39 protein-coding genes and 2 pseudogenes (1 of these 41 running past the window's edge) are annotated in these 57,671 nt (G+C 41.5%); 15 read left to right on the top strand and 26 right to left on the bottom strand.

Features of this window, described 5'->3' with window-relative positions:
- From QUB80_RS34050 to QUB80_RS34040, 3 genes are all read right to left on the bottom strand, one after another.
- Positions 1–6,821, bottom strand: the 5' end (the start) of a protein-coding gene (locus QUB80_RS34050; protein WP_289793882.1) for a CARDB domain-containing protein. It extends 13,216 nt beyond the left edge of the window; only the first 6,821 of its 20,037 coding nucleotides appear in the window; its start codon is at positions 6,819–6,821; the stop codon falls past the left edge of the window.
- 103 nt (positions 6,822–6,924) lie between these two features.
- A complete protein-coding gene (locus QUB80_RS34045) occupies positions 6,925–7,884 on the bottom strand; it encodes a matrixin family metalloprotease (RefSeq protein ID WP_289793881.1) in 960 nt (319 codons plus the stop codon).
- Positions 7,885–8,147: 263 nt separating this feature from the next.
- On the bottom strand, positions 8,148–8,894 hold the full coding sequence (locus QUB80_RS34040) for a hypothetical protein (protein WP_289793880.1): 747 nt from the start codon (positions 8,892–8,894) through the stop codon (positions 8,148–8,150).
- Positions 8,895–10,043: 1,149 nt separating this feature from the next.
- Here QUB80_RS34040 and QUB80_RS34035 point away from each other — a divergent pair.
- Positions 10,044–10,343 (top strand): annotated as a pseudogene (locus tag QUB80_RS34035) (AIPR family protein); the annotation flags it as partial.
- A gap of 389 nt (positions 10,344–10,732) precedes the next feature.
- A complete protein-coding gene (locus tag QUB80_RS34030) occupies positions 10,733–11,107 on the top strand; it encodes a hypothetical protein (RefSeq protein ID WP_289793879.1) in 375 nt (124 codons plus the stop codon).
- A 144-nt stretch (positions 11,108–11,251) separates the two neighbouring features.
- Here QUB80_RS34030 and QUB80_RS34025 read toward each other — a convergent pair whose 3' ends face one another.
- Complete coding sequence (locus QUB80_RS34025; RefSeq protein ID WP_289793878.1) at positions 11,252–11,782, bottom strand: hypothetical protein; 531 nt, start codon at positions 11,780–11,782, stop codon at positions 11,252–11,254.
- A 39-nt stretch (positions 11,783–11,821) separates the two neighbouring features.
- On the opposite strand from QUB80_RS34025, the gene QUB80_RS35005 reads away from it, so the two are divergent.
- From QUB80_RS35005 to QUB80_RS35000, 3 genes are read left to right on the top strand one after another with little or no spacing between them, the layout of a single operon-like run.
- The gene (locus QUB80_RS35005) at positions 11,822–12,175 is read left to right on the top strand and encodes a hypothetical protein (protein ID WP_336622373.1); all 354 of its coding nucleotides are present in this window, start codon (positions 11,822–11,824) and stop codon (positions 12,173–12,175) included.
- Positions 12,139–15,570 carry a hypothetical protein gene (locus QUB80_RS34020; RefSeq protein ID WP_336622372.1) on the top strand — a complete coding sequence of 1,144 codons (3,432 nt, stop codon included), beginning with the start codon at positions 12,139–12,141 and terminating at the stop codon, positions 15,568–15,570. The genes QUB80_RS35005 and QUB80_RS34020 overlap by 37 nt, the downstream gene beginning before the upstream one ends.
- A 41-nt stretch (positions 15,571–15,611) precedes the next feature.
- Positions 15,612–16,703 carry a hypothetical protein gene (locus QUB80_RS35000; RefSeq protein ID WP_336622371.1) on the top strand — a complete coding sequence of 364 codons (1,092 nt, stop codon included), beginning with the start codon at positions 15,612–15,614 and terminating at the stop codon, positions 16,701–16,703.
- On the opposite strand, the gene QUB80_RS34015 is transcribed toward QUB80_RS35000, so the two are convergent.
- The 11 genes and pseudogenes from QUB80_RS34015 to treS form a co-directional block, all read right to left on the bottom strand.
- Positions 16,666–17,517: an Rpn family recombination-promoting nuclease/putative transposase gene (locus QUB80_RS34015; RefSeq protein WP_289793888.1), complete on the bottom strand. Its 852-nt coding sequence runs from the start codon at positions 17,515–17,517 to the stop codon at positions 16,666–16,668. The genes QUB80_RS35000 and QUB80_RS34015 overlap by 38 nt on opposite strands.
- 145 nt (positions 17,518–17,662) lie before the next feature.
- Complete coding sequence (locus QUB80_RS34010) at positions 17,663–18,274, bottom strand: hypothetical protein (RefSeq protein ID WP_289793877.1); 612 nt, start codon at positions 18,272–18,274, stop codon at positions 17,663–17,665.
- Entirely contained in the window at positions 18,267–18,899 is a 633-nt protein-coding gene (locus QUB80_RS34005; RefSeq protein WP_289793876.1) for a tyrosine-type recombinase/integrase, read from the bottom strand. Before QUB80_RS34005 ends, QUB80_RS34010 begins: the two co-directional genes overlap by 8 nt.
- A gap of 166 nt (positions 18,900–19,065) precedes the next feature.
- Positions 19,066–20,487: pseudogene (locus QUB80_RS34000) on the bottom strand (ISKra4 family transposase).
- A 17-nt stretch (positions 20,488–20,504) separates the two neighbouring features.
- Positions 20,505–21,014, bottom strand: a complete 510-nt coding sequence (locus QUB80_RS33995; protein WP_289793887.1) for a plasmid pRiA4b ORF-3 family protein — start codon at positions 21,012–21,014, stop codon at positions 20,505–20,507.
- 18 nt (positions 21,015–21,032) lie between these two features.
- Complete coding sequence (locus QUB80_RS33990) at positions 21,033–21,338, bottom strand: IS1096 element passenger TnpR family protein (protein WP_289792933.1); 306 nt, start codon at positions 21,336–21,338, stop codon at positions 21,033–21,035.
- A 196-nt stretch (positions 21,339–21,534) separates the two neighbouring features.
- Positions 21,535–24,336, bottom strand: a complete 2,802-nt coding sequence (gene treY / locus QUB80_RS33985) for a malto-oligosyltrehalose synthase (protein WP_289793886.1) — start codon at positions 24,334–24,336, stop codon at positions 21,535–21,537.
- 238 nt (positions 24,337–24,574) lie between these two features.
- A complete protein-coding gene (treZ, locus tag QUB80_RS33980; protein ID WP_289793875.1) occupies positions 24,575–26,410 on the bottom strand; it encodes a malto-oligosyltrehalose trehalohydrolase in 1,836 nt (611 codons plus the stop codon).
- A 111-nt stretch (positions 26,411–26,521) separates the two neighbouring features.
- Positions 26,522–28,672 carry a glycogen debranching protein GlgX gene (glgX, locus tag QUB80_RS33975; RefSeq protein WP_289793874.1) on the bottom strand — a complete coding sequence of 717 codons (2,151 nt, stop codon included), beginning with the start codon at positions 28,670–28,672 and terminating at the stop codon, positions 26,522–26,524.
- A 580-nt stretch (positions 28,673–29,252) separates the two neighbouring features.
- Complete coding sequence (locus QUB80_RS33970) at positions 29,253–30,140, bottom strand: hypothetical protein (RefSeq protein ID WP_289793873.1); 888 nt, start codon at positions 30,138–30,140, stop codon at positions 29,253–29,255.
- 692 nt (positions 30,141–30,832) lie between these two features.
- Complete coding sequence (gene treS / locus QUB80_RS33965; protein WP_289793872.1) at positions 30,833–34,210, bottom strand: maltose alpha-D-glucosyltransferase; 3,378 nt, start codon at positions 34,208–34,210, stop codon at positions 30,833–30,835.
- A 212-nt stretch (positions 34,211–34,422) separates the two neighbouring features.
- Between treS and malQ the strand changes: the two genes are divergently transcribed.
- From malQ to QUB80_RS33950, 3 genes are all read left to right on the top strand, one after another.
- Positions 34,423–35,940 (top strand): 4-alpha-glucanotransferase, encoded by a 1,518-nt coding sequence (gene malQ, locus QUB80_RS33960; RefSeq protein WP_289793871.1) that lies wholly within the window; start codon positions 34,423–34,425, stop codon positions 35,938–35,940.
- Positions 35,941–36,501: 561 nt separating this feature from the next.
- Positions 36,502–36,783, top strand: a complete 282-nt coding sequence (locus tag QUB80_RS33955) for a DUF1830 domain-containing protein (protein ID WP_289793870.1) — start codon at positions 36,502–36,504, stop codon at positions 36,781–36,783.
- Positions 36,784–37,032 carry a hypothetical protein gene (locus QUB80_RS33950; protein ID WP_289793869.1) on the top strand — a complete coding sequence of 83 codons (249 nt, stop codon included), beginning with the start codon at positions 36,784–36,786 and terminating at the stop codon, positions 37,030–37,032.
- Between the two features lie 628 nt (positions 37,033–37,660).
- Here the strand turns inward: QUB80_RS33950 and QUB80_RS33945 are convergent.
- The 5 genes from QUB80_RS33945 to QUB80_RS33925 form a co-directional block, all read right to left on the bottom strand.
- Entirely contained in the window at positions 37,661–38,932 is a 1,272-nt protein-coding gene (locus QUB80_RS33945) for a glucose-1-phosphate adenylyltransferase (protein ID WP_289793868.1), read from the bottom strand.
- A gap of 73 nt (positions 38,933–39,005) precedes the next feature.
- A complete protein-coding gene (locus QUB80_RS33940; RefSeq protein WP_289793867.1) occupies positions 39,006–39,170 on the bottom strand; it encodes a hypothetical protein in 165 nt (54 codons plus the stop codon).
- Between the two features lie 334 nt (positions 39,171–39,504).
- Entirely contained in the window at positions 39,505–41,157 is a 1,653-nt protein-coding gene (locus tag QUB80_RS33935; protein ID WP_289793866.1) for a hybrid sensor histidine kinase/response regulator, read from the bottom strand.
- A gap of 234 nt (positions 41,158–41,391) precedes the next feature.
- Positions 41,392–41,850 (bottom strand): response regulator, encoded by a 459-nt coding sequence (locus tag QUB80_RS33930; RefSeq protein WP_289793865.1) that lies wholly within the window; start codon positions 41,848–41,850, stop codon positions 41,392–41,394.
- Between the two features lie 70 nt (positions 41,851–41,920).
- Positions 41,921–44,185, bottom strand: coding sequence for an ATP-binding protein (locus QUB80_RS33925; protein ID WP_289793864.1), 2,265 nt, complete (start codon positions 44,183–44,185; stop codon positions 41,921–41,923).
- Between the two features lie 273 nt (positions 44,186–44,458).
- Here QUB80_RS33925 and QUB80_RS33920 point away from each other — a divergent pair, with 273 nt between their 5' ends.
- Together QUB80_RS33920 and QUB80_RS33915 are read left to right on the top strand one after the other, a co-directional pair.
- The gene (locus QUB80_RS33920) at positions 44,459–44,695 is read left to right on the top strand and encodes a hypothetical protein (RefSeq protein WP_289793863.1); all 237 of its coding nucleotides are present in this window, start codon (positions 44,459–44,461) and stop codon (positions 44,693–44,695) included.
- A 66-nt stretch (positions 44,696–44,761) separates the two neighbouring features.
- Positions 44,762–45,376: a sensor histidine kinase gene (locus QUB80_RS33915; protein ID WP_289793862.1), complete on the top strand. Its 615-nt coding sequence runs from the start codon at positions 44,762–44,764 to the stop codon at positions 45,374–45,376.
- Positions 45,377–45,455: 79 nt separating this feature from the next.
- On the opposite strand, the gene QUB80_RS33910 is transcribed toward QUB80_RS33915, so the two are convergent.
- The 4 genes from QUB80_RS33910 to QUB80_RS33895 all read right to left on the bottom strand — a co-directional run bounded on the left by QUB80_RS33910 (position 45,456) and on the right by QUB80_RS33895 (position 51,119).
- Positions 45,456–46,778, bottom strand: a complete 1,323-nt coding sequence (locus QUB80_RS33910) for a CO2 hydration protein (RefSeq protein WP_289793861.1) — start codon at positions 46,776–46,778, stop codon at positions 45,456–45,458.
- Positions 46,779–46,935: 157 nt separating this feature from the next.
- On the bottom strand, positions 46,936–47,520 hold the full coding sequence (locus QUB80_RS33905; RefSeq protein ID WP_289793860.1) for a CDP-alcohol phosphatidyltransferase family protein: 585 nt from the start codon (positions 47,518–47,520) through the stop codon (positions 46,936–46,938).
- A 164-nt stretch (positions 47,521–47,684) separates the two neighbouring features.
- Positions 47,685–49,187 carry an NADH-quinone oxidoreductase subunit M gene (locus tag QUB80_RS33900; RefSeq protein WP_289793859.1) on the bottom strand — a complete coding sequence of 501 codons (1,503 nt, stop codon included), beginning with the start codon at positions 49,185–49,187 and terminating at the stop codon, positions 47,685–47,687.
- A gap of 69 nt (positions 49,188–49,256) precedes the next feature.
- Positions 49,257–51,119, bottom strand: a complete 1,863-nt coding sequence (locus QUB80_RS33895) for an NAD(P)H-quinone oxidoreductase subunit F (RefSeq protein ID WP_289793858.1) — start codon at positions 51,117–51,119, stop codon at positions 49,257–49,259.
- A gap of 407 nt (positions 51,120–51,526) precedes the next feature.
- On the opposite strand from QUB80_RS33895, the gene QUB80_RS33890 reads away from it, so the two are divergent.
- From QUB80_RS33890 to QUB80_RS33875, 4 genes are all read left to right on the top strand, one after another.
- Positions 51,527–51,898 carry a hypothetical protein gene (locus QUB80_RS33890; protein WP_289793857.1) on the top strand — a complete coding sequence of 124 codons (372 nt, stop codon included), beginning with the start codon at positions 51,527–51,529 and terminating at the stop codon, positions 51,896–51,898.
- Positions 51,899–51,928: 30 nt separating this feature from the next.
- Positions 51,929–52,159 carry a pentapeptide repeat-containing protein gene (locus QUB80_RS33885; protein ID WP_289793856.1) on the top strand — a complete coding sequence of 77 codons (231 nt, stop codon included), beginning with the start codon at positions 51,929–51,931 and terminating at the stop codon, positions 52,157–52,159.
- Positions 52,160–52,349: 190 nt separating this feature from the next.
- Positions 52,350–53,195, top strand: a complete 846-nt coding sequence (locus QUB80_RS33880; protein ID WP_289793855.1) for a hypothetical protein — start codon at positions 52,350–52,352, stop codon at positions 53,193–53,195.
- A 247-nt stretch (positions 53,196–53,442) separates the two neighbouring features.
- Positions 53,443–54,063: a hypothetical protein gene (locus QUB80_RS33875; protein ID WP_289793854.1), complete on the top strand. Its 621-nt coding sequence runs from the start codon at positions 53,443–53,445 to the stop codon at positions 54,061–54,063.
- Between the two features lie 7 nt (positions 54,064–54,070).
- On the opposite strand, the gene QUB80_RS33870 is transcribed toward QUB80_RS33875, so the two are convergent.
- Together QUB80_RS33870 and QUB80_RS33865 are read right to left on the bottom strand one after the other, a co-directional pair.
- The gene (locus QUB80_RS33870; RefSeq protein ID WP_289793853.1) at positions 54,071–54,244 is read right to left on the bottom strand and encodes a hypothetical protein; all 174 of its coding nucleotides are present in this window, start codon (positions 54,242–54,244) and stop codon (positions 54,071–54,073) included.
- Positions 54,245–54,505: 261 nt separating this feature from the next.
- On the bottom strand, positions 54,506–55,183 hold the full coding sequence (locus QUB80_RS33865) for a HupE/UreJ family protein (protein WP_289793852.1): 678 nt from the start codon (positions 55,181–55,183) through the stop codon (positions 54,506–54,508).
- Positions 55,184–55,795: 612 nt separating this feature from the next.
- Here QUB80_RS33865 and QUB80_RS33860 point away from each other — a divergent pair.
- Positions 55,796–57,331 carry an FAD-dependent oxidoreductase gene (locus QUB80_RS33860; protein ID WP_289793851.1) on the top strand — a complete coding sequence of 512 codons (1,536 nt, stop codon included), beginning with the start codon at positions 55,796–55,798 and terminating at the stop codon, positions 57,329–57,331.
- Positions 57,332–57,671: the final 340 nt, after the last annotated feature.

Below are 57,671 nucleotides of genomic sequence, written 5' to 3'. Positions count from 1 at the left end.
TTACCGACAAAGGTGTCATTTCCATCCAAGGTCTGGTTTGCTGAGAGGTAAACGTAATCCCACCAATCAGCTAGGGCTGCGCCAGTTCCCTGGTTAGTTACAGTCCAGCTTACCGGAATTGTCGCACTCAAAATGCTGGAGGTAGGAGCCGTGACAGCAGAGACAACCAGATCCGGAGCTTTTATCTCCAAGGCAACAGCACGTACATTATCTGTTTCATTGCTCTCTGCCTGTTGATTGCCGTTATTATCAGTAGCAAATAACAAATACCAGGTTCCAGGGGTGACGGTTGGGATAGTAACATTGCGGTTTTTGGTGTAGCTACCACCAGATACTAGGGGACTTTGATTTGCTGCTGATAAATTGCCTAAGTAAGTATCATTACCATCTAGGGTAGGATTGCTGGAAAGATATACGTAGTCCCACCAATCTGCTAGGGCTGCACCTGTACCCTGATTAGTCATCATCCAAGAGACATTAATGGTTTCGCCCCACGTTGCTGTTGTGGGAGCGTTGGCGTCAGTGACTTGCAGATTGGGTGCCTTCACCTCGAAAGGTATTGCTCTGACGTTATTGTTGTTATCGGTCTCACCTTGGGCATCGTTGGCATCTGCCACAAATAGCAGGTATTTACTCCCAGTTCCCGAATTGGTTGGGATAGTAATGCTCTTGTTGGTTTGTGTATAGCTGCTGTTGCCAGCTAATGGAACATAAGAAGCTGCACTGAAGGTAGCGACAAACTTATCAGTGCCATCTAGGGTAGTATCATCGGAGATATAAATTTGGTCGCTCCATGTAGCAGCAGCCATCACTGCGAGAGTGTTTGCCACTGTCCAAGAAACCTGGATTGTTTCACCCCAGGTAGCTTCCTCAACGGTAGTGCTGGCGCTACTAACAACTAAATCCGGTGCAGTTAGGGTAATTGGAACTGCCCGGACGTTATTAGTTTCGTCTCTTTCACTTTGTTGCTTACCTGCATCGGCGACAAACAGCAAGTATCGATTCCCGGTTGTGGCGTTGGGAATAGTAATGTCGCGGTTAAAGTTGTAGGTAGCATTTACAGCTAGCGGCGTCTTTTCAGCAACACTTTGGGAAGAGACAGCCATATCATTGCTATCCAATGTTTCGTCATCGGACAGGTAAATTGTGTCGTACCAATCCGTTGAAGCTTCTATGTTGCCTTGGTTTAGTACAGTCCAGTTGACTGCGATAGTTTCTCCCAAGACGGCTGTGGTAGGAGCAGTAGCAGCAGTGACTGTTAAGTCTGGGTCGTTATCGCCAATGACAATGGAAATTGCCCTGACATTATTATTTTCATTGGTTTCACCCTGGTTATTATAGATATCTGCTACAAATAACAGGTAGCGACTGCCAATTGGGGTAGTGTTGGGCAATGTTAACAACTGGCTAATGCTATAGTCGTCACCAGTTGGTAAAGGAGTTAAGTTACTCGTCCATACTTCTTTTAGCAGAGTATCTGTACTGGTGTTTAAAGTTGCATCATCTGACAGATAGATGCGGTCGTACCAGTCTGCATTAGCGCTTGCATTTCCTTGGTTCTTAACAGTCCAGCTTACTTCTATCTGCGTGCCAGGATAACTTTTTACTGGCACTGTGGCATCATTGACTACTAAATCAGGGGTTTGAACTGTTATTGGGACGGCACGAACATTGTTAACTTCATTAAGTTCACCTTGGTAGTTGTAACCATCGGCGACAAACAGTAAATACTGATTACCTGTTCTGACTTGAGGAATTGTAATATTACTAGTAAGGTTGTACTGCCCGTTAACTGCCAATGGTGTTTGTGACGACACCCATTCATCTCTTAGTATGGTGTCGCTGGCATCCAAGGTACTGTCATTAGAAATGTAAACAAAATCGTACCAATCTGCTGATGCTGTTAAAATGCCTGTATTTTTAACCGTCCAAGAAACAGATACATTCTGTTGCGTTGATACCACGCTGGGGGCTGTTGCTGCTGTCACCTCTAAGTCGGCATTATCACCTGTGATGATGATGGGAATTGCTTTGACGTTGTTGCTTTCGTTGGTTTCCCGTTGATTGTTATTTCTGTCTGTTACAAATAGCAGGTATCGGTTCCCAGCTTGACCAACTGCGTTGTCGGGTAGCGTCACACTGATTTTATTGACTGTATAAGTACCATCTACAGCCAGTGGGGTTTCTGTAGAGATCCAGCGATAGGAAAGTTCATAATCAGAGTCGTCGTAAACAGCATCATTAGATAAGTAGATCCAGTCATCCCAATCCTGAGAAGTTGTGCTTTCCCCTTGGTTTTTGACTGTATAGGAAAGGGTGAGGGTGGAGCCAGGGGCCACAGTAGTGTCAGAAGCACTAGCATCGGAAACTATTAGGTCAGCAGCTTTAATGTAGATGGGGACTGCCTTGAAGTTATTGTTCTCGTTCGTTTCGCCTTGGTAGTTATCACGATCGGCAACAAACAGCAAATAACGGTTGCCTGCTTTAGCATAAGTGGGAATGGTGATGTTTTGCTGAATGTTATAGCTGGAGAGAGCAGCTAATGGAGTTTTTTCCGAGATCCAACGGTCAGTGACGTATTGATCTGAGCCATCAAAGGTAGTATCGTCAGAGAGATATATGGAGTCATACCAATCCCTCCCAGCGATAACATCCCCAGAGTTGGTAACTGTCCAGGATACTGATACTGTTTCTCCTTGCGTGGCTACAATAGGGGCTGCGGCATCAGATACTACTAAGTCGGGGGCGGTGATGGCGATCTGAGTTGCCCAGACATTGTTAGTTTCGTCAGTTTCGCTTTGAGAATTAGTACTATCTCCTACAAATAGCAGGTAGCGATCGCCTAGTTTAGAATTAGGAATTGTGATATTTCCTGTGCGAACTTCGCTAGCTCCTGCTGCTAAAGGTGAAGAACCACTACGGTAAAAATCTGTAACGTAGGTGTCCGTTGCATCAAATGTTGGGTCATCGGAGAGATAAACAGAGTCATATCGGTCTGATGCCGCCGATACAGCCCCTGCATTTTTCACAGTCCAGGATACTGAAACAGTTTCACCAACTGCTGCTGTTGTGGGAGTGCTGCTGGTGGTAATTGTTAAGTCGGGGACTGTAATGTTAATGGGGATGGCATAGACGTTATTAGTATCACTAGTTTCTGCTTGATAGTTGTTTCTATCAGTAATTACCAGGAGATACCATTTCCCCGATCCAGTCTGATTTGGTAAAGTGAAGCTCTGACTTTTACTGTAAGTTCCTTCTGCTGTCAGGTTACCGCTAGTCCAGAGGTCGCTCATATAGCGGTCTGAACTATCGAAAACGGTATTGTCAGAAAGGTAAACAGAGTCATACCAACCGTTGCTCTGAGTTGGTACGCTCCCCTGGTTTTTCACTGTCCAGTTCACCAAAATTGACGAGCGTTCAGCTGCGGTCGATGGAGCTGTTGCCTCTGTTACAATTAGGTCTGGGTTTGTAATAGTGACGGGCAAAGCGTAGGCATTATTAGTGCGATCGCTTTCAGGTCTGTCTGGATTGGTGACAAACAGCAAGTACTTGTTCCCCAACCCTGTGTTGGTGGGAATTATAATGTTTTTAGCCTGGGTGTAGCTGGCAGTTGCTGCCAGCGGTGCACTACTTCCAACAAAACTAGCCAGACGGGTGTCATTGCTGTCTAGGGTTGTATCATCAGAAAGGTAAATTTGGTCAGCCCAGACACCTTGAGTACTGCTACTACCCAAATTTGTCACTGTCCAGCTGGTGTTGATACTTTGCCCTCTTCCAAAGGTAGCTGGGGCTGTGATGCCACTAATTTGTAGATCAGATTCAAGCGGTGTTAAGCTGGCAGGAGTTAAAATACTGCTGGGAACCACTTGCTTGCTACCACCTACAGGAGTGTAGCTGAGAGTGACACCCGCTTGCTGATCGTACTCAAAATACTCTAAGCGTAAATCGTGCTGTCCTGATGTAAGGTAAATGGTTGCAGAACGTTCTTGAAAATTATGTACTCCGCCGTTGTCAACCACTAACTGATTGTCAATGTAAAGACGAGCGCCATCGTTACTATTAATATAAAAAGTGGTATTCCCCTCAGTAGCAATATTAATCTTGCCAGTCCAGCGTGCTGCAAAATGATTTACCTGGCCTAAATTGGCTCCGAAATCGCCCGAAGTAGAGCCGAAATTAATAGTCTGGTCAACTCTAGTCAGAAGGGGAGCGATCGCATCGTAGTTGGGGAAATTACTAACAGTTCCACCAGGTACGTAGTATTGTCCCAAAAGTCCCGTGCCGCCCACCTCAAGTAGGGCGGGAAGTGTAGCATAATTTCCAGGATTTGGGTTGGTAACGAGTTGAGGTATGTTTTGGTTTTGAACTGGGCTACCCGTTTGCAGCAGCGGCAAATTCAAGTCGGGGTCGCCAATGCTGATGGGAACTACCCGGACATTATTGCCCTCATTTAACTCACCCTGCTGATTACGTCGGTCTGCCACAAATAGCAAATACTTGCTACCCTTGGTGACATTGTTGGGTACTGAAAGCAGTTGCGTTACCGTGTAACTAGTTCCATCTGCTAGTGGGGTCAAATTGCCGATTTGAACATCCTTTAGCAAAATGTCGGTAGCGGTAGAGAGCGTGTTGTCATCAGATAAATACACCGAGTCGTACCAATCAGCAAAGGCACTTTCATTCCCTTTGTTGCTGACTGTCCAGGCGACTTCCATCCGCGCCCCGGCATAAGCTTGGACTGGAGCAGTAGCATTTGTCACTTGCAAGTCTGGCGTTCTTACCTCTATAGGAACAGCATGGACGTTATTCGCCTTAGTGGATTCGCTTTGGTAATTATAACTATCCGCAACAAACAGCAAATACTGACTGCCATTCCTCCCTTGAGGAATTGTAATGTCACGAGACAGAGTGTATTGTCCGTTGACTACCAAAGGTGTTTGCGACGACACCCATTCATCTCTTAGTATGGTGTCGCTGGCATCCAAGGTACTGTCACTAGAAATGTAAACAGAATCGTACCAGTCTGCCGATGCTGTTAAAGCGCCTGTATTTTTAACCGTCCAAGAAACAGATACATTCTGTTGCGTTGATACCACTCTGGGGGCTGTTGCTGCTGTCACCTCCAAGTCAGCATTATCACCTGTGATGATGATGGGAATTGCTTTAACGTTGTTGCTTTCGTTGGTTTCGCTTTGATAGTTGTCCCTATCTGCTATGAAAATCAAGTAACGGCTGCCGGGTTGACCAAGCAGGTTGTTTGGCAAGGTAACAGTAATATCGTTAACCGTATAAGTTCCATCTACTGCAAGTGGGGTTTGTGCGGAAATCCAGCGATGGTAAAGTTGGTAATCAGAATCGTCGTAAACGGTATCGTTGGACAAATATATTCTGTCGTACCAATCCCGTGCGGCCGTTGTCTCACCTTGGTTTTTGACAGTGTAGGAGAGGGTAAGGGTGGAGCCAGGGACGACAGAACTAGCAGAAGTACTGGCATCATCTACTACCAAGTCAGCAGCTTTGATATAAATCGGGACTGCGTTAACGTTGTTATTTTTGTTCGTTTCGCCTTGGTAGTTATCGCGATCGGCAACAAACAGCAAATAACGGTTGCCGGCTTTGGCATCGGTGGGAATGGTAAAGTTATGGGTGGCAGTATAGCTGGTGTTACTAGCTAGGGGGGTCTTGTCACCTGTCCACTTGTAGGAGATGTATTGGTCTGAACCATCTAGGATTTGGTCATCTGAAAGGTAAAAATAGTCATACCAATCGGTATCGGCAGTAACACTCCCCTGGTTTGTTACCTGCCAGTTGACGGTAATTTGCTCACCTAATGCAGCGGTGGTGGGTGCAGAAGCATCAAAGACAATTAGGTCGGGAGCGTTAACTTGAACTGGGATTGCCTTGATGTTGTTAGTTTCGTTGGTTTCGTAATGATTGTTATCTGCATCGGTAACAAATAGCAAGTAACGACTTCCCAAGGCAGTCTTGGGGATAGTAACAGTCTTGGTTAGGGAATAGGTATCTCCTGCGGCAACGGGCGTGCCTGGTGTACCTGAATCAAATCCACCAACCTGCGTATCCGATCCATCTAGAATTTGGTCGTTGGAGAGGTAAATGCGGTCGTACCAGCTGTGGGTTGCCGACACGCTGCCCTGATTGAGTACTGTCCAAGAAACTTCAGCCACGCTGCCTACTGTGACGGCAACAGGTGCAGTTGCTCCTGTTACTACCAAATCCGGTACGGTTATTTCGATGGCAACTGCCCGGACATTGTTGGTTTCACTCTCCTCAAAGAGGTAATTATCGCGGTTAGCAACAAATAGCAAGTACTGTTTTCCTGACCCAATCCGCTCAGGTAGTACCATGTTTGTAGAGGCTGTATAACTGGCACCTGGGGCTAGTGGAATTTTATCACCACTCCAGACATTGCCTATGTACCGGTCTGAGCTATCAAGGATGGTGTTGTCTGACAAGTAAACGTAGTCATACCAATCGTTTCTTGCTACTGCTTCTCCTTGGTTGGTAACAGTCCAAGTCAGGGAAATTATACTGCGTTCTGGAGCGGTGATGGGTGCATTTGTCGCAGTTACTACCAAATCTGGCGCACCAACAGCTGCATTGAGAGTGTACGTTCCTGTAACGCCACTACTGTAACTGGTAGCTCGCACTATATATTTGATGCCATCAACAGGAGTAAACCTTAGCAGTGAGTTATAACCCGAACCAGAATCATCATCGTAGGCGATGATTAGCCCCGTATCTGCATCTATAAGTTGCAGATAGGTGTCAAAGCTTGGAGAAGATAGGTCAAGTGTAACCAATTTACCAATTGTAAAATCGGTCAGTTGGTAATCATCACTGAATCTACCATCGCGAGTAGGGTTGATTACATCACCTGCACTCAGATCACCAGTAACTGTACCATCAATAAGCAGAAATTGTGGGTAAACTTAACTCTACTGCTTCATTTACAGGTTTATCCGCTTGAGTAAAACTTAAATTCTCCTCTATTGGCAGGCGTCGAGTTCCCAGAGGTAATGTTGCATTCATTACCTGGTCGCCATTTAGGTGTTCCAGACCAAGTACGTGCCCGAACTCGTGAGTTATTACCGTCAGCAGGTCTACACGTCCAAAGGCTGGATCGATTTCACTAGCTCGTAACTCGCTTGCCGAAACAATATTACTGAACTCACTATCGTCAGCAGGAGTAGCATCGATAAACCATCCAGTACCCGCAGCATTAGTGTCAATCGTAACGACGTAATCCTCGGTCAAACCCAGTTTATAACCGGGTAAATCTGTAATTAAGAGTTTGACGTTATTGAGAATGTCTTTGTCTGCGTCAGAGATGCCCAAACTTGCCCAACGCGCGATCGCCTCTGTACGGAAAATTTCTAAGATGGGATCTGTTAATTGATGATTAGAAGTCAGGTAACTAGTCTCTGAGGGCACACTCATGGTGCTGATATGAGAGTCAGCCTGCTGCTGGGTTTTGTTTGTTGCCTCTGCATCACTAGAAGATAAAGGGATAAGTGGAAAGCTTAAGGTTTCCACATCATCACTCAAATAGCCAATTAACGGTTCGTTGCCTGAAACTCCTGTTAGGGGATCAAAGTTAGTGGTTGAAGTGCCAATTGAGTTTGGTTCTTTTGACAACAGACCTGGAGTTACAGTGTCGGGTTGCTCTACAAAAGAAGTTGAATATTTAGAAGTATTAATTAATAAGTCTGTGCTGGGAGAACCAACTGGTGCTGTCGAGGGATTTATTGGAGAAATTCCTTTTTCTTGACCTAAGTTAAACGGGTCCACAATTATGGGCGTTGTGAATCCATCATTCGACAACAATGAGTCGGAGGTCGGAAAAATCTCATTCATCCCTGACATATAAACCTCTGATCAAAACAATGAATTTTTAAAGAAAGTAGTTATTTGTTAAAAAATGCTCTTTTTTAGAGCTTGAGAAATCCCGAACACAGAATATTTATAAGTGCGGCAAATGGCAGATAGAGTACTCTGTCCGCCAAAATACCAAAATATTTATAGTCTCGCGATTGAAATACAATTCCCCAGAGATTGTGAATAATGCTATTCACTCTCATTAGCTATTAACTGTTGGCTAATAGCTAATGAGAGTGAATCTGCAATATTTAAGCAGTAGCACTCATCGCAAATAAATCTGGAACTGCTGCGGTATCTGAAACCATATCGGTGCTAGAAGCCATGTTAGCGAGAAACTTGTTATTAATAATGTTAGAGTAAGTAGACAAATCTGTTTGCCAATTGTCAATAGCTTGATGTAAAGTAGTGAGTTTTTCTGCTGTTTCACCAGTCAACTCATAGCTAAAACTACCACTAAACATCACAATCGGAGTGGTTGTTTCGTCTTCTTGCCGTAATGCTGCTTCAGTGACACTTAAGTACAAGGGAGCACGTTTAAATTTATAAACTAAGTTGAGTGAAGCTCGCATCGGTTCTTCGCCCTCTTCTTGCCATGCTCCTGGTGATAGCAGTGTTTCTGACATATACTGCCGAGCTGCATCACCAGAACCAGCAAAGGAGGCGTATCCTCTAGGATTAATGCCTACACCCTCAAATTCCATATTAGGTAAGGCTTGCACGTATTTGCGAGCAATTTCTGGAATTTGAAGCGAATCGATTTTCTTGTCAGCCATCGATTCCATAAACATTACTCGGTTAGGTTCGGCAATAATGGTAATACCATTACTGAAATCCAACCGAGCAAAACTTTGGGTATAAATTGGCGCTCGTGCTAAATTCCAATCTTTGGCAACGATACCGCTGTACTTGAGAAAATCAGGGTTCAAAATAGAGGGTGAATGGTTTTTGGCAGCGATGATAATTATTAAATCTTGAATGATTAATTTTTGGCTCATGATGTTTCTCTATAGAAGGAATTTAGATGTAATTTTTGACGCAGTTTTGCCTAGAAAAGCACAATAGTATACACCGGATAAGTTTGTGACTAGATCCGGTTTATAACTTCACAAATCACAAATATTTAAACTTGCAATTTTGATAGTTAATAGTTCCAGTAAGAGGTAATCGCCTATTATTTAAGGAGTCAGAAGTCAATTCGGAATTCGGAATTCAGAATTCTGCATTCTTCTTCAATTTGTAATCTTCTTTGTGACACAAAACATGAGGAAATACGCTTAAATTTTGCAGATGAAGCAATTTCAGTAAAAAGCGAAGTTCTTTGGATAATTTTTAAATTCTTATTGAAAAAGTAGGGTCAAAATTTAATAAAAGAACTCAGGAGTCAGAGCGGAGCCGGAGACGCTCCGCCTCCGGTCAGAATGGCTCTTGTACGAAGCCGCGGACTCGTCTTGGGGTTTGAATCCCCATCCAATTGATTCTGAATTCTGTAGGCGCGTAGCGACTACTTACAGAAGTCGCTATCGCGCCTACCGCAGGTATTCTGTCTTCTGACTTCTTCTTCAATTTTCTCAAATAGTGGGGGTTTTGTAAGTAATGCGTAAAGCAGGATTCCTTTATTTTCGTTTAGTTAATGCTGTTTCCTTGATTACACAACGGTTGGCTGCTGTAAGTAGCTCTATTAGGGTAAAGTGTGGAGAAAATTTGCATATACAAATCAAACGTAAAAAACAACAATTCAAACAGAAACCAAGCTTGATTTTAGTTGCTTTTGCACTTCTAGCCTCTCTTAGAATAGAGCCATCTCTCCCAATAAAGTAATTTATTTCGCATCATACTAAGTATAGTTACTAGTATATTCTTGCAGGCTACAAGCGATCGCCTTCGGTGGAAGATCGAAACTCCTTTTTTAAGGGAGGAGTTTTGATCCTCAAACACCGTGTTTTTGCATAGGACAAGTGTACTATAAAGTTTGTAAATCTCAAAATAGCAGTAATTCAAAATATGCTACAGGATTAATATCAATTGACTATCATCAAAAATAAACTATGCCAAAAACTTGGAATCTAAAAGTAGACAACTATATTAATGCCAGCCCAGACTGTATGATCGCGACTGCTCACGTAGATACATTTCCCGTTGACTTGCCGGCTGACCTTGCACTACCAATCATCGCATCATATCGAGTATTTCTGGACGAGCAGTATAACTGGATTATCCCTTTCGAGGAATTTGCAGAAAGTTTTCTCCAACATTTGTGGAGTACTTATTACCGTAAATACTTAGTATCGCAAAAAACAGCAGGTAATACAATTGGCAGCAAAATCTGTCGCAATCCAGAGATTTGGGAAAGACTGTATATCTCAGCCCAAAGCTATCTCAATCAGCACTTAATGAAGATAGTGAACTCGACCAAGCGCAAAGAATTGATACTTACTTCTAATTAATATGCCTGAAGATTTGGATTTCCACGTTCAAAAGTTGATAAGGGAAGCAGAGGTGCAGGGGGCAGGGTAGGGCTAATTCATCAGAGAAAAGAGTAGGTCAGGAGCGATAATATCATGTCCGGCTGATTAGTTATAAATCCCGCATTTGTGCAAAAACCTGAAATGAAAACTCTTTCTCCCCCTGCTCCCTGCCCCCTCCCCCTGCCTCAAGATCTCCCCACGACCGTCGCCAAAAGTACTAGGGAAAGGATGACTCTTGGCGATTGTTTTTTTGAGGACAAAGCGGCTAAACTCTGCGTTGTGTATAGATACGCCTTCCTTTTCGCTTTGCTCTTATTTCGGGTGTAGAAAACTTTTCTGCACCCTTACTACAACAGAAACAGAAAAAAATGGAACAATTACAGTTGAAAACTCTTGATGATAGACATCCATCAGAAAAACTTGTAACTCTGGACTTAACCACTCTGGAGCGTCGCAAAGAATCGTTGGAAATTTTACTCTGCCAAAAAGTGCAAAGAGGCGAAGATACTTCTCAATGTATGCAAGCTTTACATTTTTTCAGAGATAAGGCAGTTGAACAACAATTGTACAAACTTCAACTCCAACAAAAAAAAGAACAAGCTACATTTAATTCTTTGCAAAGGGTAGTTGTGACAGCCTTTGCAATTTTGGGACTGATTGCATTCTTCAATGGCGTGTTCAAGGTGAAGGGAGAATTGCAAGCAGCTACTGCACATCAAGAGTTAACTAAAAACAGTGAATAGGGTATGAGGATGAAGAATGAGAGGAGCAGGGCGAAAGAACAGGGTGTTGGGTGTTGGGTATAGTGAAGAATCGTGAATCACGTCTTTCCCTACCCCCCATACCCTTTTTATTAAGCAGCACTCTTGGTGATTTGTAGAGCTTGCCTAGTATGGCGTGTCTTTGTCGAAAGGTAAGCTGTCGGCAGGTTCACAGTTACGCATATCTACTTCCATTTCCTTGCGGCGTTGCACGTATGTTGTGCTGGCAGCAAGTATGAGTTGCATTTGTTCAGAGCCAAAGTTGATGCCTTGCTCTGCATATCGGGCAGACACTGCATTATAATTATCGACCTCAAGTTTCTTACGTCGTTCCATTTCTTCTAACCATCCCTGGCTGATACCACTGCGAAGTGCAGATTCTACATATTCTCTTCGCACAGATCCATCTGGGTTAAACTGTTGTTTTTCTTCTGCTGTGAAGAAATCATATGCAGTGTAGACAGGCCAAGGTTTGGGATCGGTTTCATCTAGATGTTTCCACTTGTCATATTTGATTTTTAGCCTACGAGCATAGTCATCGATTGCTGCATTACTCATTCCTCTGGACAGCATTTGTTCTCTGGCTTGGTATTTTAAACTTCCATCTGGATTAAATTCCTTACCGTGCATATTTATCCAACGTTTAATTCTTGACATATTTAACTCCTGAAAAATTTTCAATACTTAAATCAAACTATGTCTCTTGAATTTAAGCACTTTGATACTCGACTAAATCAATGGATTCATACTGATGGTGATAACAAGAATCCTCAATCAATTTTAACTGAAAAGTTAGATAACACTCTCCTAGAGTTTTTCTTTCCAAATCAGAAATTTTCCTTTGGTCATATAGATGAATATAGTACACTATCAGATTTAAAAAATCATCCGCATGGACATACTCTCTTATTATCCTCTAAAACTCGATTGCTTTATGGGGAACCAGAATGTTTAGAAGTAATTGATTCCTTATGTCCCGATAGAAAAGACCGAGGTGCTTACGGTTCGATTTTTTGGGTAGCTGTAAGAATTCACTTCATGAAGAATTAAATATTTTAGTTATAGATGATTCTAATAGAGAGAATGGAGGATTAATTGACAAAGAAGATGCTTTTAAATTAGTAGGGGATTGCTACGGACAGATTTCAGTTGAGTTATATAATCGATTAACTAACAGAGAAGAACAAAAAGATAAAAGTTATCATGTTATTCAGTATCGATTTGGATGGACACAGACTGATGGAGAAGATACTAAATATCGCTTTGGGAAAGGAACATTAAGACCATATAAGTTAGATATAATCAAATATACAGACTCTAAAAATACGGCAAAAATCGACCTAGTAATTCCCCTATCGAGCTTCAAAGGCACAGACAAAGATAATCCTGCTGGCCCAAGCAAACCTCAAATCAAGCCGGGTTTATACCAACAAAAAATATGGTTAGGCGAAAAGTCCTCTTCAGAACGAGGTCGTACTGCTATATCTCAACTGCTAGCCTCATTTCCCCAAGGCATCAAAGATTTTGCTGAAGAGCTAGAGGCACAAGCTCAGAAATTAGCTCTAGTTCAAAACGATCCTAGAAAATTAGCAGAGCTTTACTGTCACAAGTATGAAAAACGAAAGACTTTTACCCAGGAGCATAAAGCATCGCTTCAACAAGAAATTACAAAGCAAGTTACTAATGGCTCACTGACTAAACAATTAGAGATATTGACTCAGGATGAAGCTGATGAAGAACCCGATCAATCTCAAAAAGACGATTTATTAATGTACAAACTCATTAAAGCTGACTTAATGGGTGGACATAATCAACTTTTAGAAACTGAGAAAGTTAAACAAGAACTGAGTAGATTCGTACAAAACGAGTGGCGAGATATTGCACTTGGGAGAACTTTGACTTTCGACCGAGGAATGATTATTCCATCTAAGAAACTGAAGAACGGAGAAATTTGTGTTCCCTGGTTAGATAATGGAGAAAAAATTCTTAACTTTCGCTCTCCCTTCCTGAATTCTAATGGTTTATGTGTTTCAACCAATAAGCTTGTTGAGGACAGATTAGCACCAGATGGTACAAATCTCAAGGGCATCATTGTAGTTAATGATGAAGACCACAAGCGCCTCAAGGCAAGACTTGAGGCTAATGAAATAGCACCACTAGAAACCGAATCAGAACGTCAGGGGCGAGATTTTGATGGTGGCTGTATCGGCGTAGCATTAGCTAGTTTGTACCCCAACTTGACAGCAGAAGCTGAGTATAGAAACCAAAGAGAAAATGCTTATGCTCCTACAGTTAAATTGAAAAAGCAGTCTTTCTATAAGGAAGATGGAACCCAGCCATCATTTGAAGAAATTGCCATTCACATGAGCGATAGTATCAGCGTTGGGGTGATTAATAATCAGGTAACAGCATTAGAAGCATTAGAATCGGAAATTGAAATCCTTAAAACTTACGGTACTCTTGAACAAAAATCGGAATATTTAGACAAAGTATCAAGCCACTATCAAAGTTTACTTAACGGGGAACAGGGAACGGGCAACGGGGAACAGTTCGTCCGTTCCCTGTTCCCTCTCCCGAAGGGAGTTGAAAAAGAAAATTATCAAAAGCTAAAACCAATTAGGGCAGAGTACAAATCATATATGCAAGAATTTGTAGCTCTAGCTAGTGAGCCTCAAACTCCCGAAACCATCCAGCAAGCGATGGATGTCAATCGCCTTCTTTACCGTGTAATGATTGAAGAGGGGTGTTATCAAAATCAAATAGCGGTAGATTTATTCAAAAGTGCTAAAAAACCCGATATGAATTTAATTCGGGAAAATAGCCGCTATTTGTATCGGGATGTTAATTATATTAAAGATAAAAAATCTAGAACAGCTTACCTCAATACTGGCATTACTCCTACAGGATTTTCACCAGTCGAGTTAATCATCAGCCAAACTAATAAATATTTTCAACAATCGCAACTGGAATCACGCCCAATTGTTCAGTTTCAGGATTTGTTCAACTCAGTAGGATTTACTCCCCAACAACGATTTGCTGCCATAGTTGCCAAACATGAGTTTGACCAAAAGTTCAATGCAGCAGTAGTAATGGAGAGGCGGCGGGAAACGGAACAAGGCCCCTCCGCCCTTGTTCAAACACAGCAAGGAGTGCAAATTGAAATTACCAACCTAACTCGTTACGGGCATCCGGGCATCTGGAAGGCACAGACAATTAATTTGAAGCTAGAAGCAATTGATGAGAAATACCAAACCAAAGAACGTCCTCACAAATTACTAGCGATCGCCCAAATCAATGGTGAAACCGAATCTGGCAAACCCCTATATCGGAAATTGGGGACAGTAAGCCTCCTGAGCATGGAAGATTATAACCTCAAGCCAGGAATGGTTGCTCTTGTCGCAAAAATTGTTGAACTCAAGCCAGAATTGAGTCGAGGGCAAACCAAGCTGATGTTCCAACAAGCTTATGAAATGGCAGAAGCATTTCGAGCCAGCATACCAGAACAAGAAAGATTATCAGCAGCAGCAGCGTGGAATGTCGGTGCGGCTAGACAAGACGAACTGGAGAGTAAACAATCTCAGTCTCAATTCCCCAAAAAGATACCAAACTTTGTATTTGCAGCGTTTGGGGATGAAATCATCTCTAGGCTCAATCAGCTGCAATTTACCCAACTAACATTAGGCACACTGGGCAGCGAAGCGAACAATTTCAAGGATAAAGTTTGGAATCCACAACAGAAATACCCGATCGAGATAAAAGCTTCCCATCACCCTCCAGGGCATGAACGTTATGGTTCACGGTTAATATTTGTGCAAGAAAGCCGCGACGGTGAGTACAAAGAATTCGCCATGCTAGAGCCAAGAACAGGACAATTACCAATTGGCACTAATGCCCAAACCAATATCGTACCAGGGGAAACCTACACCGCGAAGGCTACTATCTCTATGACAGGGAAATCAGCCGTAGAGTTTACGATCCGAGAAATCAAGAAGTTTCAAGGTGCCGGACAAACTTTTAATGGCGAATCGGTGACTTTAGAGATTGGTACAGTCAGCGTCCCAAATCATGCTGTCAAAATTAAACTTGATGATAAAACACTCGGAGAACTGGATGCTGATTCAGTTAAGCAACTTGACTGCTTTAACTATATTAAAGATGGCAATCCCCTCAACCTCAAACTAACCACTATCGCCGACAGTAACGAAAACGCATTTGCGATCGCATCTTTGCCCAACGGCAATTTACTTAAAATCAATAAAATTAATCATTATGACTATCAAGGTCAAATATTCAACGACCAAGAATATAGAAAAGTTAGCCTAGAAGTACCACCATCCAAAATAACAGATGCGGTATTTCTAAACGGGAAGCCGCTAGGAGTGCTGCATTTTAAGAAGGACAAACAAGCATTGAAAGAGTTGGGGTTCTACAATTTGGCAAGCTGACCCCAGTACAAGCAACACTTACCAGCAATTTCTCCACAACAATGGTGGTGAAGATTGACCCAGACACTATCCAATACCCTGAAGTTTGGACGAAAGAAACTCAACCCTTTGGGACACAATTAGTGAGTTCCCAACAGCAGGAGGCAATAGAAAAAACAGCGCCAATCCTGCAAAAAATCAAAGAACGACCCACAATTCTATTTGCTACTCCAGAAGATAAAATGCTGGGGATCGTGCAGATGGCAGTGGATAACCACAAAGTTGAGACTGTAAGCAAATGGTTACTCAAACAAAATATAGCGATCGCATCTGTGCCAGCAGAAGATGTGCCATTAGAAACTCAAAAGGGACTAGCTGTTTTTAACTTGGTAAATTCCTCCATTCCTGAATTGGTGGCTAATGCCATGACTCTTAAGTTTGGGGATGCGATCTCCTCACAAATTCAGTATGAGGATAAAATCAAATCACTGCCTGATAGATCTAAATATTTGATCCCACCAACTTCGCTCTCTTCTCATCCCTACATTACAGAAGATGTGGAGAATCAGCATCCGCCGCCCTTGTCCGTTAATAGTGTTGAAACTCAATCGCTAACTATTGACCACTTGAGAGACTGGTATAGTGCCGCCGACAAATTAGGTAAATCAGAGGACTACAAACAAAGGATTGTGGAAGTAGCCCATCAGTTTAAGTTAGGTGAGCAATTGCCAGATCAAGCATTGGCAGCAATGAATCAAGACACAGAAGAATTTAACTCTATTAGCCGACTAACTCAAATTGCTCAAAGAGTAGGTATGGTTTGGGGAGAAGTTAAACAGGATGGTTTTACCCAACTTAAAGGTAAAGTTTACGATCTAACCTTTAACACCCAGCAGAAAGATTTGATAATTGCTCATAAAAATGGAGAGGTTGTTTTGGACGTACAATCAGGTCAAGTACAAACTAATCGAGTCACACCTGAATTAATACAAGCTTTTGAGCGAGCTAATAGCGAACTCGACAAAGTTTTAGCCAAGACCAAGAGGGACACGGGATGGAAATTTGATATGCAAGCACAATCGGCTCACCCCACCAGGGGTATTGTCCGCAGGCACATTAATTCTCTTGAGTTAACTGTGCCTGTAACTGAATAACTCGCTCTACAGTTAACCCTGTTACTCGCACAATTGCTTCAGTTGCCATCCCCTCGCGCAGTAAATTTAGTGCAATTTCTTCTCTTGTTTTTTGGGCAGCTTTTTGTTCCCAACTAGTTACAATTTCCATGATTTCCTCCCGCTCAGTTAACCCCATTGTATCGATAGTCGCTTGGAAAGCTTGCTCTTCGATCACATCCAGCTGCAAATACGTATCAACGAACCCCGAAATTAGTTGCATCCGTGCTGGATCTAATTTTAACGTTGCCAGCAATCGCAAACATTCCGCCTTTACCTGGGGACGTTCCTCCTTGGGAATATTCATCTTTGCCATCAATGCTGCGGCCACCGGATTTGGCTGCGTGAGAAAATCTCGCCAACTTAAACGGTTCAATTGAATGGCAGCAAATTGAAATTCCAGTACGTTTAAATCGGGAAACGTAACGCGATAATTTTGAGGTTCAAGGCGCTTTGGTTCATCAAACGAGAAAATCACAACTGGGTAAATCGGTAAATCATATTTTTCATGTAAGCGAGCAAAATACTTAAACATCCGCCTCGCAAATGCTGTTTTAGTGTACGACTGATTTTCAACGTGAATTAAAAAATAAGTTTCCTGCTGCTGATAACGTACCTGCACCAGTAAATCAATTTCCTTCTTCTCTCCAGAGGTGACATCAGTGAAGACTTCTTGGGGTAAAAATTGAATGGAATCACGGTCGATTTGGCTGACTACTTGAGGCAAGAATAAATCAAGAAACTCAATAAAAAACGTAGATAGCAATTCTTTGAAGAGGCGGTCATGGTCAATCATACCCTTTCCTTGACTTTCTGTCTTCATCCCTGGCAACTCTAATGATTGTACTGAAGAAGTGTCCTACACCTTATGGCTGAAGATGAAGGTGCATTTACCTAGCCGAAAAAATAAGCCACTCTTGTAGGTAGAGTGGCTCAAATTTTCAACCGAGAATTTTGATCGCAGCAGCCAGAATTGATGCAGCTTTCTCGGTAGCTGGAATGAATACCCGCTTGCGCCATTGAATAATTTCAGTGAAACATCCCTTCGCCACAAGTCGAGCGGCTAACGGCAAAGCATCAACCAACTCTATTCGAGGTTCGCCAGCAATGTAAGAACGTCGCAAGGTTACACCCCCTGGTAGTTGTTGGGAGTACCCTTCGTTCAGTACTAAAGTTACTAGTTCTGCTGGACTCAATAACTTATTCTTGAGTCCGAGTTGTTCAGCCACAGATTGAATATCTACTGCATTCACCACTCGACCGAGTATCTTTTGACCATCCGAAGTTTGTAGCCGAAAGACTCGACTGCTGTGCTGTGGCAAGATTTTCCAAATGGGCAATAAAATACCAGTGACTAAATGAAGGTAATCGGTAGTAAACTTGGGTAAGCCGTCTACTTCAGTAGACCACGCCGCAATAAACGCATCAGCCGAAACTTGCCGCCAAGTAGACAACTCCAGTTGTTCAACTGTCACGCGAGTTTCTATTTGGGAGAGCGAAAAATTTCGGGGGAGATGGGCAAGAATTAACCAAGGAGTTGAAATATTAATCATCCCAAAGTCCTTGAAATTTGGTAGATGCAAGTTCGGTGTAACGAACGCTATGCTGAATATTTTTATGCCCCAAGTAACTCTGAATTGTTCGGGTATCAATGCCTCGATTCGCCAAATAATAACCAGTTCCATGCCGCAGCATATGAGCATGAACTCTTAAAGGTAAACCAGCTAATTCACCAGCCCGCTCAACAATGCCGGCGATCGTATCATGTGCCAACGGGCTACGTCGAGAAGACTGGAAAATGTAGGGACTAACAGGATAATCTCGTTGCAGCTGACGGAGAGAACGAATCTCCAGCCCGGAAAGTGGTTGAACCGAGGGCGTACCTTTTTTGACTCGCCTCACGTAAATTGTACCACCGTTCCAATCTATTTGCTCCCAGCGCAGAGATGCCACCTCTGCCACTCGCAATCCGTGGCGGTAGATCAACAAAATTAAGGTTGAGTCTCGATGAGCGTGGCGACCCTTTGATTTTCTGATTGCTGACCGCATCAACTCAACTTCTTCTGGTAACAAATACTCCCTAGTCCTGACTGAGGAGTATTTGCGAGAGTTAGGCGATTGACGCTCTTGTTTTTCTGTTTTACCAACTTTTGGTAGTTGGACGGGCTGCTTGACCATGACCCAAACTCCTAAAAAGCTTGGGGTATACAAGCTGATTTTACCAACTTAAACACGAAAGTTGGTAAGCAAAAAGACATAAAAACCAAGCCAGTATTCTACAGAAATCTGTGCTAATGAAGTAATTTTAATTACCTTTATATTGTGTATTTTAAAGCATAATGCTTTAGCGTATTGCCAGTTCGCTATCAACTCTAAATCCGGGATACCATTGCTGGAATTTGCTAACCCACTCATCATTTAAAACTTTAGTTCGGACTTGGATTAGGAGATGACAACATCCAGGAGTCCACCGCATTTGTTGTTTTTTAACGAATCGTTTGCTAATCACTTGATTGACGGTAGATTCTACAAACGAGCTAGAAATACGTTCAGAGTTCCGGTAGCGTTCGCCATAATTTGGAATATACTGACCATTATTTGAGACGTAGGTTTCAAATTCCTCTAAATAGTCAGAGAGTTTTTCTGCCTCTAAGCTTGGTTCAGTATCATAATCATCTGAAGCTAATGCACAGGCACTATCAATTAAATCTTCAATTTTTGATAATGCTTTAAATACATTCCCATGCCACAAATACCACTTTAAAGAGGTCAAATCTTTTTGGATGGATTCGCTCGAAATACCTATTTCTACATCTTCTTTAGTGATACCTTTGGCAATTTGTTTCATCACAGTTATCCGCATTGTGATGTGAAACCAATTGAGTATATGTTCTGCATTAGGGTTAAGATAATACTGTAGGTCACGAATACTTTCTTCACCATCTGATAAAAATGTGACCTGTTGGTTCATTTGCATCCCTTGAGATTTTAGCACCTCAAATATACGGCGTTGCGGTTTGGTATCGTAACAATAAACCATGCCAAAACGCTTGGATGTACCGTCAGCTTTTATACTCTTGCCTGCAATAACCTGAAACTGACCTGCTGTTTTAGTTTTTCTGTTATAGAAACGAACATATCCTCCATCCATACCTACTACCAATGGTAAATCAGGTCTGGGAAGCCTATCCCAATCTCTCTGGCAACCCTCAAATAATATTCCGGCTTCTTCCGGTAATTCCGATTCCAAACGCTGACCAAGTGAGTGTAGATTGTTCCGTATAGATGTAGCGTTTATTTCTCCTTCTATTGGTAGTAATTCTTGTAATAATTTGCTAGACAGTCCATAGGACATTAGGGATGCAAATTTTGATTCTAGGTAGAGCAATTCGGGTGATGTACGCTCTTTTAGTAGGTTTGCTACTGGGTTAAAACTACGAGTTGTTTGCTCAGTACAAGCACAGTTAAATAATCGCCCTACTTGCAGTTTTAACTTACCAAAAGGTGTTCTATGTGGATTGTTCGTTTATCTTTATGCAATAACTTCTTGCCACAATGTGAGCATAATTCCTGCTGTTTTTGATATTCTGTAATTTGTTGATTAACTATGCTGCTTTGTGTCTGAAGCAATAATTCTTTGCCTTGAGATAGGGTAAGTCCTAAGTTTTCCGGTTGTACGATTACCCTTTTCAATTTGTAAAATTTCTTGAATTAATTGGGTTTCTCCTGATTCTGATTCAACAACTACTTGGATTTTAAATTTCACATTATCCCCTTGAACAATTACATCAACTCCCTGACTCCAGTAGCGTATTGTAGTAGATGTTGGTTGACTTTCTGACGGTCGAAGCGGTTTTGATAAACCAATAGCCAAGTTAGTAGTTTGCTGGCTTCTTCTCTGTCCATGTCAATCTTCTTGTTCTCCAACATTGAAGCAAAACGCTCTAATACATCCCAAATAAAAAACTCTTCTCTTGCTTTCATGAAGCCCCAAGGGCCGCCATAGTTCTCTGGGGGACAAACACCTTTACCGTCAGTGCAGATTGGGTAAGTTTGGTTTGAATCTGGAGTAAGTATTGCTTCTACTCTGATTTGATGCCGCCACCAATAACGCCATGCACCCACTAATGGGCAGATACTGAAGTCATATTCGTATAAAAACTTTTCTTTCTCTCTCAAACCAAGGGACGAGAGTTTTACTTCACAGGCGCGTTCGCGTAGCGGCTGCTTTGCAGCATCGCTAAAAATGGTTCCACCTGGTTGGGTAATCCCATAATACTTACCGTGGATGATGAAATGGTGCAGTTAAGCTCATCCCCCGACTGAAGTCTGGGGGATGAAAGCGGGCCGAAGTGAATTGGGAATTGGGCATTGGCCAATGCATGAATGCCCCTTGCCCCAAGACGACGGACGACGATTCTGAGCGCCCCTTAAAGGAACGGGCTTCCCCGTCGTCTTTTGGTGAATATCTTCCCACCCCATTGCTAGCTGGATCGTGTAATGTAAATCTTCTATTGTGCTGTCGCTACTAACTTTTACCCGTCGCCAAATCATTGGGCTAATGCCCAACAGCACTACCTTTAACTGATATATGACTCTTTCAGCCGGATCAATCATTGAGTCATCTTACCGCGTCGTGTCCCTCATCTCCCCCGAAATTTTTCGCTCTCCATGATAAGGTCGTGTTCCGCAAAGTTTTGAACGCAGACTAGAGTTCATGTCATTAATTTTGATGACTATGAGATCCCCGACTTTTTCAAAAAGTTGGGGATCTGACTCACGTTAATTTCTCAGAACTAATGACACAGACCATTTACTCCTCCGATTGATTTACCAACAACGCCACAGGAAACTTTTGTAAAATCTCCCGCACCCAGAGAGTATCTTCACCTTGCACTTGTTGCCCTGTAATCGCATCTTGCCAGACAGGAGAAGAATCGGCAGGGGGAACAATCCGGGTTTCTTGCCAAATCTGTTCGCCGAGAGGATATTCTCCTTCTTTGACGAGAGAGGTGAAGAAACGGGGAGCGATCGCTAGGATTTTTTTATCTCCCAATTCCCTGGCAAATCCGACAACATGACTTTTTAAGCTACCAGCAACAGTTAATTTGGAGTATGCTCCTCGCTGGAACACCTCTAAATGTTGCCGACGGGCTTGTAAAACTTGATAAGTTAGGAACATTTTAATTCGTCCATCTTCTGGATTTTGTAGCAGTTCTGTAATTAAACCTGGCAAGTCTGTCTCAATTTTGCTTTTAATATCCTGAAGATATTCTTGTCGTGCTTGATAGTCTACCGGACGGCGGTTATCTGGATCTACTAAGCTTAAATCCCAAAGTTCTGTTCCTTGATAAGTGTCTGGAACTCCAGGGCTGGTAAGTCTCAGTAACGTTTGAGAAAGGGAATTAAATACACCGTAGTATTGAATTTTGCGCTGAAAGGGACGAAAGGCTTCCAAAAAGGGATTATTTTCAGGTTCTTTTAATACCTGTTCTGCAAACTGAGTAAAGGTATTTTCATAATCTGTGTCGGGTTTGAGCCAGGCAGTATGAACTTTTGCTTCGCGAATGGCTTTAATAATGTACTGTTGCATCCGCTCTACAAACTGGGGGTACTCTTCATCCTTGAAAGGAAAAGCACCTATAAGGCTTTGGTAGAATAAATACTCATCATTGGGTGTTGGTACATCTCGTCCGCCAACAGAAATCTTCTGTGGAGCATTAATTTCGCGCCACTGTTTCAAATTGCTCTCCCATTCCTGGGGAATTTCTGATAGTACATTAATCCTGGCTCTGACATCTTCTCCCCGCTTGGTATCATGGGTGGAGGTTGTATTCATTGCATGAGGCCAAGCAGCGAAACGGTTTTGATTGAAAGTATGAAAGTCTTCTAAAGAAATGCCAAAATGAGCGGGATGGGAACCTACTTCATTCAATGACAGCAGCCTGTTATACACATACATAACAGTATCTTCGACACCTTTTGCCATCAATGGCCCTGTCATTTGCTGCAACCGCATGACAAAACGCAACCATTGCTGCTTGTCTTCTTCTTTCAAAGACTCATCAAAATCTAAATGCAGAAACTTCTCGATAAAATTTAACTCATTCAGAAAGTTAGGGATATTTTGTTTTGCACGATCCAGAACTTGCTGAATATATTCCTTATCAGTTTTGCTAGCGCCAGTACTGCTGATATAGGTACGATATATTGGGAAAACTGCCAAAATTTCCACTAAAGCAGCTTTTAAGCCATACATGGTGAAGTCACTAGCATAGCGATAGCGTCCGGAAATCTGTTTGAGTAGGTGGGCTAAATTATCAATGTCTCCTGCTAAATCTTTGTTAATAATTAATCTCTTTTTCTGGTCAATCAAATCTTCACAGAAAACTTGTTTTCTAATAAACCTATGATAAATATCATCAAATTCCTGTTCGGCTGATTGTAAACAGAAAATTCCATTAACTTGGTTAAGAAAGTCATATCCTGTTGTTCCCTGAATCGGCCAAGTTATAGGTAATTCTTCTTTAGGTTCTAGAATTTTTTCTACTACTAAATAAACTTCAGGAGCGTGTTCTCGAAGTAGATTAAGGTATTTTGCAGGGTCATACAGTCCGTCAATATGGTCAATTCTTAATCCATTAAATTTTTCCTCTTTAACTAATTCCAAAATTAACGCATGGGTATTGTCGAAAACTTGTTCTTCTTCAATACGAAGACAAATTAGTTCATTAACTGTAAAAAAGCGTCTGTAATTCAGTTCTTCGTTACCCACTTTCCAATAAGAAAGCCTATAAAATTGGTCAGACAGTAAATTTTCTAGAAGATTGAAGCTTTCAGCTTTACCTGCTTCTCCATTAAAAACACGGATATTTTCTTCAATAAATTCTTTCACTTCTGAGCTATCATTCCAGAGTTCCCATAACATCCGTTTAATGATAGAAATCTGGTCGTATCGCTCTCTACCCTCCTCTCCAGATGGAGTATATTTCAACATATAGAGAACACTTAAAAGTTTCATGAAACATGGGTGATCTCTACCTATTTTTTCCCGCAAACGTCCAAGGTCGTAAGTTAAAACTTGGTAATAAGATTCTACTTTGATAGGAAATTTTAACGAGTAGTAATTAATCGTAATGCCATTTTGATCATATTGTAGTTGTAACTCCCCGCTTTCTAAACAATCTCCACAAAATTTACCTAAAAAAGGTGCTAGTACTTTGCCCCGATTTTCTTCGTAGTGATGGTTCCAAGTAATATCGAAGAAATCTCGATACTGTGAATCAGAACCGTTTTCTAGAACATCTACGAGCATTTGGTTTTGACTGTCAAACGCCATGTGATTGGGTACAATATCTTGCACCCATCCGATATTAAGTTGGTTGAGTTCCTCAATCAGTTCTTCAAATTTTTCTTTTCCACCCAATTCGGGGCTAATTTCGTTATAATTCACGGTATCGTAGCCGTGAGTGCTGCCTTTTCTAGCTGTAAGAATGGGAGATGCGTAGATATGAGAAATTCCCAACTCTGCCAGGAAGGAAGCGATCGCTTTAGCGTTGGCAAAACCAAATTCGGGAGTGAACTGGATTCGATAGGTTGCAATGGGTATCTGCATCATGGGTATAGGGGATAGGGGATAGGGGACAGGTTACAGGGGACAGGGGATCGGTTTCAAGCTAGAAAGTTCTGGTTTTGAACTTGAAGTTTCTCCCTCCAAACTCAAATTTTCCAATTTCATTAAAATTTTTTATCTTCTCTTCCTTCTGCCTCCTGACTTGAAAGAGGGTGTAGGGGAAAGAATCCTCTTTCATACTTGGTGGTGTACGAAGTTCATAGGGACTGCCTTCTGCCTTCTAGTAATTACTGTAAACAATAACGCTTTCAGGATTTAATACTAGTGTTTGTTGTTCCTCAGTAGAAATTTGCTCCGGTAACTGGGAACCACTGCCTCCCCAGGTGGGTTCAGCAGAGTCGAGTGTTTTTTCCCAAATTCCGGAAGGTAGATTTGCTGTAATCTTTACCACTTCTTGACTAAAGTTAAACCAACACATAACTTGACTATTCTCACACCAACGCCGCAAAGATAAAACTTTCTCTGGTTCTATTACCAAAGCTTCTAAGTTGTTGCGATCTAAGTTAGTCAAGGCGGGAATTTCTCTTCTTAGTTGGAATAATTTTTGGTAAAACAACCATAGCGCTCGATTTTTACCTTCGTGGCGCATCTGCCAATTGAGACACGATCGCTCTAATGTCTCTACGGCTTGCGGATCTGGTGGTTCTTGTCCGCTAGCATCAAAAAAAGCAGAAAATTCCGCTTTTCTGCCTTCTCGTACTCCTTTAATGATGTTAGGGTCGCTGTGGCTGACAAAATAGAGGAAAGGTGCTGTCTCGCCGTATTCTTCTCCCATAAACAACATGGGAACGTAAGGAGAAAGGAGAACTGCTGCTGCTGTTAATTTGAGTGCTTCAAAGGAAATGAGTGAGGAGAGGCGATCGCCTAGCATCCGATTTCCGACTTGATCGTGATTTTGCGAACAAACTACAAACTGACTGGCAAGGCAACCGCTCGTATCGTTACCGTGATAGCGTCGGCGATGGGGGGAATAGTCCCAAGTATAAACAAAGGCGTGGCGATAAGCTTTTGCTAATTGTTCTAAACTGCCAAAGTCTTGGTAATATCCAATATTTTCTCCTGTGACGACTGTATGCAAAGCATGGTGAAAATCATCGCTCCACTGAGCATCTATCCCATAACCACCTACTGTTTGAGGACGGATAATACGGGTATCGTTGAGATCGCTTTCTGCAATTAGATAGCGTTTGCGTTCTTGCTGCTGTGAAAGTTGGGCGACTGCGTCAGCCATTTCTGCCAAAATATGTTGAGCACCAAAGTCATAGATGGCGTGGATGGCATCCAAACGCAAAGCATCAAGATGAAAGTTTTCTAGCCAGTAGAGAACATTCTGGACAAAGTAGTATCTGACACCATCACTGTAAGCTGTGTCAAAATTAATCGCACTACCCCAAGGTGTTTTGTAGTGATCGGTAAAGTAAGTACCAAATCCCCAAAGATAATTGCCTTCCGGGCCAAGATGGTTGTAAACTACATCCAAAATCACTGCCATGCCTTGTTGATGGCAGACATTCACTAGTTGCTTCAAACCATTGACGCCACCGTAGGAATCTTGCACTGCATAAGGAAAAGTGCCGTCGTAGCCCCAGTTGCGTTCTCCTGGAAACTGGGCAACAGGCATTATTTCAATTGCGTTTACGCCTAACTCTAATAGTTCAGATATCCGGGGAATTACTGCCTCAAAGGAACCTTCTTGAGTAAAAGTTCCAACGTGTAACTCGTAGATGACCATTTGTTCTAGGGGTATTCCCTGCCATTGGTCATCATTCCATTTGAAAGCGTTGTGGTCAATTACTTGGGATGGGCCGTGAACTCCTTGGGGTTGAGAATGGGAAGCGGGATCGGCTCGGTCGGTTAAACCTTCAAGTTGATAAAAGTAAAGAGTATTTGGATCGATATTGCTAACTGTACCATGCCAGTAGCCTCGTTCGTCCTTTTTTAGGGGAATAAATTTTTCCTCTGGAGCAACTAGGTGAACTGCAACTTCACCTACTAAAGGCGCCCAGAGAGTAAAGTTGCAAGTGCGATCGCCTAAATATTGAGAACCGATATGCATGATTAGGGGACAGGGAATAGGGGACAGGGAATAGGGGCTAGGGGCTAGGGGCTAGGGGCTAGAAAATATATTTAAATTCCTAGTCCCTAGTCCCTAATCCCCAGTACCTAGTTAGTCTTCTTCATGACGGGAAATTCTTCCCATTTTTTGCAGCACGACGAGCGATCGCGCATCTACTTCTACGGGTTTATCGTCAATGTAGCGTTTGCCACGTTGGACAAAGCGCGGTTTAGTGGTGTCGATAATGGTGAGCCACTCCCAGTCTTGTAGTCCTTTGGGAATGTGAAATTCCAGCATTTCGTAATGGCCGTTGAAGAACAACAGGAAACTATCATCGATGATACGTTCACCTCGCGGCCCTGGTGTGGCTATTTCCTCGCCGTTAAGGAAAATGCAGATCGCTTTGCTATAGCCAACATTCCACTGTTCTTCTGTCATTTCGCCGCCATCGGGGTTGAACCAAGCTATGTCATTGACGCCGGAACCGTGAATAGCTCGTCCTTGGAACCATTTACGCCTGCGGAAAACTGGATGTCTGCGCCGAAAGTCAATTAACTGACGGGTGAAATCTAACAATGCTTCATTTTCTTCTTGCAAGTCCCAATTTAACCAGGAAATTTCATTATCTTGGCAGTAGGGGTTGTTGTTGCCGCCTTGCGATCGCCCCATTTCATCTCCCATTACCAGCATGGGTACTCCTTGGGAAAGAAACATCGTCGCTAAAAAGTTTCGCAGTTGCTTTCTACGCAAACGCAGTACTTGGGGATCGTCTGTCTCACCTTCTGCACCACAGTTCCAAGAACGGTTGTGGCTTTCTCCGTCTCGGTTATCTTCCCCGTTGGCTTCGTTGTGCTTGTCGTTGTAGCTAACTAAATCATAGAGAGTAAATCCATCGTGGGCAGTAATAAAGTTGACGCTGGCACTGGGATTACGTCCATTAAATTGATATAAGTCAGAACTGCCTGTAAACCGATAGGCAAATTCTGCCATGCGGCTATCTTCTCCACGCCAGAAGTCCCGTACTGTGTCTCGATATTTACCGTTCCATTCTGACCATAACAAAGGAAATTCGCCTACTTGATAGCCACCTTCACCCACATCCCAAGGCTCGGCAATTAATTTTACATCTGCTAAGACCGGATCTTGGTGAATAATATCAAAGAAAGCGGCAAGGCGATCAACTGCGTAAAGTTCTCGTGCTAATGCCGATGCTAAATCGAAACGGAAACCATCAACATGGCACTCTAACACCCAGTAGCGCAGACTATCCATAATTAATTTCAGCACTTGGGGATGACGGACGTTAAGAGAATTACCACACCCTGTAAAATCCATGTAATAACGGCAATTTCCGTCTACTAGCCGATAATAAGCAGCATTATCAATACCACGTAGAGATAAGGTTGGCCCCATATGGTTGCCCTCACCTGTATGGTTATAGACCACATCCAGGATCACCTCAATGCCTGCTCTATGCAGTGCTTTGACCATTTGCTTAAACTCTTTCACCTGCTGCCCAACAGAGCCACTAGCACTGTAACCAGAATAGGGAGCCAGATAACAAAGAGAGTCATAACCCCAGTAATTTTTCAAACCCTTATCTGCTAAGTGACCGGGATATGCAAGAAAATGATGGATAGGCATCAATTCTACCGCAGTCACACCCAATGACTGAAGGTGAGAAATCGCTGCTGGATGTGCTAAACCAGCGTAAGTTCCCCGTAGTCTCGGAGGAATCTCGTTGTGAAGCCTGGTAATCCCTTTGACATGAGTTTCGTAGATTACCGTTTCATGCCAAGGAATTTGTAACAGATCATCTCCTTCCCAATCAAAGGACTGATCTACGACAACAGATTTGGGAACTAAATGGGCGTCATCGAGGTCAGAAAAACTTAAGTCTTCATTCGGATCGTTCCAGCGATAACCGAAGATTTCTTCGCCAAAGCGAACATCACCGTCAATCGCCTTGGCGTATGGGTCGATGAGCAGTTTGTGGGGGTTAAAACGATGTCCTTCTTCTGGAGCAAAAGGGCCATGTACCCGAAAACCGTAGCGCTGCCCTGGGCCGAGCGCGGGAACATAACCATGCCACGTAAAGTTGGTTTTTTCTTTCAGTTCCAATCGAGTTTCTCGGCCTTTTTGGTCGAACAGACACAACTCTACTCCTGTCGCGTTTTCCGAGAACAGAGCAAAGTTTGTACCCTTGCCATCCCAGTTTGCTCCTAAAGGATATGGCTTGCCAGGCCATAGTGAGAGGTACATATAGTTAGGCTCCTATTGCAGACTTCTAAGGCAGCAGAACTCTACTAAAACGAATTGAGTTTGCAAGTTTTCTCCTCAGCTATTCGCTATTTTGAGAAAAAATGTGCAAAGCGCAATACGCAGTAGCTAAAGCCAGTATTTTAAATACTATTGCAATAGCAAGATTTTGTAACTCACCCACTGGGTGGAAGTTCTAATTACTCACTTTGTATTTGCATCTACCATCTGGTATGTTTTGCCGAAGTTTTTCCAGAGGCAGAAAAACAGGATCAAAAGATGCAGGGACGCGGGGAAAAAAAATAAGGGAACACGAAGAAGAATTATTGTTACAGATCTACTCCCCGACTCTGTTTGATTTTGACTGGCTTTTGTGTCATAGCAGCCAAATTTCTCTTACTTTAGAAAAGTCTCTAGCCAATTTGTAGTCTAGAGACTCTATTCAGATGTTAACGTTGTTCTATTTGAGAAAATACTGCTTTTAGGTTTTCCTTGTCTTGTTCTACAAGTAAGAGTCTGATGTAAATTATTTAAGCGATCGCTTATACAAAATAAGGTATTCATAGGCAATCTTTACGAGTTATTACAAATCACTGAATCCTAAAATGTATTCTCTTTGACGTTTGGATAATCTATGCGAAATTCTCAGCAATTCATCTCTAGGTAATGCAAATTTACTAAATCTTGTTATGGGTTGTCTAGAAGTATAGGCAAAAGTCATTGAAAATCGGTCTGCTTCTACAGGCGGCTTGGCACGATGAAAAACATTGCAGGTATCACTAAAAATAACTGTGCCACAACTTCCTAGACATGGTTTCCAATCTGACATAGGTACAGATTGTTCTATGAGTTGATCTGGAATAAAACCACCACTATATCTAATATTTTGACGTAACAATGAAGTTGATGATTTGCAGATATATTCAAACGGCCCGCCATTTATACTCACATCATTCAGATAGACTATGATTTTGATCATCTTATAGTCTTCTACATCTAGATGCCATTGCCTTACATCTGTGAGTTTACCATTGGCAATTTCTCTACGAAAATCCACTCCATGATAAAACACTGGCAGACCAATGTAGTTTTCAACAATATTAATTAATCTTTCTTCTAGTCCCCAAAGAAAAATTTCTGGATACTGCATACATATAGATGCAGGCAGAGTAAATGAACATTGATTATTTGTAGAAAATGCTTGAAATTCTGGTACGAGCTTTTTGGCACTAACAATTAGCGAAGATGTAGAGCTTATTCCTAAGTTTTGTAAAGAAGTAATAAAAACTCCTTTACGATGCAGAGATTCTATCAGATTTTCGTCTTCTGGGTAAACTTTAGGTAGATAATCAACATATTTTTTAATTTCTTGTTTGTGAGCATACTCAAATGCAAGTTTTAGGACAGGTAATTGTAAAAAGTTTCTCTTAATTTTATAAGGTATACGTTTGAGCTTTTCTAGAGTTGTCATTGATGTTTATCTTGCTAGTACGTGTGTTGTAGTTTTCTGCATTCTGCAGATAAGCAAAAAGACTGATGGTATTTTTTACTTATTACACCACTAGTCTTTGAGAATACATTACAAGATATTATGTTATTTGTAAAAACATCGACTAAAAGCAAGCTAAGACGGTGTTAAAAGACTGTTTATAAGTAAAATTTACATTATTTTCATCAAAACAATATGATTTTAAAGCTCATGTAATGATATCTTGAAAAATGTGCTTACTTGGCTAATACATTTTTTGACAATTAACTTTTCTTATCAAGGTAAACTTTAGAACTTTCAAATATATTTGCTGGAAAGACTGAATAAAAAGCACTCACAAAATACTGGTACAAAAAAACACAACGATTCTATAAAAATTTACATTGCTTTTTGTTATATTTAGCGGTAAAAACCTTGTCCTGAGATTGCTAATTTCTAGCTTTTTAGGTGCTTCAAGGAGAATTTCTTAGACTGACTTTAGTTTGATATGAAGTAAAAAAGATTTGACATTGCTAAATTAGATTTTCAATTTAGATGTAGAGGTGCGAAATTGCCCTGTAGAAACGCTTACAGCATATTTGCCTATATAAAATCTTACAAGCTCAACTAAGGACAAATAAAAACTCCCGCTAAGATTGCGCTATAGCGGGAGGAATTGACAAGAAACTATTACATTACTTAGTGTGTTGTAGTAGCTCTAAAATCCGTTGGAGAGGAATTTCTACCAAAGTTAAACGATTTTTGAGTTCGTAGTCTAACTCTAGAATCGCTTTTTCTAATAGGAAGGCATCTAACAGTACTTGCAACTCCGATGGATGCTTTGGTAAAAAGGCAGCATGATCTGAAGTTGTAAGGTAAGACTTTAAAAAGGCTGCACTAGACCAACAGAAGAAAAATTGCTCCCAATGCTCCATTGTCGGTAAATCATCAGGACGAAGTATACCGCTTTCTTTTTCGTTACGCAGAGCAATGCGGCTGGCATAGTAAAAAGATTCCAACATCGAGGCAACATCACGCAAGGGCGATCGCTTGATGCGGCGTTCACTCAAGGGACGTTTTGGATCGCCTTCAAAGTCAATGATGATAAAGTCTTTGCCTGTGAACAGCACTTCTTCTAGAGAATAATTGCCGTGACAGCGAATCCGCATGGCAGTAATTTTTTGATTCAAAATCTGCTGAAAGCGCCCTAACAATAACTCTCGCTGGTTTAGTACCATTTTTGCGAGAGGTTGGACATCAGCAGGTAATTGCACCAAAAGTTTGTTCAATCGTAGCAACGTCTGCCCTGCCTGATTGCGCATATATTGATAGATTGAGCGCTGATAGAAAGAGGAAAAAGGCTCAGGTGCAAACTGGTTATCATCCATATCGGATGCCAAGCCCATGTGCATTTCGGCAGTACGTTGTCCTAATAATTCGGCACTGCGCAGATAATTCCCCATGAATTCTTGCGCCATTTCCGGGATCGGAACATCTAATGCTGCTTGTAGCAAGGAAGGAGGAAGCTCAATATCATTGATATCTACGTGTTTTGGCAGTACTTGCTCAAAAAAGTCACGTAAGTTGTCTAAAGTGTACGACCAAGCATCGCTACTTTCGGGGATGTATGTTCGTAATATAGCCAATGTTATAGGTTCAACCCCTTTACTACGATACTCTAAGGCTCCAACCACGGGAGCAAGATTTTCTAGTTGGGGTATGCCTTTTTTGGCTGAAGTCTTGGTAAGAAAACGCCCAAGTTCTAAATCAGGGTTGATGCCCGTCTCAACTTTTCGGAAAAGTTTGCAGAAGAGGCGATCGCCATAAATAATGCCTGTGTTGGTATGCTCTCCTTTCAATAAATGTGGTTCTAGGTTAACTTCGCTTTCATTGTCGGTAACGTTACTCAAAATTTCTGGAAAATCCTTTGTTTTGGTTGCTACCAATTCGCCCATCATTCCTTTGTAAATGCGGTTATGGGTGATCGCATCTAAGGGAATATTCAGAAAATCTTTGTCTGCTAGAGCAGCAAATAGCACTCCTGCTTCATTTTTTCCCTGAATATAAATCTGGGCTACTATCTGTTCGGTGTTAGTGCGGAAGCGATCACCACCCATACCATCTGCTTCATAAGCCAAAGTCAGGACATAAGTTTGGGGATCGCCTTCTGTAAAGTCCAATTGCACCAAGACAATATAAGCTTCAGTGCCTTGAGAGGAGATGGGAATCGCTTCTGTAATATGGGCAGATTGAATTACTCGTGTTTTACTATCAAACCAAGCACAACTACACAAAAAATCTGGCAGTGTTGCTTCTAGTGCTGTTCTGGCTTCACCTTTGACAAAAACATTTTGCCACCTGCCACTCACTACTAGTTTTGGTATCTGGTTGGGATTTCTAATTGTGCAGGCAACGCTACTCGGCTGTAATTGCAGGGTAAACCAGTAGAATGAGTGTGGCCCCAAACAAAGGAAGTAAGGAGACTCGCCAATAGCAGGGAAAGCTGTTCTACCAAAAATTTCTACAGGAACCAAACCATTAAAAGCAGATAGATCCAGTTCCACAGTTTGGACAAAGCGTGACAGGTTTGCTATTACTAAAATGTGTTCGCCGTCATAGGTGCGGGTAAAAGCAAGTACTTTGCGGTTTTCTGGATACAAGAACTCAAAAGTACCACGTCCAAAGGCTTGATAACGTCCCCTAATCGCAATCAACCGTTTCATCCACCACCAAAGAGAATTCGGGTTTTCTCTTTGTGCTTCCACATTAATCGCCTCGAAGTGGTATTCCGGGTCTAGAATAATTGGTAAAAACAGCTTTTGGGGATTTGCACTACTAAAACCTCCATTTCTGTCAGGACTCCACTGCATAGGAGTACGCACACCGTTGCGATCGCCCAAATAAATATTGTCCCCCATACCAATTTCATCGCCGTAGTAGAGTACAGGAGTTCCTGGCAAGGACATTAATAAAGCATTCATCAACTCGATTCGGCGACGGCTATTACCCATCAAAGGCGCAAGACGGCGACGGATACCCAAATTGATCCGGGCTTGGGGGTCTTGGGCGTAGACTTTATACATATAGTCCCGGTCTTCATCGCTGACCATTTCTAGAGTCAGTTCATCGTGGTTGCGTAAAAATAATGCCCACTGACAATTATCAGGAATACGCGGCGTCTGCTGTAAAATATCAATGATGGGGAAACTGTCCTCCATGTGTACTGCCATATACAAACGTGGCATCAAGGGGAAATGAAAATCCATGTGACATTCGTCCCCTTCCCCGTAATATTCCACAGCATCTTCAGGCCATTGGTTGGCTTCCGCCAACAACATCCGGTTAGGAAACTTTTCATCTGCGTGCTGCCGCAGTCTCTTTAAAAATGCGTGGGTTTCTGGTAAATTTTCACAGTTAGTTCCCTCACGTTCGTAAAGATATGGCACTGCATCTAAGCGCAGCCCATCAACGCCCATCTCCAACCAGAAATCCACCACATCAAATAACGCTTGCTGTAGTTCTGGATTCTCAAAGTTCAAATCTGGCTGGTGAGAATAGAAGCGATGCCAGTAATATGCTTTAGCAATAGGATCCCACGACCAATTTGAGGTTTCAAAGTCTTTGAAGATAATTCGTGCTTCCTGGTATTTCTCAGGTGTATCGCTCCAAACGTAAAAATCTCTTTCCTTACTCCCCGCAGGTGCGCGGCGAGCGCGTTGAAACCAAGGGTGCTGGTCGGAGGTATGGTTGATGATCAACTCAATAATGACACGAATGCCCCGCTCATGGGCTGCACTTAAAAAAGCTTCAAAGTCTTCCAGATTACCATAGATGGGGTTGACACTAGTATAGTCAGCAATGTCATAGCCATCATCGCGCAGTGGCGAAGGGAAAAAAGGCAACACCCAAATTGCCGTTACTCCCAAATCTTGTAGATAATCTAATTTTTCTGTTAAACCACGAAAGTCGCCTATGCCATCACCATCACTATCAGCAAAAGCACGTACAGGCACTTCGTAAATGACCGCATCTTTAAACCAAAGTGGATCGTCTTTTAATAATGGATGTTGCATAGTCTATGCTGCTTATTTCCCTCAGTTATTGTAATCATCAGACTTGCTTAGTGTTGTTTAAAATTTTTTGAGCAAAAAATTTTGTCCGATGTGCTTATATGGTTTCAGCACATAATAACCACAAGTAGTCATCCAAACCTTCTCTCTTAAGAGGGGCAAGAATAGCAACGGTATTTTGTAAACATAAAGAAAATGCTTTTCAGTAATGTCTCATGAGTTTTTCAAGAGCAAGTGGAATTTTGTTACACCCAACTTCTTTACCAAGCCAATTTGGAATTGGAGATTTAGGTAAATCGGCCTATGAATTTGTAGATTTTTTAGATAGGAGTGGACAAAAACTCTGGCAAATACTGCCTTTGGGGCCTACAGGCTACGAACACTCGCCATATATCATGAATTTTAGTACTTTCGCTGGCAATCCCCTGTTAATTAGTCTTGAGGAGTTGGTAAAAGAAAATTTACTATCCAAGGAGGAATTGACAAATTTACCAGAAAGTGAATCTCAAAATCCTCAGCGAGTTAATTTTGATGCGGTAATTCCTCACAAAACGAAATTTCTCCGCCTCGCGTTTGAGCGTTTTCAGCAAACTTTGAGTAAACAACCAAACGCAGAGTTTGAGCAATTTTGTCGGGAGATGTCGGCTTGGCTCGATGATTACGTGTTATTTATGGCACTACTGGAAGCTAATGGTGGTAAAGCTTGGAGTGACTGGGAAAGTACTCTTGCCCGCCGCGAACCCAGTGCTTTGCAAGCTGCAACTGAGAAATTTCAGGAAGAAATTTTCTACCACAAGTTCCTACAATTTAAATTCTTCCAGCAGTGGTCAAAACTGCGTACTTACGCCAATGACAAAAATATTAAAATAGTTGGCGATATCTCTATTTATGTCTGCCATAACAGTGCAGATGTGTGGGCAACTCCAGATATTTTTCAACTCGATCCACAGACTTTAGCACCTGCCTATATAGCCGGAGTTCCGCCAGACTATTTCAGTGCCACTGGACAGTTGTGGGGAAATCCGGTTTACGATTGGGATAAGTTGCAGCAAACTAACTTTGCTTGGTGGATTGAGCGGTTTCGGGCTACCTTACAATATGTAGACATTGTTAGAATTGACCATTTTCGGGGTTTTGAAGCTTACTGGCGAGTACCTGCGGGGGAAGAAACAGCCATTAATGGCGAGTGGATTAAAGCACCAGGAGTGGAATTTTTTGAAACTCTCGGTGAGACTTTGGGTAGTTTACCTGTAATGGCAGAAGATTTGGGAATTATTACACCAGAAGTCGAAGAATTACGCGATCGCTTTGATTTTCCAGGTATGCGGATTTTACAATTTGCTTTTAGCGGTGATTCTGACAATGCTTACCTGCTACACAATTACGTCAAAAATTGTGTAGTTTACCCAGGTACTCACGATAACGATACTGCGATCGGTTGGTGGCAGCAGGCAACACCACAAGAAAGGCAGATGGTTTCAAAATACTTTGGTTACGCTTCGCCGGAAGAAATTAAAGAAATCAATTGGCTATTCATCCGCACGGCTTTAGCTTCGGTTGCAGATTTGGCAATTATTCCACTCCAAGATATTTTGGGTTTGGATGGTAGTGGCAGGATGAATGATCCAAGTGTGAATGCAGGTAACTGGCGTTGGCGTTACAGCAGTTCTCAACAGTTAACTACAGAATTAAGTCAGCGATTGTTGGAGATGACACAGCTTTACAGTCGTTGAGTTTTTGTTACTTCAGAGAACACCAGAAAATAGATTATTCCATCTTGTGGGATGCCCGTCCTTATTTTTTGGGTTGTACGCTACATTAACTCATGCACTACACTTTTAGTTTAGTTTTTGAATTATGCGATCGCTCTCACGCTGCTGTCTGTAATCGTATCCTACGGTGTACACACAAATGATTTAATCACCCCCCCAAATCCCATTTTTTCTCTTTCCCAGGCTAGAGCCTGGGAAACCATGGTTGAGGCTCTGCCTGCAAAGGAGGCGGAGCCTTCCAATTTTCATCACCATGCAGAACATGGTAATGAGAAAAATAGACTTGTGTATACACGGTAGGTAATCGTATCGCAGTACTGAAAAAGTACCGGAGCATAAATCTTAAGAAAATATTAAATATTACGAAATTTTGCTAATTCGATGGAAATCTAAATATAAGCTTAAATTTCGTTATCAAACGGGGTCAGCTTTTATAAAGACCCTGAATATAAAAACCCTGTGGATTTAGCGTCAGTCTCACCGCAAATGAGTTTGGCGCTATTTTTCAAAAAAGCTATAGATATGACTCATCTACTCAATCCACCACTGTCCAACGATTCTCATTACATCCTCTGTTACTTTGTCAACAACACTAGCCAGGTTCAAATTGCTCGCATCTCCAATATTCCAGGCTGGTTTTTTGAGCGTGTTGTGTTTCCAGGGCAACGGCTAATGTTTAAAGCACCACCAAATGCTTGTCTGGAAATTTATACAGGAGAGATGGTGAGTTCTCTTTTATGCGATCGCATCGATTGTAGGCAACTGCAAGTTCTAAGCTTGACATCGGTTGGGGGTTGTTGCTAAATGACCTTTATGCAAGTTGTTTCCCAGTTCTTGGCTTACAGATTCCCTTTTTGGGGTGTTTGTCATTTAAGCTTTGTTCCGGAAACAAAAACAATTTACGTCTACTGCCAGACTCCTGGTAGAAGAGCAGCAATACTGAAGGATGCGAAAGCAATAGCTGATTTAGATATCGGCGTTGACAAGTTTATTGTTATTCATCCAGGCTATTCTTACATTATTATTCCCCACATTCCGCCTCAAAGACGTTGAAGTTGCTCGTGTTAGGATAGTTAACATTAATCATTAAATTATTATTTACGTCTGATGTATTTTATACATCAACTACAAATAGACACAGATAATTTATCTACGTGCATCTATGTTATCTGTGGCGTTATCACTTAAAGATTGGATTTTGCAATCTATCTACTTTTCTGTTCAAATCCCCAACTTTTTATAAAAGTCGGATATATAACTGCTCATAATTTACGTGGCTAGAGGCTATATTAGAAAGTTAATATTAAGTAGGGAGGTAAAAAAGGTCAGATGTTCTGCCCACCGAACTTCAGAGCCTCCTGGAGCGAGGAGCTAACGCACTTCGGCGGTAGACGCAAAGCGGCTTCTGTTAAATAGCCGCCGCTCTGAGTTCTCGTTTTATTACCGTTGTGTTACGGCTATGTAGAGATTTGAGCTTTTAAGAGAGTCAGATTAGCCGTAACGCACCAATAAATGCAGTGTGTTAAAGCAGCGCTTAACGCACCCCACAATTTAAGGTTTACTACAACCGCTCATAATTTGCGTGGCTGATTAGATTTACTGCGACTCAAGGTAAGTTCAGCTAGTTCACATTAGACGTAATTTTGCTTTATTGAGTGTTGTCTAGTTCAAACGCTAGATCCTAGACTACTGTTCCATCTGGAATTGTGGCATTTTTTAAGATTACAATGATGCCGCTCTTAATATAAAAGCCTCGCTCAGACTGATCTGCTTCTTCAATTTGTTGTTTGTTAATTAGTTCTACATTACTACCGATACGTGCATTTTTATCAACGATCACACGACGAATGATGGTATTTGCTCCAATACCAATAGGTACGCTCTCCGGCTTTGTATGTGTTTGATAGTAATCTGCACCCATGATTAAAGTGTCTTCAATTGTGCAGCCTGCCTCAATTTGCGTGCGAATGCCCAAAACAGAGTGATAAATCTGGCTATCTTTGATGATGCAACCTTCCCCAATCATAGAATCGGTGATTTGGCAATTCTGAATTTTGCTTGGGGGTAGCGATCGCCCTCTAGTGTAAATGGGTGCTTTTTCATCGTAGAAACTGAATGGTGGTTGTGGGTGCTTAGTCAGTGCCAGATTTGCCTCATAAAATGCTTCAATCGTGCCAATATCCTCCCAGTAGCCATCAAATAAATAAGCCTGAATGTTGTGAGTAGTTGCAGCTGCTGGAATGATTTCTTTACCAAAATCAGTTTGAGTAGGAAATTTCTCCAATAAATCTACTAACACCTCTGGCTTAAAAACATAAATCCCCATCGAGGCTATATAAGGCTTTTGTCTGGCTCCTTCTGGAGTTAATCCTAGTAGAGTTGTGTCAACACGCATTGACTGCAATGCTTCACCTTTGGGTTTTTCGCTAAAGCTGAGAATTCTACCAGCACGATCCATCTTCATTAAGCCAAAGGCAGAGGCGTGCTTTTCATCCATTGGCACAACAGCGATCGTTATATCAGCGTTGGTTTCCCGGTGACGCTGTATAAATTTGCTGTAATCCATGCGATATAGGTGATCTCCTGAGAGAATTAGATATTCGCTAGTATCCCATTCTTGGAATAGCGAGAGATATTGACGTACGGCATCGGCTGTTCCTTGAAACCAATTAGAACTTTGTGGAGTTTGTTGAGCAGCTAAAACCTCCACAAATCCTTCATAAAAGCCAGAAAAGTTGTAGGCATGGGAAAGGTGACGATTGAGAGATGCTGAATTAAACTGTGTTAGCACATAAATTTTATAGATTTCGGAATTAATGCAGTTACTAACAGGAATATCAATAAGGCGATATTTTCCTGCTAGAGGAACAGCAGGTTTGGCGCGGAGCTTAGTTAAAGGATAAAGTCGGGTACCAGCACCTCCACCAAGAATTATTGCAAGTACTTTTTTCACAGCAACCTCTTTGCTAGTTCTTATTCTTCCGAAATCGGCTAATTCAGTTTTTGCCTCAATCGTCCTATAGTATTCAATAGTTTGAGCGGATGAGAGTACACTCATCGACTTTGAACCATCGTCTCTTACCACGTCGCATTTTTACTAAAACACGACCAGGTTTCCACCAAGTAGAAGGAATAACAATACCGTTACTCCCATTGGGGAGTTGGACGAGTGTACCTGGAATGATAGTCATAGAAACTTGTGAAAAATTAGAGATTTTGAGAAGAAATTAAAAAACTATTCTTGGAAATCCATGTTTATTTCTTGCCAATTCAGAAAAATTCCACGGGTATGAATACTCGCAAAAGTCTTGATTGGAAGTGCAGATAGCAGAATATTAAGGAAATCTAAAGAATGATAAAAGTTTAGCTAATCTTTATGTTTGTTTTAATTATTTAAATATTTATTTACATATTTCAAGTAATTACTTCAGAAAATGTTACATTTTCTTAACATTACAGTGTAAGTATTTAGTGTTTATACCATTTTGTAAAAAAATATTATTATTTTCTCCTCAGTCCAGGATGCTAAATTTGAGTTGGTCGCTTGGGTAAAGTGACAGTTACCTTTGTCCCTTGCTCCTGGTGACTTTCTAACCTCAGTTCACCGCCATGTAACTCGACACAAGCTTTGACAATGGATAATCCTAAGCCTGTTGCGGGAATTTTTTCAAAGTTACTACCATGACTAACAGATGCCAACAAGTTTTGTTGATCTTCGATTGGTATACCAATTCCCTCGTCTTTGACTTCAAAAACAATATAGGAATCGGCTCCCATTAAGTGAACTTCAATGTTTCCACCTTCCGGGGAATATTTAATGGCATTGGCTAATAGGTTAGCGATAATTGGGCGCAATAATTTCTGATCACCCCAAAAGCCTCTTGTATTCCCTGTAATTTTGAAAGTTAATTGGTGGCGATCGCTAATTTTTCTTCGGTGTTCTTCAACAATGTCACAGAAGAATTGCAATAATTCAAATGGCAACGGTGTAAAACTTACTTTGCCAAATTCAAGCTTCTCAATCACCAGCAGGTTATCTACTAGTTGACTCATTTGTCTGGCTTTGTCTTCAATCAACTCCAAGAAATGCTGATTTCTCGACTCATCCAACTTTTGATGATGTTGCAAAAGCGTTGATGCGGCTGCCAGAATAGATGCTAAGAAAGTTCGATATTCACAAGAAACAGTTGTGACAAACTGGGATTTAAAAGCGTTGAGTTGCTTTTGATTCTCCAAATCTACAAGTGCTTTAGTAAATCTTTCTGCTTGATGAATAGTACTCGCTAGATGCTCTACTAATTCATTGAGAATGTCTATTTCATCTGGTTGCCACTGCCGCTTGTCTAAACTCTGAGAAGCAACTAACAAGCCCCACAATTTAGTAAAAGTTTCCTCAGAGTCATTCAATAAAATGGGAACGAGTAGATATGTTTTTTTGGGAACTTTCTTATGAGTGTGAGCAACCAATCTTGAAGCTTGAATATTATTTTCTATGTTTGCTTGGAATTCCTCAACAAAAGCCGTGAATTTTTCAAGTGGATCACGGGAAATGCTAAAGCCAGCCTCACATAGTTTTTTGAGATTGAATGGAGCGGATTTGGTTGTGAAGTTGTGATCTGAATTGGAAATGACTTGGTAGATTGTGACCTGATCGCACTCTAACAGTCGCTGTACTTCTTGGGCAGTTGTCTGTAATATTTGTTCTAAGTTGAATGATTGACGAATACGCAAAGCGATCGTTGCAGCCAATTGCTGTTGTTTTTGCATCTTGCTGAACTGGTTTTGCAGGTGTGACTTTTGGATCGCATTACGAACAGTCAGTTGCAGCACATCCGGTTGCAGATGTTGTTTTACCAAGTAATCTTGAGCGCCCAGTTTCATTGCTTGTACAGCAACCCGCTCATCACCTTGTCCAGTTAACATGATCACAGGAAGCTTGACTTCTAAATGTTGTTGCTTTAGTTCATCTAGAAACTCAAGTCCGCTCATATCCGGCAGACAAAAGTCAAGTAGAATAGCATCACAGTGTTTTTTTTGGCAAAGCTCAAGTCCTACCTCTGCTGAGGCAGCTTCCAAAATTTGGTAAGACTGATGAGGATCGCTTAGAAGGTACTCGCGATAAATTTCTCGATCCTCTGCACAATCATCGGCAATCAGGAGTGTCCAAATATTTGACATGAAGCAAACAGGAGAAATCTCCTTGATTCAATAAAGTCACAGATTGCAAATTATAAATAAAATTGACGTGCAAAAATTTTTTTGATACTTCCTAATCATATCAAAATTTTCTCAGGATAAACGCGAGATTTCCTGTCTTTACAAGGTTTCACAAGATGAGGGGAGCGTTCGCTGCCTCCCCCAAAAAACTCTCTTTGAATGCGACTACCGTACAGTGTCGAGAAAGCACTCTGTTCATTGAGCCGAATTAGAGATTGGTGGAATATTAACTTCCAACCAGTACTCCACAAACGCTTGAACTGTTTTCTCTAGTTCATTAGAGTCTACTGGTTTAATCAGATAGCCATTGGCTCCCTTTTGATAACAAAATTCAATGTCTTTGGGATTTGAGGAAGTTGTAAAGACGACGATTGGAATTTCTCTTAAATTCCGATCTTGCTTAAGTTGCTCTAGCACATCACGCCCATCAGTACCCGGTAAATTTAGGTCGAGCAAGATTACAGAGGGGCGTGGCAAACTATCTTGATTACCATAATCCCCTTCTTGATAAAGGAAATCTAAAACTTTATCTCCATTAGTACAGCGATAAATAGGATTTTGTACTTCCATCTGCTGCATTAGTAACTGCAACACCTCAAAATCCTCATCACTATCCTCAGCGATTAATAGTGGCTCGCACTGCTTGGTTGCCATTGGGATCATTTAAAGTTTGATATTATTTCATATGATTTTACAATAATTTACATTATTTAACTTATCTTAATTATGCGAGACTAAAGTAAAAAGTTGAGCCAACGTCTACGGTAGACTCCACCCAAATTCGTCCGCCATGACGTTCAATAATTTTTTTGGTAATTGTCAGCCCTGCTCCTGTACCACCACCGTATAGGTGTTGTTCGTGCAACCGCTTGAACAACCGGAAGATAATGTCAAGATGTCGTTCTCGAATGCCGATGCCGTTATCTTTGACGTAGAAAGTAATTGGGAATTGGGAGGATTGTTGGTTAACTTTTTGAGATTTTCCAGTACCCAGCACCCAATCGCCAGTCCCTTCTTCGCCCAAGTAGCCAATTTCAATCCATTGCTCTGCCTTATTGTTATACTTGAGAGCATTGCTGAGAAGGTTAGTGAAAACTTCACTAATGAGGACAGGATCGCAATTAACTACAGGTAAAGGTCGCGGAATGCGAATCTGAGCTTGGAAGTCTTGACGGCTAATGCGTAAATCTTCCAGTACCCTATTGACAATAAGGTTGATATCTGTAGGTACAAAATGTAGCTCTGCTTGCCCCAGTCGCGAGAACTTGAGTAAGACATCAATCAAAGACTCCATCCGACGGGTAAGACGAATTAAAGTTTGCAAGCGAGATTTACCTACGTCATCTAACACCGACTCATAACCTCTTAACAACAGCGTCGAGAAATTATGAATGCCTCGCAAAGGTTCCTTGAGATCGTGAGAAGCGGCATAGGCGAAGGAATCTAGCTCCTGGTTGCTACGCTCTAATTCTTGATTGATTTGGGCTAATTCATCTGCTTTATTGAGGACAATACCGACGATCGCATTCCTGAGATCCAACGCTTGCTCTAACTCACACGCTTTCCAAGGCAGTGATGTGAATTGAACTGTTTCCTGCCATTGTTCAAATGATTTGCGGGGAGATAGTGTTATAGTGCCATCTGCTTTGACAGTGGTAGAACCATTTGGATTACCTGCCCAGTTTACTGTTTGCAAAACTTCTGGACGGAACCAGAGAATATAACATCGGCGAACCTTGGAAATTTGCAGCAGCAGCAAGCCACTAGCGACATCTTTAAATGCCAGAGTTTCTGGGTAAAGTTTTGGCAGCAAATTAGTATGAAATAGGGGATTGCTGACTTGGGTATCAGCCCAATCAATTAAGTCGCGAACCTGCTCAACTGTTGGTGTCAACCCCACCAGTGTGATTTCATCTTCCAAACAAACGGCTGCTCCTTGAGCATTTACCAAATCCAGCAGGCGAGGCGCAGGATTAACAAGTGCTTGTTTGAGGTTATCAGCTTGGGATATTGATTCTATAAAATCTGATTGCAAAGATCTAAGTTTGACTATGTAGTCTAGTTCTTCACGATCAACTTTATTGGTTAGTTCCGAAACTACGAACTGCGCTAATAACTCGCAGGCTTCGCGAATTTCGTAAGGGACAAATTTTGGTGTCTGATGATGGCAGGAAATTAATCCCCACAGGGTTTGACCTTTGACTAGGGAAATGACCATAATGGCCGCTACACCAATATTTTGGTGGTATTCAACACAGCAAGGATCAACACTCCGCAGCACTGCCAAGCTGAAATCTAGTGGTTGTTGAGTCACGAGGTTTTTTGGCGGAACCAACTCTATTGCTTGCGCACTCAAATCAGGGATAAATCTCGACATACCGCGTTTGTAAGCTTCTCTGACTGGCTCTGGTATATCTGTGGCGGGATAGTGCAAATCCAGATAAGACGGTAGATGATCCTGCTTTGCCTCTGCGATTACTTTCCCTGCTCCTTGGAAGTCAAATTGATACACCATAACTCGATCAAACCCAGTTAGATTCCGAACCTCTTGAGTCACTAACTGTAAAAATTCGCTAGTACTGGATACTTGTTGCAGTTGAGCAATCGCTCCTTTGAGGAGCGCAGAAATACTAAAGAAATTTTCTTGTGTCTGTGGAACTACTGGCTCAAGTTCTAGAACAATAACATTTGTTGTTCGATGCAGCAGAACGTTAAAGGAGCGATCGCCCTTTGGGGTGCGAATTAATATTTTGCTCGGATTAATACCACTAAAATCTTTCGACAAGCACTTGTTAATTGCTTGAATTTGTGAATCCTCTAGCAATGTATCGAGGGTTTGTCCAAGCAAATTCTGATGGGGAATTCCTAGATGAGCCTGAGTATTAACACTTACTTGCAGAATCTTTAGCTCAGGATGCGACAACACTAAAAGAATTCCATGAGGCTGAATTGAACGAGAAAAATAAATTAATTTGCGATCGTGACTCATCTAATTCCCTGTGTAATCACTAATACCCATTACCTGATACCGAGTAACCCAGTACCGGGAGCAGCGTTCCTTCCCCACCAATCACGGTAGAGGAATGGGGTAAATCGTCGCCGCTACTTGTTGCTCAAAAAATATTTCGATTAGTTACAATCACTGCAAGAATCTAAATAAAATATTAAATTATTCCAAAGGAAGACAGGATTTAAAAAAATGGCAATTAACAAAATCTAAAGAAAATATTAAAATTTTCCATAAATATACAGGAATGAAACGATGCATATCAACACTTCGATGCTGCGATTGACTTGGTCTGTAATTGAAGATACCCCAAGTAGCGAACTGCTTGCTCTGACAGATACTGGGTTAATCAAGCTGATCCTGCAACAAATTGCCAGCAAGATTCTGTTGAATGGAGAAGAAGTCTGTGCATTGTACACTTACATTGCCTCTAGAACGTCGCTGATTCGGGATATTGCGGAATCTCGTGTCTTAGCAACCAGTCTTATGTAAGGAAGCGAACGCAAACTAGCCCTCTTGACAACACCTTTATAGCTAGTAAAAAGGCAGGAATTTTGGATGAGCGCCGATCCCTTTCCACAAACTAGTAGTTGTTACCTCAACTCAGTCACCTGTTGGCATCACAGTGAATTGGAATTATCGTTATTAAGCAGAATTGACAATGCAATAGAAGTATCTGTAATGCCAGCCCATCTCGATGCAGAGATTGCGCCTTTGGCAATGGATACAATTGATTTACAAATTTGGATTCCCTCTATCGTCCGGTTGTTTAAAGAACGCATTTGCAGTCAACAAAAACAATTGTATATAGTAACAAGTGCCGAGCTTCCATTATTAACAACCAATATTTCTGACTTGGAGCGGATTTTAGTTGAATTACTAACCAATGCTTGCAATTACACACCTATTGGTAAAGCGATCATTGTCTGTGCATATACCACAGCCAACACTACACAACTGAGTGTTAGTAATTCAAGTGTTGAGAGAGATGGAACTGGATTAGGATTGGCGATTGTGCAAAAATTAGCGCAGCGCTTAGGAGCCTCAATTTTTGTTGAGAGTGCGAATGAGCAAATCACGTTCACCCTACAGTTTCCGCACAAGCTGACGGCAAAAAGAGGTACCAATTCCAGAAATAGCGATGGCGAGCGTATTCGTTTTCTTACGTGTTAATTCGTTGAAATATTCCCCAGCCCTTATGGGTGGGGATTCAACAACTAGTTTGAGCAGGTATAGCTTTGATGGAAATATATTACCGATAATCCTGTCGCTGAATTTGACGCAAACGAGCCGCATCCCGCATACCATATTCAGGACGACAAAAACGATTTAATTGCGCTTCAAAGAATTCTCGATTGGCTTGTAAATGCTTAGGATTTTGATCATCTAAAGGATATAAAAGTGCTGTTCGCAAAGCTTGAATTACCGCAGAAGTGACATTGTACATCGAACGTTGGAAGCTGATTCCCAACTGAATCAACATATCTTCTTCACCCCGGCAATGTTTTTTGTAATACTCAACCAAATAAGCAGGCAAGAAATGTAACATATCTTGCATTAATAATGTTGGTGGAATACCTGCTGTACCAACAGGAAATACGTCGGCATAGAGAATTCCATAGTGGAAATCTTCTTGCTTGTCAGGAACTTGCCCGACTTGAGCATTGTAAGATTTTGTACCACGGAAAGGGGCGGTACGATAAAACACAGCTTCTACATATGGTAGTGCTGCCTCGTAAAGCCAGGTGAAGCCTTTAGATTTGGGGACAATTTCGTAGCATTCACCTCGAATATAAACATGATGGTAAATAGGGCGCCCGGCGATCGCAAAAATTCCATTCACCAAAAAATTCATGGCATCGGGTACACCTTTAAACCCGCCTTCGTCGTAAATGTCTGACATTTCAAAGAAAACGGGAGCCATTACTTCCCAGAATAAGCCGAGATTGGCATAGTAAGACATCTGACGGCACTGTTCCAAAAACATATCAGGAAACAGTTTGTAAAGTCCCAACATCACGGGATTGCCTTGAAAGTATGCCTTAATTGCCCTATTGGCATTAGCTTTGTACTCTTCGCTATCCAGATAAGCATCAAACTGGTTTACTGGCGCATACATATGACGATGCCAGAGCATAGCCCGCATACAAGCTTCAGCAAATTCCATATTGATGCGATCGTGGAACAAATGATGCAATAACTTTGGCATTTTAAAAGTTTCACCTTTTTCCATAAATGCCAAAAGTTCGGGATGGGCAGTTGCTTCACCACGCCAAATTCGTAAATCGGCATCATCACCAGCATAGTGATTGTGGCGCTCTAAATACTCTTTGGGCAAGAAGTACTTAAAAAATGCTAACGGGTTTAAAAATACACGTTCGGCAATATAAAGCAAGTCACGCCAATAAAAATCCATCGGCACTGCATAAGCTTTATAAATACCGATAATTTGCATCAGGTTTTCTGGCGTATCTGGTAACATCGAACCGCCAGCTTCCAGACGATGAATTATTTCTGCAAATTCATGTGTAGAAGGCGGTAATTTAGTTACAGGTTTATCTGGAGTTTGTACCATTTAAATTTCCTCTTAGTTGAAAATAAGGCAGCTATGCTGGAGGCAGGAGGCAGAAGGAATAAATAGGTAATAATGTATGGGAAAGAGAAGGAGTGGGGGAGTGCGGAACAAGGAGATAAGCAGAGTATATAGACAACTCACTACTAACTACTAACCATTAACTAATTTCTGTCACTTCATTTCGCAACTTTAAAGCATGAAAAATACTCAAAACATCATGCGTCCATATTGGTAATATGAGCGTTATGGCTATTTCTTCTAAAGTGTGAATAACACCAACAATACAACTAAGCCATAAGGTAATCCCTGCATAATCGAATCCGAAAAGAGCAATAATGGTAACAAAAAGAGTGATTCCCCAAAACTTTGCCGAGTAAGTGTGATAGCTAGCAGGTTTACCATATTTCACCAGATTTACTATCCACCAAACCAACTGGGCAAAAATAACTATTAGTAAGGGCAGACGATAAGCAATGACAATATCTCGATATACTAACCATGTGCTAGCAGCTATACAAAGATAAAGGTAAACGTCAGCCCAACTATCAGCTTGCCGGAGTTGGGCAGTACTAACATTCAACCGTCTGGCAATTACTCCATCCAAGATATCCGAGAGGAAGGCAGTCACAAAGGCGACAATGAACCAAACGCTTGTTTTGCCATCAAGGGTATCCCAAACAAGCAAGGGAGCAATAAAAAAGCGAAGAATTACCAATCCACTCGGAATTAATGTCAAATTCATCTTTTCTACTGTATAGCTAAGTAATTCTCTATACATTAGCTGATGAGTTATTGGTCATTTGTTAGTGGGTAGTAGTTTTGTTGATAATTTTACCGTTCAAACTGATAATTTATCTTCTAAACCCACCCGTACAGTAGTTAGTGGTTATTTTCCTACTCATCTGCTCATTCCTTAAGGGCTAGTTGAGGAGTCACTGTTTTTTCTAAAGCAGGTATTGTTGCAACAACAGCAGTTGTTGTTGGTTCAATCCAACGCACTAACCAAGTAGGTTGTACTCCCAAGAACAAGATTAAGGCTGCCAAAATTAGAGCTGGCATTTTTTCATACCACTGAACTTTAGGATAGTAGGCAAGGTTGTTGTCGAGTTTGCCGAAACAGGTGCGGTTGAGGAGGATCACAAAATAAACGGCTGTTAAGCCAGAAGCTACTACGCACATTAATGTGGGGATAGGAAAGACAGAGAAAGTGCCTTGAAAGACGATAAATTCAGCAATAAATCCTGTCATTCCAGGAATACCTGCACTAGCCATTCCGCCTAAGACAAGTAAGGCGCTGATGAAGGGTAAACCTCGGATCGGACTCATCAAGCCATTGAGTTTATCTAGTTCGCGAGTTCCCACCTTGGCTTCTACAACTCCTACCAAATGGAAGAGGATCGCGAGGATAATACCGTGGCTAACCATTTGGGCAACTGCACCTACAAGTGCTAAGGAAGTGCTGGCAGCAGCAGCTAGGAGTATGTAACCCATGTGTCCGATGGAACTGTATGCCACCATGCGCTTGATGTCTTTTTGAGCGATCGCGACAACAGCTCCATAGATAGCACTTACTGCTCCCCAAATTGCTAAAGATGGGGCGAGAATACTCCAAGCTTGGGGAAACAACATCATGCCAAACCGCAAAATACCGTAAGTTCCTAGTTTTGCCAATACACCACCAAGAAGAATGGCGATCGGGGCGGAAGCTTCAACATAAGCGTCTGGTAACCAGGTATGCAAAGGAATTAGGGGAATCTTAATACCAAAACCTAGTAATATTCCCAAAAGTAAAGTTATTTGCAGTACCGTTGATAAAGCCTGGGTAGAGAGGGAATCGTAATTAAAGTTGGGAGAGCCAGTTAGCCAAACTATGCCTAAGAAAGTAGCTAGAATTAAAGCTCCGGAAACAGCAGTATAAATGAGGAATTTAATCCCGGCGTAGGCTCGTCTTTGCCCTCCCCAAATCGAAATTAGCAGATAAAAGGGTATTAATTCAAGTTCGTAAAACAGGAAAAATAGTAACAAATTTTCTGCTAGAAATGCTCCTGCGACTCCACCACTCACTAATAAAATGAGGGAATAAAAAAGCCGAGGACGTTCTGTTTGCTGACTACTGCTGTAAATAGCAATCCAGGTAAGCAAGCTATTTAAAATCAGCATTAATATGGAAATTCCATCAACTCCAAGTTGATAACTTAAGCCAAGAGTTTCGTTCCAGGGTAGATACTCTTGTAATTGCATCCCTGGATTATTGATATCAAATTTGAAGAGAATGAAAAGATTCCACAGAAGAGCTATCCCAGCTAGAGTTAATGCTCCTAAACGGATGCGATTAGCAGGAATATTGCTAGGTAAAAATGCTATCAAAGCAGCAGTAATTATTGGGAGCCAAATCAAAACACTGAGCATGATTAAGTGGGAATTTTAAAGTTTTTCTTACCCTAATTTTTGTTTCTTAAAGACTAACTAAGCACGAACCTAAAACATCAATTCCAAAAACTGATTTCCCCAGAACGGCCAAGTAACAAACATTCCCAAAACGCCAACTCCAAGCAGAACTGTAAAAGCATAAAATTGAGTTTGTCCGGAGGTTATGTACTTGAGACTTTCACCACCACCAATAGAAGCCAAACCAACTAAATTAACAATGCCATCGACAACAAAGCGGTCAACAATATCGGCTAATTTAGAAAGCAGGTCAACACTCAAAACTATGCTCATACGATAGAGTTTTGGAGTGTAAAAGTCGTAGGCAATCAAATCTTGCAAAGGCTGCCAAGGGAGGCGAATTGGCTTAGGAATAAGATTGCTGAGATAAACTACGCAACTAATGCTGCAACCAAAAATACTCGACCACATCAGTAGCAAAGCAACATCTTTATTTAGACTTGCCCAACTGGGTAGAAGTGATAAACTTTGCAACACCAAAGGCAGATGTAGAACAAAACCCAATAAAATCATCATGGGCAGAGCCATAGGCCAATGAACTTCTGGCGATCGCTGGCTCATTGGCTTGGGTTTACCACCAAAAATCAAACAGAATTCTCTTGTTAAACTAAAAGCTGTTAAAACGTTGACTGCAATTACCACTCCTACCAGCCAAGGTTGTATTTCCCACAGCCCTGAAGCTAATTCCAACAATGCCCAAAAGCTTCCTAAAGGTGGAAAACCAATTAATCCCAGGGTTCCAATTATATAGGCAAGCCCCGACATGGGACGGCGCGACCACAATCCACCCAATTGGGTAACATTTTGAGTAATACTGTTCCAGATAATTCCACCAGTACTCATTACCAACAATGCTGACGAGACGGCGTGGGTAAGTACCAACAATAATGCAGCTTCGTCTTGTTGCGTACCTACAGCAATAAACACCAAACCCATATAGGTGCTAACTGAATAGGATAAGCAACGTTTGATATCAATTTGAGCGATCGCAATAATCGAACCACCAAGTGCTGTTACTGCACCAATCGCTACCATCGCAGCAGAGGCGATCGGCGATAGATTCAAAACAGGTTGCAGTTTAATCAGTACCCAAGCACCGCTCGCTACTACCACAGAGTTCCGTAAAATGGTGCTGGGAACAGGCCCTTCCATTGCCTCATCTAGCCACAAATGTAGAGGGAATTGAGCGCATTTACCCATCGGCCCGGCAATGAGTGCCAAACCAACCAATGCCATGAGTGTAGGATCAACATTAGCAGTAGCCGCCCAATTAGCTAATTCGGTGTAATTCCAAGTTCCAGCTAAAGGCCAGATCGCCAGTACCCCCATCAGTAGAAATAAGTCACCTACACGCTTAGTTAGAAAAGCATCCCTAGCACCGGTAACTACCAGAGGCTGGCTAAACCATAGTCCGACTAACAGGTAAGTTCCTAAAGTCAGGATTTCCAGAATTACATAGCTAAAGAATAAGTTGTTGCAAAGGGCTAAAGCACAAAGTCCTGCTTCAAATAAACCCAGCAGAGAATAAAAGCGCGCCCAACCCCAATCCATTTCCATGTAGCCAATCGCGAAAATCTGTGCCAGCAAATTCAAGCCGGCAATAACCACCATTGCACCTACACTTACTGAAGAAATTTCTAAATCGATAGAGAGATTTAAACCAGCAACACTCAACCAAGGTATGGACACTTCATAAGGTGGCTGGCTCCACACGGCTGAAAATACCAATGTAGAATGCAGAAACGCGAAAAATGTCATGATTAAATTGACATAACCCGCAGGTCTTGGCCCAGTACGGCGAATAATTCCCGGCGACCAAGGCACAGCAAGCAATGCACCCATCAAAGCGTAACAAGGCACCAGCCAAACAGTTTCTAGTAAGAATTGAGCCATAGACTCATTTACCTCTAAATATGCAGAAAAACAAAGAGCGGTCGTGAAAACACAACCGTTGCTTCCAAGCAAAGTAAAGTATGAAAAAAATTTAATTTTTGTTTAATCTCTATTAAAGATAGATTAACCTTATATGTCCAAAAATGGAATTACCTAACCTAGATAATTAAACGATATTTGCTCTAATAAATTCTTATATTTTGATTATCAAATGATTACCATAGTTTTAACTCTATACATAATTTACTAATATAAATTTATACAGGATAATCTTGACATAGCTGCGATCGCCAACTTTTGTAGAAATAAAACGACGGATTAATCTTTAATAGTCGAAGGCAGAAGGCAGCACTTCGGCTACGCTCAGTAACCGGGCAGAAGGAATAAAGATTACCCTCGTTACCAGGTTGAACCTGGTAACCAAAACTAGAGCCTCTGGATCTTGCAAAAAGCTCAACGACAAGCCTTTAAATCTCAGCGATGAGTTTCTGAATTTCAATCATGAGTCTTTGAACTTCGATGATGAGTCTTTGAACTTCGATGATGAGTCTTTGAACTTCGATGATGAGTCTTTGAACTTCGATGATGAGTCTTTGAACTTCGTCGATGAGTCTTTGAACTTCGTCGATGAGTCTTTGAACTTCGTCGATGAGTCTTTGAACTTCGTCGATGAGTCTTTGAGCCTCGTCGATGAGTCTTTGAACCTCGGCAACAAGTCTTTGAACTTCAACAGTGAAAAATACTTAACTATTGCCAAATTGACAGAGTTGAGCGTGTAGTACAATTTCATCAACTCCCTGCAATTGGACATGGCTTTAGACTTCTCAGGTCAAAATCTCCGAGGACACTCCTTCAAAGGCAGGAAAGACCTTGCGGGTGCAAACTTAGCAGATGCTAGCTTTATTGGCACTGGTCTCAATGAGGCTAACTTGCAAGATGCCGATTTGTCAAGAGCAAAGCTCAAGCAAACCCAATTAGACGCAACTGATTTAACAGGTGCAACTCTCACCAAAAGACGACGGGGAAGCCCGTTCCTTTAAGGGGCGCTCAGAATCGTCGTCCGTCGTCTTGGGGCAAGGGGCATTCATGCATTGGCCAATGCCCAATTCCCAATTCACTTCGGCCCGCTTTCATCCCCCAGACTTCAGTCGGGGGATGAGCTTAACGGAGCCTATATTGAAGATTGGGGCATTACCAGAGAAACTAAATTAAATGGGGTGAGATGCGAATATGTCTTCATGCGCGTCCCCACAAAAGAAAACCCTGACCCCCCTCCGCAAACCTGATAATAAACAAGAGGTGTTTGCAGACGGGGATTTTGCTGACTTTATCCAGCCAATTTTTGACACACTCGACCTTTATCACAATCAAGGCGTCGATCCGCGTGCCATTGCCATTGCCTTTAAAAACCTGGCAGAAAATAATCCAGAAGCCGAGTTAGAAATCGTCGCAATGGAGAAACGTGGCAAAGATAAATTCTTGCTCAGAGCCAAAACTGCTGAAGGTAGCGATAAATCTCAACTTAGTGCCGAATACTTTGCTGACTATAATCAACTCAAAGCTTTGCAGCAGAGTCAGCAATTATTGCTAGTAGAAAAAGATAATTATATTAGTCAGTTAGTAACTACGATCCAAACAGCACTTCAGCAGCCGAAATTTAATATCCAAGGAGATACCAACGTGTCTGATATTAGTGGCATCAATATTCAAGGTAGTAGTGGTAGTTCTGTTGCTAACCTGGGAACTATCAGCGGTAATGTGAGTATTGCCCTCAATCAGTTGCCTGATGCAACCGATGCAGAAAAACCAGGAATTAAAGAATTATTGTCGCAGTTACAACAGGAAATTACACAGTCCTCATATTTGCCAGAAGAAAACAAAGCTGAGGCATTGGAGCAGGTGAAAGCTTTGGCAGAAGCGGGTAAAAATCCTCAAGAATCGACTCAGCAAAAGACTGCAAAAACAGCAATCACTATGTTGAAAGGGATATTTTCAGGCTTACCTGCTGTTGCCACATTAGTTGAAGCGGCTAATAAACTATTACCTGCGATTTCTAAGCTATTTGGTTTGGGGTGATATTGATTACTAGTGAACACTTATCGTTTAAGGTTGACGCGGGGACGCGGAGATAGGGAGACGTGGAGAGATTTTTATGACCTCCGTGGGTTTAAAATCCTTGATTTTGTGTTAGTCCGCGCAGGTGGACTACCCTTCGGGAAGCCGCTTACGCGTCTACGTTTGTTTAGCCCCAGACTTACAGTCTGAGGACGATTTGTCAAAACGGGATGTTTCTAATTTCTAAATTGTTTATTATGAGGTCGATATGGCTTTTAGCAGCTACAAAACTATAGGTGAAGTTCTCAAAGCTTTTCAAGTTATTTATACTGAAGCAAACTTTGTTGTCGAAATTCCATTTGATATCTCTAACTACTTTCGCGAAGACTTAGAAACAGTCATGCGTGAAGGAGTTGTTGATAACTCAGAGTTTGCAATCTGTGAAAATTTAATTTACCCAGTACTGAAAGAAGTTTGGAAGCGCTACAGCAGCAAATTTATTTTGTGGAGCCATCAGTCTCTCAATTACGATGAGAAATTATCCGGTTTTCCTGAATATATTCTGGCGAAAAGGTCACCTTTAGGAAAAGTTGTATTTGATAAACCTTACTTTATTTTAGTAGAAGCCAAACAAGATAACTTTGAAGCTGGTTGGGCGCAATGCCTAGCAGAAATGATTGCTGCTGCAAGACTTAATAACGAGCTGCAAATTACTATATATGGTATTGTTTCTAATGGCGATCGCTGGCAATTTGGTAAGCTGGAAGGAGAAAATTTTACTAGAAATACCACCTTTTATACGATTCAAGAGCTAGAAAAACTCTTTGCTGCTGTTAATTATGTCTTCCAACAGTGTGAATCGCAGTTCAATAATTTAGTAACAGCTTAATTTTGCATCAACTAATAGGATAGTACTGAGTCACTATTGATACTGGTTGCTCAACTTCACTGATGGGAGCAGGTTTCATTTCTCCCCGAAAGTCGAGGATTTGAACAAGTAGAAGGTAGGCGATCGCTAAAATAATTGATATAGCGCCTGTAATAATGGCAACAATTTTTGAGCGTTTCATCAGTATTTACTAACTTAGTTTTATATAGTTTATCGAAGTTAACAGTCAATAATATTCTCCGCCTGAGCGTGTTTGTTTGTCTACTCATTCCCAGAAATTTGCTATGACTTCAGAAAAATATTTATTCAAAAAATTAACCCAGCCACAGAAAATAGCTACTAGTACAATTCCAACACAAGGAAGTATGTTGATAATGACTCTGGCTAGAGTTTCTGGGCTGGGAATATTGGGAGATTAATTTAGCGAATTTGTACGTTAAGATTAACCAGTAATAGCTGTAGTTAAGAAGACAGTACCAATAGCAGCGATAGCCAAGCCAGCAAACCTTAACATTTTTATACCACTAAATTTGTTACTAACAGCAGAACCAATCAGCAAAGCACCAATTGCAACTACATACTGAATCACACTAAAACCTGCTAAGTAAGCAATCAAAGGTGTCATTTGAGCACCAACGATGGATTCGCCGTAAGCATAACCGTGGAATAAACCCGCGATCGCACCTAATCCTGCTAGTACTAGCCAGTTGGGTTTGCGAGACACCAATAGCATTACTCCAAAAGCAACTACAGAACAAGCAATGATGATTTCAGGAAATGGTAAATTATAGTTAAGAACATGAATACCTGTTCCTGCCATTGCAGTTAATACAAAAGCTGCGGGAATTAAAAAACTATTCTGCTGACCGATGCTAAGTAAACCTATAGCTACAACAAAAGCAAAATGGTCTAGTCCAATAACTGGGTGTGCTAAACCAGATATGAATCCTTCAAAGAAGTTAGACGGAATTTTACCACTTAAGGCGTGATGGGCTAAAACTGGATCAGTAGAACTTAATAGCCCTAAGCAAACTACAGACGCTATTATTATATACAGTCTTCCTGACGAAAATACTGAAGATTTAGTTTTCTTTGCAGTATAAAGCTGGATATTAGACATTTGATACCTCCCTGTTTAGGGTGATTAGCACATTGGTAAACATTTTGGTTACAAAAGTACAAAGTCAAAATTTTACCAATGTAACTTTCAGACGTTATCGCATATTATGCAATCCTACTGATGTGATGGCGACAAATTTATATTTATTCAATGATTTATACAAGCCTTTGTCAAACAAATGACTCATTCCGAAAAGAGCCTCATACTATTTCACGAAAAGACTGATATGGATGTACTCCACCGCCTACGGCACCTCCCCTTAGTAAGGGGAGGTTGGGAGGGGTTGAAGATGAATCACTCAAAAAGTGAAATGGTATCAGCCCTCTTTTATCACTTTCGGCAGAGAATAACCTAGAATCCTTACAGCATATGACTTTTACAAAAATATTGATTTCAGGCATTCTATTCAGAAAATAAACGCTCAAATGCTCCCTCTATCTACAGCTGAAAACTTGGCTCTTATTTTCTTTCCCCGTAGTTACAAAAGAGGGATCAGTCTTCCTGATTTGGTTTTTGCTGTAAGTTTATACTCCTCTAGAGTAAAAAGGTCTATTTAGGCGGCAGGAACGCGATACTTGTTAATAGTGTTGTGTGTATTCTTGGTTAATCTCTATGTCTTTGACTGAAGAAATTCTTTCTCAGCTACCGGGCGATGTTTTAGGAGGTTTGCGTCGCGCAGATAAAGTTTTATCATCCATCAAGTCAGGAACTGCACCAGTGCCGATGGTAGTCAAAGAAAGTCAGCAAAATTTAGGTGCTGTAGATTGGGATGTTTTAGTGTGCGGCGGTACTTTGGGGATTTTCATTGGTTGCGCCTTAGCTTTGCAGGGAGTGCGAGTAGGATTAATTGAGCGGGGAATTTTGCGGGGGAGAGAGCAAGAATGGAACATTTCTCGCCATGAATTACAAGTTTTTTTGCAGTTAGGTTTGTTAACAGATACAGAATTAGAAAAAGCGATCGCCACAGAATACAATCCCGCCAGAGTGGGCTTTCACAATGGCGTAGAAGTTTGGGTGCAAGATGTATTGAATATTGGTGTAGATCCAGTGTATTTACTGGAAACTTTAAAACAAAGATTTCTTGCTGCTGGTGGCAAGTTATTTGAAAACACGCCTTTTGATGAGGTGGTAGTTCACCCAGACGGAGTAATTGTAAATAATCAATACAAAGCTAGGCTATTAATTGATGCGATGGGGCATCTTTCGGCGATCGCTCAACAAGCACGGCAAGGACAAAAACCAGATGCCATATGCTTGGTTGTAGGAAGTTGCGCTCAAGGTTTTCCTGACAACAGCACGGGTGATTTATTGTTGTCGTTTACACCTATCCAAAACCAATGCCAATACTTCTGGGAAGCTTTTCCTGCTAGAGATGGCAGAACTACGTATATGTTTACCTACATGGATGCAGATCCACAACGGCAGGGTTTAGAAGCTTTGTTTGAGGATTATCTGCGTTTAATGCCGAAGTATCAAGGTGTAGAATTAAACCAGCTAACATTTCAAAGAGCGCTATTTGGCTTCTTTCCTTCTTATCGCCAAAGCCCACTGCAAACCCCTTGGAGCCGCATTTTAGCAGTAGGAGATAGCAGTGGTAGTCAATCACCTTTGAGTTTTGGCGGTTTTGGTGCAATGATACGTCACTTGCAGCGTTTAACTCAAGGCATTTATGAAGCACTGCAAACCAATCAATTATCTGCTACGGCGCTAGGATTACTACAACCATACCAACCGAATTTAAGTGTTACTTGGTTATTTCAAAAGGCAATGAGTGTTGGTGTGGATCAAAAAATTGCTCCCGATCAAATTAATCAATTGCTATCAGCAGTGTTTGCAGAAATGCAAAGCTTGGGCGAACCCGTATTAAAACCATTTTTACAAGATGTAGTAAATTTTTCGGGACTAACGCAAACATTATTAAAGACGAATTTTGCACATCCGGAAATAGTTGTCAGAATTATTCCACAAGTAGGTTTAGCAGCTTTGCTAGATTGGATGATTCATTACGGAAATTTAGGGATTTATTCTCTGTTGTTTCGATTGAGCAAAAAGTTAGAACCTTGGGAAAAGAATTTACCCAGCACTACTAAATACTATTGGCATCGCTGGGTTGATGCATGGAAGTTTGGTTCTGGAGGTGATTATTAGTATGATGCTAATGAATAGGTAAAATCGTGCCACTGATATTATGTCCGGTTAATCAAACTGAATAAAAATGTTTGCTCGTAGTGTGAGGTCTTTAGTCCTCAAGACAGGACTGAAATCCTTACTGAAAACTGTTTATTATGGGTGATTTAGTGAACATCATATGAAAGGTGGATTTTCTAGTTGTTCTTCAGATTAACGGTGGTAGAATTTATAGATTAATAGGGTGTGTTTGTTTATGATAATTAAGGGCTGTTAACAAGGTATTTTTCCAGGTCATCAAGAATAGCATTAATCGCAAAAATATCTGAACTATGCCAATGTCCGCCGACAAAATAAACTT

It is taken from the genome of Chlorogloeopsis sp. ULAP01 (assembly GCF_030381805.1).
Taxonomy (GTDB): domain Bacteria; phylum Cyanobacteriota; class Cyanobacteriia; order Cyanobacteriales; family Nostocaceae; genus Chlorogloeopsis.
This window is presented reverse-complemented; position numbering and strand designations above follow the sequence as displayed.

What these genes read in the sequence shown, in the direction of transcription:
- QUB80_RS34045 (WP_289793881.1), bottom strand. Translation starts at nt 7,884, where the DNA reads ATGTCAGGGATGAATGAGATTTTTCCGACCTCCGACTCATTGTTGTCG.
- QUB80_RS34040 (WP_289793880.1), bottom strand. Translation starts at nt 8,894, where the DNA reads ATGAGCCAAAAATTAATCATTCAAGATTTAATAATTATCATCGCTGCC.
- QUB80_RS34030 (WP_289793879.1), top strand. Translation starts at nt 10,733, where the DNA reads ATGGAACAATTACAGTTGAAAACTCTTGATGATAGACATCCATCAGAA.
- QUB80_RS34025 (WP_289793878.1), bottom strand. Translation starts at nt 11,782, where the DNA reads ATGTCAAGAATTAAACGTTGGATAAATATGCACGGTAAGGAATTTAAT.
- QUB80_RS35005 (WP_336622373.1), top strand. Translation starts at nt 11,822, where the DNA reads ATGTCTCTTGAATTTAAGCACTTTGATACTCGACTAAATCAATGGATT.
- QUB80_RS35000 (WP_336622371.1), top strand. Translation starts at nt 15,612, where the DNA reads ATGGTGGTGAAGATTGACCCAGACACTATCCAATACCCTGAAGTTTGG.
- QUB80_RS34015 (WP_289793888.1), bottom strand. Translation starts at nt 17,517, where the DNA reads ATGATTGACCATGACCGCCTCTTCAAAGAATTGCTATCTACGTTTTTT.
- QUB80_RS34010 (WP_289793877.1), bottom strand. Translation starts at nt 18,274, where the DNA reads ATGATTAATATTTCAACTCCTTGGTTAATTCTTGCCCATCTCCCCCGA.
- QUB80_RS34005 (WP_289793876.1), bottom strand. Translation starts at nt 18,899, where the DNA reads ATGGTCAAGCAGCCCGTCCAACTACCAAAAGTTGGTAAAACAGAAAAA.
- QUB80_RS33990 (WP_289792933.1), bottom strand. Translation starts at nt 21,338, where the DNA reads ATGATTGATCCGGCTGAAAGAGTCATATATCAGTTAAAGGTAGTGCTG.
- treY (WP_289793886.1), bottom strand. Translation starts at nt 24,336, where the DNA reads ATGCAGATACCCATTGCAACCTATCGAATCCAGTTCACTCCCGAATTT.
- treZ (WP_289793875.1), bottom strand. Translation starts at nt 26,410, where the DNA reads ATGCATATCGGTTCTCAATATTTAGGCGATCGCACTTGCAACTTTACT.
- glgX (WP_289793874.1), bottom strand. Translation starts at nt 28,672, where the DNA reads ATGTACCTCTCACTATGGCCTGGCAAGCCATATCCTTTAGGAGCAAAC.
- QUB80_RS33970 (WP_289793873.1), bottom strand. Translation starts at nt 30,140, where the DNA reads ATGACAACTCTAGAAAAGCTCAAACGTATACCTTATAAAATTAAGAGA.
- treS (WP_289793872.1), bottom strand. Translation starts at nt 34,210, where the DNA reads ATGCAACATCCATTATTAAAAGACGATCCACTTTGGTTTAAAGATGCG.
- malQ (WP_289793871.1), top strand. Translation starts at nt 34,423, where the DNA reads ATGAGTTTTTCAAGAGCAAGTGGAATTTTGTTACACCCAACTTCTTTA.
- QUB80_RS33955 (WP_289793870.1), top strand. Translation starts at nt 36,502, where the DNA reads ATGACTCATCTACTCAATCCACCACTGTCCAACGATTCTCATTACATC.
- QUB80_RS33950 (WP_289793869.1), top strand. Translation starts at nt 36,784, where the DNA reads ATGACCTTTATGCAAGTTGTTTCCCAGTTCTTGGCTTACAGATTCCCT.
- QUB80_RS33940 (WP_289793867.1), bottom strand. Translation starts at nt 39,170, where the DNA reads ATGACTATCATTCCAGGTACACTCGTCCAACTCCCCAATGGGAGTAAC.
- QUB80_RS33935 (WP_289793866.1), bottom strand. Translation starts at nt 41,157, where the DNA reads ATGTCAAATATTTGGACACTCCTGATTGCCGATGATTGTGCAGAGGAT.
- QUB80_RS33930 (WP_289793865.1), bottom strand. Translation starts at nt 41,850, where the DNA reads ATGGCAACCAAGCAGTGCGAGCCACTATTAATCGCTGAGGATAGTGAT.
- QUB80_RS33925 (WP_289793864.1), bottom strand. Translation starts at nt 44,185, where the DNA reads ATGAGTCACGATCGCAAATTAATTTATTTTTCTCGTTCAATTCAGCCT.
- QUB80_RS33920 (WP_289793863.1), top strand. Translation starts at nt 44,459, where the DNA reads ATGCATATCAACACTTCGATGCTGCGATTGACTTGGTCTGTAATTGAA.
- QUB80_RS33915 (WP_289793862.1), top strand. Translation starts at nt 44,762, where the DNA reads ATGAGCGCCGATCCCTTTCCACAAACTAGTAGTTGTTACCTCAACTCA.
- QUB80_RS33910 (WP_289793861.1), bottom strand. Translation starts at nt 46,778, where the DNA reads ATGGTACAAACTCCAGATAAACCTGTAACTAAATTACCGCCTTCTACA.
- QUB80_RS33905 (WP_289793860.1), bottom strand. Translation starts at nt 47,520, where the DNA reads ATGAATTTGACATTAATTCCGAGTGGATTGGTAATTCTTCGCTTTTTT.
- QUB80_RS33900 (WP_289793859.1), bottom strand. Translation starts at nt 49,187, where the DNA reads ATGCTCAGTGTTTTGATTTGGCTCCCAATAATTACTGCTGCTTTGATA.
- QUB80_RS33895 (WP_289793858.1), bottom strand. Translation starts at nt 51,119, where the DNA reads ATGGCTCAATTCTTACTAGAAACTGTTTGGCTGGTGCCTTGTTACGCT.
- QUB80_RS33885 (WP_289793856.1), top strand. Translation starts at nt 51,929, where the DNA reads ATGGCTTTAGACTTCTCAGGTCAAAATCTCCGAGGACACTCCTTCAAA.
- QUB80_RS33880 (WP_289793855.1), top strand. Translation starts at nt 52,350, where the DNA reads ATGTCTTCATGCGCGTCCCCACAAAAGAAAACCCTGACCCCCCTCCGC.
- QUB80_RS33875 (WP_289793854.1), top strand. Translation starts at nt 53,443, where the DNA reads ATGGCTTTTAGCAGCTACAAAACTATAGGTGAAGTTCTCAAAGCTTTT.
- QUB80_RS33870 (WP_289793853.1), bottom strand. Translation starts at nt 54,244, where the DNA reads ATGAAACGCTCAAAAATTGTTGCCATTATTACAGGCGCTATATCAATT.
- QUB80_RS33865 (WP_289793852.1), bottom strand. Translation starts at nt 55,183, where the DNA reads ATGTCTAATATCCAGCTTTATACTGCAAAGAAAACTAAATCTTCAGTA.
- QUB80_RS33860 (WP_289793851.1), top strand. Translation starts at nt 55,796, where the DNA reads ATGTCTTTGACTGAAGAAATTCTTTCTCAGCTACCGGGCGATGTTTTA.